This window comes from Actinoallomurus vinaceus, assembly GCF_039542055.1.
Classification (GTDB): domain Bacteria; phylum Actinomycetota; class Actinomycetes; order Streptosporangiales; family Streptosporangiaceae; genus Actinoallomurus; species Actinoallomurus vinaceus.
Genome location: NZ_BAABHK010000002.1, coordinates 1 through 54,842, shown reverse-complemented (window position 1 = coordinate 54,842; position 54,842 = coordinate 1). Strand labels below are relative to the sequence as shown.

The following is a 54,842-nucleotide window of genomic DNA, read 5'->3' as shown; positions in this document are numbered from 1 at the left end:
AAGAGGTCCTCGGCGGCCGGGACGTCGGTTTCGAGCACGTCATCGACGCGACCGGTGTCCCGGCCGCGACCCAGGCCGCCCTGCCGGCGCTGTGCCGGGGCGGCACCCTGCTGGTCTTCGGGGTGAGCCCGGCCGAGGCGCGGCTGTCGGTCTCACCGTTCCAGGTCTACAACGACGAGATCAGCGTGATCGGCTCCATGGCGGTGCTGAACACATTCGAACCGGCGCTACGGCTCATGGGCTCCGGCGCCATCACCGCGCAGGACCTGATCACGCACCAGGTGCCGCTGGAACGCGCCGCCGAGGCGTTCACCGCGGTCCGCGAACGCGCCGGGCTCAAGGCGCAGGTCACCGCCGGCTGAGCGAGCATGCCGGTCCGGCTCGCCCCTACCGGTGCGGGCTCTCCGCCGCCGGTGGCTTCGGCGCCCGTACGGCCTCACCATCGCCCGAGGATCGGCGAACCGCGGCGTCGAGCACCGTCCGGTGGAGTTCCACGAGAGAGGCGTCGATCTCGCCTATCGCCCGCCGGATCCGCCGGGCGGCCTGGTCGCGCCGCCGCGATCCCAGCGCCATCTCCAGGTCCAGGCCGACCGCGAGCAGCCGAGATATGATCACCGCGCAGGAGTCGGCGACGGCGTCGGACGTCGTGTTCACGGTCGCGAATCGAGACACCGTCCCGTGTCCGTTGGACGCGGCGAGCCGGGACGGATCAGATCGTTCACTCATCTGCCGGTCCTCCCCCAGGGATCCATCACTGTCCCGTGGATGTCGCCAGGGTCTGGAGCGGCATTGCCACCTACTTGCAGCCAGCATACCTCCGGTTCCGGCACGTGAGCGGACCGTGGCCCACCCGCGCTCACTCCTCGCTCTGCCGGGCCCGTTCCCGGGACGGCACCGAGAGCCTGCCGTCGATGACGGCCTCGGCCACCTCCACCAGCTTGCTGTTGCCCGAACGCGCGTACTCCCGCAGGGCGACGAACGCGTCATCGACCGAGACGCCCTCGCGCTCGGCCACGAAGCCCTTCGCCTGCTCGATGAGGATCCTGCTGTTGAGGGCGCCCTGGAGCTGTTCGGTCACCATCTCGCGGTGGTGAAGGGCCCGCTGGTGCACGATGCCGATCGTCGCCGCGTTCGCCAGTGTCTGGCCGAGCTCGATGGTCGCCTCGTCGGGAGGATCCTGGCCGACGCTGAAAAGGTTCATCGCGCCGATCACATCCGTGCGCAGCCGCATCGGCAGTGCGTGCACGCTGGTGAACCCGGCCTCCGCCGCGGCAGGGGCGAAACGGGGCCACCGGGCGGTGGCGTCCGCGCCGGACAGATCGGTGCAGTGCACCGGCCGTCCACTCCGATAGGCCTCCAGGCACGGGCCCTGGGAACTCTGCAGCTGAAGCAGTTCCAGAAGCCGCGCCCGCTCGGTCGAGGCGGCCACCAGGTTGAGATTGCCCCGGTGATCGACCAGGAGCAGGCCGCAGGCCGTGACGTCGAGCAGTTCCACGCCTCGAGCCGCCAACCGGTCCAGGAAGTCGATGATGTCGAAGTCGTCCACCAGGGTGTCGGTCAGCTCCACGAAGACGTCACGCACCCGCCGGTCCGATGTGGTCATCCGATCTCACCTCCTTTCTCCTCCGCGGGGTCCGGTGGTCCCGCCGTCGTACCGCGGACCACCGCCAGGCCGGCCGTCGGACCCGAACCGCAGCCGCCGGGCCAGGACCTCCGCGGCCACGTCGGCCAACCGCAGGTCCTGGGCATAGGCGTGCGCGCGGAGCCGCGCGAACGCGTCGGTGACGCTCGCGCCGATCTGCGCCGCGACCATCCCGGCCGCCTGATGCACCTCCACGCGGAGTCCGGCGAAGTCAGTGTCGAACAGGTCGTCCAAGCCGGCACCGACTCCGTCACCATGATCCAGAGCCAGCACCAGGGCCGCGTCGGCGAAGGTCAAAGCCTCGGCCAACTCCTCACGGGTGAGCAGCCCGATCTGCCGGCGGTACAGGTCCATGACACCCAGGCGGACCGCACCGGCGGCGACCGGAATGGCGAAGACCGCGACGACGCCGCGGTCCGCGGCGGCCGGCGCGAACATCGGCCACCGTCGTCCGGCCCACTCCGCGGCCACATCCGGGACCAGCACCGGCCGGTCTCCGGCGGCCGCGTCCATGCAGGGCCCTTCTCCCAGGGTGAACTGCAGTTCTTCCAGTTCCCGGCTGAGCGGATCGGTGGCGTACACCGGCTCGTGCAGCCTTCCGTCCCGGATCAGCGACAGGCCCGCGCCGGCGGCCACGATCGCCCGGGTACAGGCGATGCAGGCGTGCCGGACCGACACGCGCGTCGCCTCCCCATGGGCTACGGCGTTGATCGATGCCCATACCCGCGCGCTGCGGTCGTCATTCACAAGGTCCGCTTACTCGAGGAGGGTGTCCTCGGCTGGCCGGGTCACCGGCTCCCCTGATCTGTTGGTTATGCACACCACGCTAGTCGCATTCGCGGCCGGGACCAACGTCACCGCTGATGTGGCCCTTCGGCCCGGGCGGCGGGCCTGCCGGTCTCGCGGAACGGCGTCCCCGGCGCCTCGGACGACGGGCAGGCCGGCGCGGCCGCCCCTCAGAACACCAGGCGGGCCACGCCGGCCGCGGCCATCGCGCCCACGATCGGGCCCACCACCGGGATCCACGCGTACGCCCAGTCCGAGGAGCCCTTGTTCGGGATCGGCAGGAACGCGTGGGCGATCCGCGGACCCAGGTCCCGCGCCGGGTTGATGGCATAGCCGGTCGGCCCGCCCAGGGACAGGCCGATCCCCACGACCAGCAGCGACACCAGCAGCACACCCAGCCCCGTCGCGGCGATCTTCGCGACCGGGCCCTGCTGCAGGCCCGTGGCCAGGATGAAGAACACCAGCACGAACGTGGCGATGATCTCGGTGACCAGGTTCTGCACGTAGTCGCGGATCTGCGGGATGGTGGAGAACACCCCCAGGGTCGGCTCCTCCGCCTCCTTGAAATGCCCCAGATAGGCGAGCCAGACCAGCACCGCGCCGACGATCGCACCGAGTATCTGCGCCACGATCCGGATCGGCACCTCACCCCAGATCTGGCCCCCGTACACGGCGATGCCGAGCGTCACCGCCGGGTTGATGTGCCCGCCCGACAGGTTCAGCGCCGAGTACGCCCCGGCCAGCACGCCGAAACCCCACCCGAACGTGATGACGATCCAGCCGCCCGCGAACGCCTTGGAGCGCGGCAGCAGCACGGCCGCCACCACACCATCGCCCATCAGAATCAAGATCGCGGTGCCGATGAACTCCCCGGCGAAGATCGCCGCGTTCCCGTGCATAGCGAGGCTCCGTTCCGCGGAGCCGCCCGGGCCCCGTCTCCCGCCACCTCACCCGTCGGCGCACTCCCGCCCGACAACAGCAATGCCCGCAATCACGCGGCCGATGAACGGGCCCTCCGGACCCTGACCAGTGCTTTACCGGCCTTGCCCCGCCTTTCACCAGCCCGGCCGCCCACCACACCTGTGGAAAACCATCGGCCGCCCCCTCCGGCAAAAAGGCACATCGCGGGATGTTCGACGCCCGACCCTGTGGACGACCCTGTGGACGGACGCCGCTACCGCGAGTCCGTCACCAGCCGCACCCCCAGGCCGACCAGCACCACACCGGACACCTGCTCCATCCGCCGCCGCACCCGCGGACTGCGCAGCACCCGGCCCGCGCGCCCCGCCAGCCAGATCACCCCGAGGTACCACGCCACATCGACCAGCGCCCACACCACCGCCAGCAGCGCCAGCGCGGGCATCACCGCCACCCCGTGCGGCACGAACTGCGGCAGGAACGACACCGCGAACACCCCGGCCTTCGGGTTCGCGGCATTCGTCAGCAGTCCCAGCCGGAACAGCCGCCCATGCGATACGGCCGCCGCCGGGGCGCCCTCCCCCGCCTCCGCGCTGCCCCGGCGCGCCTGCCACAGCGCCCGCACCCCCATCGTGATCAGGAACACGACGCCGGCGAACCGCATCACGTCATAGGCGATCCGCGAGGCCAGCAGCAGCGCCGACAGGCCGAACACCGCCGCCATCCCCCACAGCAGCACCCCGGCCTCATTGCCCAGCATCACCGCCACGCCCGCGCGACGCCCCGACCGCACCGACTCCCGCACGATGACCGCCGTACTCGGCCCGGGCACCATCGCCACCACGATCGCCGCCCCGATGAACAAGATCAGGCTCTGCACCATGACGCCATGCTCGCCGCCCACGGCCAGGACAGGCAACCACATTTCGCCGCATCTCCGCCCGTACGGGATCAGCCGCGCCGGCCCCGGACGCCCAGCGGACCACCGGCCGGATTCGCGGTGTCCTGCCCGCCGCCGCTCGGCGTCGGACGCGGCGTCCGGGACGAGGACCGGCCCGGCGACGGCGAAGGCCGCGCCGACGTCGTCGACGGCGACGGCTCCGGACTGACCGGCGTCGACGCCGGCGTGTCGGTCGGCTGCGGAGGAGTCGGCTGCGACGGCTCACACGAGAACAGCAGGAACACCAGCAGGGCCAGCAACGCCAACAGCGCCGCCAGCGACAGCACCGCCGTCGCCAGCCCCTTCGAATCCGCCAGCGCCGCCGCCCCACCGGACACCGGCGGCCCCTCCACACCCACCGCCGGGCCCGCCGGACCCGACGCCCAGTAGGCCTGGAACGACGGGCCGCGCCGCACCCGGCCCGTCCACCCCCGCCGCAGCAGCACCGGCTCCAAGAACCGCTCCGCGCCCGGACGCCCCTCCTCGTACGGCGTGGCCACCCACGGCGCCCCGCCCTCGGCCAGCGCCGCCACCACCGGCGCCGGCTCACCCGGCCCGGGCTCCGGCAGCACCCGCGGCACCGGATCCGGCGGCGGCGTCTCCCGCGCGATCGCCGCGCGGAACCGGTCACGCGCCGCCGCGTCCCCGGCCGCCGCGGTCGTCAGCAACGCCACCGTCACCAGGCGGCCCTGCGGATCCGAGCCCAGGTAGACGATGCCGGCCGCCGACTCGTGCAGCCGGGACTCCAGCCGGAACGGACCCAGCTCACCCGGGTCACCGGTCTGCAGCGGCTTGGGCATCCACACCCCTCCCCCCGGCACCAGCCTGTCGCGCGCGACACCCTAACAGGAAGGGGATCAGACGCCTTTTCCGCTGAATCGCATAGGGTCGTGCACGTCGGTGCACGACCCTGACCCGAGGGACCAGATGACGATCGCCGTAGGAGACATCGAAGAGGCGGCAGCCCTGCTGCAGCAGAGCGTTGCGGAGGTCAAAAAAGTCATCGTCGGCCAAGAGCACATGGTCGAACGCATGGTCATCGCCCTGCTCGCCCGCGGCCACTGCCTCCTCGAAGGCGTGCCCGGCGTCGCCAAGACCCTGGCCGTCGGCACCCTGGCCACCGTCGTCGGCGGATCCTTCGCCCGCCTGCAGTTCACCCCCGACCTCGTCCCCTCCGACATCGTCGGCACCCGCATCTACCACCCCTCCACCGAACAGTTCGACGTCGAGCTCGGGCCCGTCTTCGTCAACTTCGTCCTCGCCGACGAGATCAACCGCGCCCCCGCGAAGGTCCAGTCCGCCCTCCTGGAGGTCATGGCCGAACGCCAGGTCTCCCTCGGCGGCAAGACCCACCCCCTCCCCCGGCCCTTCGTCGTCATCGCCACCCAGAACCCCATCGAGTCCGAGGGCGTCTACCCCCTCCCCGAGGCCCAGCGCGACCGGTTCCTCATGAAGGTCAACGTCGCCTACCCCGGCGCCAGCGAGGAGATGCAGATCCTGCAGCGCATGAGCGTCGACCCACCCGACGCCGCCCCCATCCTCGACGCCGACAGCCTCATCGCCCTCCAGCACGCCTCCGACGAGGTCGCCGTCCACGAACTCGTCGCCGACTACATCGTCCGGCTCGTCATGGCCACCCGCGAACCCGAGCAGTACCGCCTGCCCGACCTCAAAGGCGTCATCGAGATCGGCGCCAGCCCCCGCGCCACCCTCGGCCTCGTCGCCTCCGCGCGCGCCCTGGCCCTCCTGCGCGGCCGCGACTACGTCCTGCCCGACGACGTCCGCGCCGTCGCCGTCGACGTGATGTCCCACCGCATCCTGCTGTCCTTCGACGCCGTCGCCGACGGCGTCGACCCCGTCGGCATCGTCGAGCGGATCCTGGCCACCGTCCCGCCCCCGCGGGTCGTCTGGAACCACCAGCACGCGTCATGACCCGCTCGCCGAAACTCACCCGGCTCGTCCCCGAGCAATCACTCAAACGGCTGGAACTGAAGGTCACCCGCCGCCTCGACGGACTCCTGCATGGCGAGCACCTCGGCCTGCTGCCCGGCCCCGGCAGCGACCTGGCCGAAGCCCGCCTGTACCAGCCCGGCGAGGACGACGTCCGCCACATGGACTGGTCCGTCACCGCCCGCACCACCACCCCGCACGTCCGCGACCTGATCGCCGACCACGAGCTGGAGACCTGGGCGCTGGTCGACCTGTCCCCGAGCATGGACTTCGGCACCGCGCGCATGGAGAAACGCGACCTCGCCGTCGCCGCCCTGGCCGCCGTCGGATTCCTCACCGCCCGGCTCGGCGACCGCCTCGGCGCCCACATCATGCACGGCGGGCAGATCCGCCGCTGGCCCGCCCGCACCGGCCGCATCGCCACCTACACCCTCCTGCAGGCACTCCTGGACGCCCCCCGCGGCACCGCGGGCCCCGACGGGCCCCGGCTCGCCGACGCCCTCTCCGGCCTGGCCCGCAGCCAGACCAAACGGGGCCTGCGCGTCGTCATCTCCGACTTCCTCGACCGGCAGGAGACCCCCGGCGGGGAACTGTCCTGGGAACGCCCCATGCGCCAGCTCGCCGTCCGCAACCAGGTCATCGCCGTCGAGATCATCGACCCCCGCGAACTCGACCTGCCCGACGTCGGCCCCGTCATGATGACCGACCCGGAGACCGGCGACACCCACGAGATCATCCTGTCGGCGAAGGTCCGCGCCGCCTACGTCGAAGCCGCAGCCGCCCAGCGCGCCCGCATCCGCGGCGCGCTCCGCTCCTGCGGCGCCGGCCACCTCACCCTGCGCACCGACCGTGACTGGATCACCGACGTCGCCCGCTTCGCGCTGCAGCAACGCCGCGTCGCCGGGCGGCCGCAGCCGCGAGGAGGCCGCCCGTGACCTTCCTGTCCCCCGGCCGCCTGTGGCTGCTGGCCCTCGTCCCGCTCCTGATCGGCGCGTACCTGCTCATGCAGGCCCGCCGCCGGCAGGCCGCCGTCCGCTTCACCAACCTGGCACTGCTGTCCCAGGTCGCCCCCCGCCGCCCCGGATGGCGCCGCCACGTCGCCGCCACCCTGTTCCTGCTGTCCATCATCTTGATGACCGTCGGATTCGCCCGGCCCGCCAAACCCGTCAAGGTCCCACGCGAACGCGCCACCATCATCGTGGCCATCGACGTGTCCCTGTCGATGAAGGCCACCGACGTGTCCCCCACCCGGCTGGAGGCCGCCAAGTCCGCGGCCAGGAAGTTCGTGCAGGACCTGCCGATCCGCTTCAACGTCGGCCTCGTCAGCTTCTCCGGCAGCGCCTCCGCCGTCGTCGCCCCCACCTTCGACCGCGAGGCCGTCGGCCACGCCATCGACGGGCTCCAACTCGGCAAGGGCACCGCCATCGGGGAGGCGGTCTTCACCTCTCTGCAGTCCATCCGCTCCTTCGACGCCCGCGCCAACCAGGACCCCCCGCCCTCCCACATCGTCCTGCTGTCCGACGGCGACAACCAGAGCGGCCGATCCGTCACCGAGGCCGCCGCCGCGGCCCGCGCCGCCAAGGTGCCCGTCTCGACGATCGCGTTCGGCACCCCGTACGGCACCGTCGACATCGACGGGGAGACCGTGCCGGTGCAGGTCAACAAGACCACCCTGAAGAACCTCGCGACCGACACCTCCGGCAAGGCCTACGAAGCGCAGGCCGGCGGCGAACTGTCGGAGGTCTATAAGCACATCGGCAGCTCCCTCGGATTCCGCATCGAACGCCAGGAAGCCGCCTCCCAGTACATCTTCATCGCGCTGCTGCTCGCCCTGGCGGCCGGCGGCCTGTCCCTGGTGTGGTTCCAGCGACTGCCCTGACCCGCCGCCAGGAACCCCGGACGCACACGCGCCGGTGAGGTGACCACGCCCGGTCGCGAGGCCGCCCGTGCGAGGGCGCTCAGCCGCGCCGGGAGGCCGGGCGGACGCCGCGCGCGACGTACCCGATGATCCCGAGTAGGACCAGGACACCGAGCCCGTCCGACAGTCCCTCCCAGAGGCTGCCGAACAGTCCCTGCGCCGACAGGAACAGGTAGGTCGCGAACACCGTGACCGCCGTGCCCACGGCTGGGACCGCGGCGTACGACCATGGGTGCTGCTGCGCCCACGCCCGCGCGCGGTCATAGCCGCGGCGCAGTAGCGCGCCGCCGGCGCCGATCAGGAAGAACACCGAGAGGCCCAGGGCCAGCGGGCCGGCCAGGGTCGGATGCCAGCCCAGCAGATGCAGGGCGAAGTCGGCCAGGCCCACCGCCGTTCCCCCGGCCAGTGCGGCCACCCAGGGGCCCTCGGAGGCCGCCGACATGGCGATCCAGGTCGACTCCGAGCGGCGCGGTACATCCGGTTCGTACGTCATATCGTGATGATGCGCCCCGGGGGCGGCGAAGGCCATCGGGGATTCCCCCGAGCCGTCCCTGAGGCCGACCCCACCCCGAACGCTGGTACGGTCAGCCGACGTGGGGGAGCACTATTTCGCGCGACAGCCGCAGGCCGGCAGCAGACCGGGCACCGTCGACCTCGTCCTGCCCGATCTTCACCTGCGGCTCGCCACCGACCGGGGGATGTTCTCCCCCGACCGCGTCGACCTGGGCACCCGGGTCCTGCTGGAGACCGTGCCACCTCCCCCGCCCAGCGGGGACCTGCTCGACCTCGGATGCGGGTACGGCCCGATCGCCTTGACCCTGGCCAGCCGATCGCCGCAGGCGATGGTCTGGGGCGTGGACGTGAACGAGCGTGCCCTGACCATCGCGGAGCGGAACGCGCAAGCCGCCGGCCTTGACAATGTAAGGTTCAGCTTGGCCGACCGGATCGACCCCGCGCTGCGGTTCGCCGCGATCTGGTCGAACCCGCCGATCCGCATCGGCAAGCAGGCCCTGCACGCCCTGCTGCAGACCTGGCTGGCCCGGCTCGCCCCCGGCGGCCGCGCCCACCTGGTCGTGCAGAAGAACCTCGGCTCCGACTCCCTTCAGCGCTGGCTGACCGACCAGGGCCACCCCACCGACCGCATCGCCTCCCGCGCCGGGTACCGCGTCCTGGCCGTCGACCCGAAGGACCCAACGTGAACACCGACGCGCGCCGGCAGCTGCGCCCCACCGACGTCAAGCGCCTCAACCGCACGTGGCGGCGGCGCACCGAGGACCGCCTCGGGCTGCTCATCGAGTCGGTGACCCAGCCGTTCAACATCGGCTCGATCACGCGGTCCGCGGCGGCGTTCGGCGTCGATCACGTGTGGCTGGCCGGCAACGCCACTCCCCCGACCCACCCCAACGCCCGCAAGACCGCGCTCGGCACCGAACGCCTCATCGCCTGGGAGGAGCCCGTCCCGATCGCCGACGCCGTGCGCGCCGCCCGCGAGGACGGCTTCCGGATCGTGGCGATCGAGCTGACCGGTGACGCGGTGCCCCTGCACGAGGCGCCCCTCGACGGCGACGTGTGCCTGGCCGTCGGCGGCGAGGACCACGGCTGCTCCCCCGCCCTGCTCGCCGCCGCCGACACGGTCGCCTACATCCCCCAGATCGGCCGGGTCGGCTCCCTCAACGTCGCCGTCGCCACCGCCATCGCCCTGGCCGAGGCCCGCCGCCGCGAATGGGCCCGTCCTTAACGAAGCTGTCACCAGGTACACGCAGCCGCGTTATCCCTGGTCAGCACAGGAAGACGGGGTTGCGTGGCCGATTTTGAGGACCGGCCGGCGGCCATTGTCGCCGAGCTCCGCTCGACCGAGGGAATCACGGTTCACCACGCGTCGGAGGGTTCCCTCGCCACGTGGCTGACCGGACCGGGGCACGCGCTTGAGGTGATCCGGAAGGCTGCGGGCGTCCATCTTGCTCCGCTCATGGCCGGTAATTTTCACCGGTACAACGAATTGCACTGCTACTGGTGGGCGGCGGACGGCACCATCGGCGGTGAATTCTGGCTCAAGCACCTGGTGAACGTCTGCGTGGACAGCGTTCCCGACGGGCTGTCCGACGCGGAGTGGCCGGTCCCGGAACGCGGTTTTGACCGACTCGGAACCTCGTGCGAGGTCTTTGACCCCGATGGCGAGGAGCGCATTGTCAGTGTGTTCGACGGGCAGGGTCTCGTGGGGACCGGCGCGGTCGTCGGGTTCGCCGAGCTCCGGGCCAGGATGGCGTAGCTGTGAGCTAGATCACGGTTGAGGTTGACCTCGGGTCAGGGTGGAAGCTCGTCGCACCGGCACGACGCCGACCGGACACAGCAGATTTGAAGGAGCAGACCACCCATGTCCATCGCCCTTTCCGACCAGGACAAGAGCACCCTGCGGACCGCCGCGTACGGTGCCTTGTCGCTGATGGCCGCCGCCACCGGCTCGCCCCGCAAGGCCGCCACGAATGCCTCCATCGCCCTGACGTCGGCGACCGGTCTGGTCGGGCACGTGCTCACCGCGAAGGCCAAGGACGTCGAGCTGAAGGGCAAGACCGTCGCCGAACTCTCCGACCGGGTACTGCCTGCCCTGACCGCAGCCATGAAGCTGCTCGGCGAGCAGGCTCCGGCAGAAGCCGACAACTTCCGCAGCACCATCCTCCTCACCATCGAAGCCGCCCAGGTCCACCCGGACAAGCCCAGCGCCACCACGGCCGAGATGGCCCGCAAGATCACCGCCGCCCTCGACGCCGCTGGGGTGGCCACCGCGGACAGCGGGGCTGCGCCGGTGGCTGCTGCCGGGCAGGATCGCCCGGAGCTGCAGAAGGCGATCGAGGAGATCGCCGCTTCCGGTTTCGTCGGGGTGTCGCTGCGCGTGCACGATGAGCGGGGCGAGTGGGTCGGCAGTGCCGGGGCGGCCGAGCTGGGCGGGGCCGCGAAGCCGCCGACGAACGGGCATGTCCGGATCGGCAGCAACACCAAGACCTTCACCGCGACCCTGGTGCTGCAACTGGTGGCCGAGGGCAGGGTCGGGCTGGACACCCCGGCGGCGGACTACCTGCCCGAGTTCGGGCTGGACGAGCGGATCACGGTGCGGATGCTGTTGCAGCACACCAGCGGGGTGTTCAACTTCAGCGGCGAGGTCTACGACGACGGGAAGGTCGCGCCGGGGATCCCCATCCCCTACGGCACCACGGGCAAAGAGTGGATGGACAACCGGTTCAAGACCTACCGGCCGCAGGAGCTGGTGGAGCTGGCGTTGTCCAAGCCGGCGCGGTTCGAGCCGGGGACGGGCTGGAGCTATTCCAACACCAACTACGTGCTGGCCAGGCTGCTGATCGAGAAGGTCACCGGCGGCTCGGTCGCCGAGGAGATGCAGCAACGGATCCTGGGGCCGCTCGGGCTGTCGGGCACCGTGGTGCCCGACGCCTCACCGGAAATTCCCGAACCGCACGCCCACGCCTACTACCGGTACGAGGACGCCGGCGAGCAGAAGACGATCGACATCACCCGCCAGAACCCCTCCTGGATCTCCAGCGGCGGCGACATGATCTCGACCACCCAGGACCTCCACACGTTCATCTCCGCGCTGCTGGGCGGCAAGCTCCTGCCGGCCCCGCTGCTGGCCGAGATGTGCACCCCGTACCCGACGGGCATCCCGAACATGGACTACGGCCTTGGAGTGTTCGTGGTGAACACCGACGGCGGTGGCACCGTCATCTCCCACAACGGCGCCGCCGTTGGCCATGCGGCGCTGATGTACAGCACACCCGACGGCAGCAAGACCCTGACCGCCGCGCTGAACTGCGTGGACGACGCCGACCTGTCCATAGGCGGGGCATTCCAGAACGCCCAGCAAAGGCTCGTCAACGAGGTGTTCCGCGGTGGGCAGGCCGATCCGGCTCAGCCGACGGACTGAGCACCAAGGCAGGATTTGCAGATGGACGGAGTCACGATCGGGCAGGCGGCGGCATTCGTCGGCGTCACGGTGAAGACGGTGCGGCACTACCACAAGCTCGGCCTGGTCGAGGAGCCGGAACGCGACAGCTCCGGTTACCGGCGGTACGGGCCGGCCGACCTGTTGCGGCTGGTGCAGGTCCGGACGCTGGCCGCCGCCGGGGTGCCGCTGGCCGAGATCGGGCCCCTGCTCGACGCCGACGCCGCGCTGTTCGCCGCCGCGCTCGCCGACGTCGAGCGGCAGCTCACCGAACGGATCGAGGAGTTGATCGCACGGCGTGAGACGCTGCACCGGCTCGCCGATGGCGACCGGGCTCTCCTGCCCGACCGCGCTGTGGCGCTGCTGGAGCGGATGGCCGGCCTCGGCTTCACCGCGGACGAGGTGGCGGCCACCAGGAAGGGCTGGGTGCTGGCCAAGGCCCTGGTCCCAGAAGGCTTCGACGACTACCTCACCCATATCGAGCACGCCCTCCAAGACACCCGGTTCGTCGCCTTGATCAAGCGCGGTGCCGAAGCCGCGTCCTGGGAACCGGACGACCCGCGCATCGCCGAGCTCGCCACCGCCATGGCCGACCACTACCTCGCCAACCCCGCACAGCTGAAGACCGTGACCGGCCTGCAAGCCCGCACCGAGGCCGCGACCCGGTACCGGCTCATCAGCCGCTTTGGCAATCAGTCACCAGCCGGGGCCCGGATGGCCGATCTCATCGAGACCAAGCTCCGCTCCGCGGGCGTCCCCATCCCGCACCTCTGACGCCGGTCCGGTGCGGGCTACGGGTTGCGGAGCCGTGCACTTCGGGTCTGGTTTCCGGGCCGGAGCGTCAGCTGTTGGCCAGGGTACGGTTGCTGGACCACCACACCCGGACCTCCTGAGCTGCGGCTTCGCCGGCCCCGCCGCCCCCTACGCCCGCCGGCCGTACGCGCGCCGGCCCCAGGCCATTGCCCTGGTCATGCCCGGGCGGAGTCGCCCAGCAGGAATCGGTCGATCTCGGCGGGGGTCTCCCGCGTGAGGTCCGGCCGCGTGAGCGTCAGGACCTCACGCCGGTGGTTACGGATCTCCAGCCGGCTGCCGGGCAGGGCCTCCGAGAGGAGCCGCATCCCGCGTTCCAGCATCGATCGCCGGTAGACCTTGAACGTCTTCTCCCGTACCGACGGGGTGCCGCCGAGTTCCTCGAAGCCGTTCTCGCTTCGCAGGTCGAATCTCAGGTCGATCACGGGAAAGGGCTCACGGTCCCAGGTGGTCGAGGGCATCGAGTCTCTTCCCTCAAGCCGCGCCTCGACCAGCGTCTCGGTGTCTTCGTCACCGATCTCACAGTCGAGGATCGGGTAGGCCGCGCCGAGCCGGCCACCGGACCGGTTGCGGCACAGGGAGGGCGCGCAGAACAGCACGTGATCGAACTGGCCGATGGGGGAAGGCAGGGGGACCTTGTGGTGGGACCGGCCGTCGAAGGCCAGTTCGAGGCGGGGGCGGATGAAGTCGAGGAAGGCCGATACAGCGCCGGGGTCGTGGCCGGGCTTCTTCACGATGACGTGCAGGCCCCGGCGCTCGTCCTCGCTCAGGACGAGGTATTCGAAGAAGGGGCCGGGCCCGCCCTGGAAGTCGTAGAGCTTCGAGAACACCCGTTCGTGGCCCTCGACCGGCTCGTGGTCCGCCCAGTGGGGGTCCACGTCGAGCAGCTTGGCGTCCGCTTCGGCCTCGGCCGCCTCGGCAGCGGGGTCCGGTGCGACCTCGACGTACCCTTGGCGCTTCTTCTCGCTGATCTTCATCGTGAAGTGCCGCTCGGCGTGAGCCTCGTCGTCGAGCGTCATACTGGCCGCCTGAGTCCGGCCGCCCGCCTGCCCCCAGGCCATGCGGCAGCGGATGCCGTCGCGTTCGATCTGCCAGTGCCGCACGACACCGCCGCTGCTCTTCTCGAAATACCGCCTCTCCGTCACGCCTCTCCCATGCCTTTCCGCATCGACCGCTGTCCGCATGATGGCACGGCCGTAGCGCGGACGACGGCGACCGCGGCCAGGGCGGTCGCCAGGCCGATCGCGGTCCGCATGCCGAACGGCTCACCGAACATCAGTGCGCCCCACACGGCCGTGACCGGCGCGATCAGGAACATCAGCGTGTTGACCTCCGTCACGCCCGAGCGCCGCAGCGTGACCCAGTACAGGCCGTAGCCGCCGAAATGGGCAGCGCGATCAGCCAGGCGACCGCCCCCCAGAACGACGGCGCCGCCGGTGGGACGACGGCCCCGGTGCCCACGGCGAGGGCCGTGAAGAGCAGGGCGCTGACGGTGCAGTGCACGGTCAGGGAGACCTCCGGGGCGACCTCGGTCCGGGAACGACCCTGGACGAACGTCGCCGTCACCAGGGACAGCATGCCGGCGAACGGCACCAGGTAGGCCCACCCGGGCACGCCGGTGCGGGCGGTGGCGTCGGCCGCGGTGACGATGACGACGCCGGTCACGCCGAGGCACAGGCCGAGCCACTGCCGACGCGCGACGGGACGGCCGAGCAGCGGGCCGGAGAGCACCCCGACGACCAGCGGCTGGGTGCCGTCGATCAGCGCCGTGGTGCCGCTGGAGACCCCGAGCCGGATCGCCTCGTAGACGGTGAGAAGGTACCCGCTCTGGGACAGGGCGCCGATCAGGGCCTGGCGGGCCAGTTCCCGGCTCGTCAGGCCCCGCCAGGCACCGCGGGCGGCGGCGACGGCGAGCAGGACGGCCTCTGAGGAGGATCGGAACGGCCAGTAGCGACAACGGACCGATCTTGATTCCGGTTCGGTGAACCGGGCCATCTGCGCTGGTCAGCGGCCCTACGTTCCGGCTCATGCCAGTTGATTTCCTGTCTGACGATCAGGTCTCCCGCTATGGCCGGTTCGCGGCCGAGCCGACGCCCGGTGAGCTGGAGCAGTTCTTCCGCCTTGACGTGCCGGGGCTGGAGGCTGCCCGCTCGAAGCGGTCGCCGGCGAACCGGCTCGGCTTCACGGTGCTGTGGGGCTCGGTGCGGATGCTTGGGGTGTTCCCGACCGAGGACCTGGCGGTGGTGCCGGCCGTGGTGGTGCGGTTCGCGGCCGAGCAGCTCGGCGTCGAGGCGTCCGAGTGGGCCGGGTACGGGGTGCGGAAGCAGAGCCGCTACGAGCATGCCTGGGAGATCCGGGACGCGTTCGGCTACCGCGAGTTCGGCGAGGCGGAGCAGGAGGTGCGCGCCTTCCTGGCGGCGCGGGTGTGGGCGTCGGTGGAGGGGCCGCGGGCGCTGTTCGACCGGGCGGTGGTGTGGCTGGTGGACAACCGGGTGCTGCTGCCGGGGATCACGACGCTGACCCGGCTGGTGGCCGAGACACGGGCCCAGGAGCTGGCCGAGCTGTACCGGACGCTGGACGAGGCGGTGCCGAGCGAGCTGCGGCAGGCGATGCGCGAGCTGCTGAAGGTGCCGCCCGGGAAGCGGGTCTCGGAGCTGGAGCGGCTGCGGACCGGGCCGGTGCGGGTGTCGGGCACGGCAATGCGCGAAGCCCTGGACCGCGCCCGGGAAGTGCGGGCGCTCGGGGCCGGCCGGGTGGAGATGGGCGGGGTGCCGTCGGCGCGGATGGCGGCGCTGGCCCGGTACGGGCTGGGCTCGAAGGCGCCTACCTTGCGGGACCTGGAGGAGACCCGGAAGACCGCGACGATGCTGGCCACGGTCCGGCACCTGGAGACCGCCTCGGTGGACGACGCCCTGGACCTGCTCGACGTCCTGATGGGCAGCCGGCTGCTGGCGCGGGCCGAGCGGATCGGACGAGAGGAGAAGCTCAAGAGCCTGCCGAAGCTGAAGAAGGCGGCTGGACGGGTGGCCAAGGCGGTGGAGGTGCTGCTGGGCACCGCGCCCGCCACCCTAGACGGCGAGGCGGTATCGGTGCTGGACGCCTGGGAGGCGATCGAGAAGGTAGTGCCGCGCGCCAAGCTCGCGGAGGCGCTGAGCGTGATCGCCGAGTGCGTGCCGGACGGCGACGGGGACGAGGACGCGGAGTGGCGGGCAGCGCTGGCCTCCCGGTACGGCACGGTGCGCGGCTTCATCCGGCTGCTGGTGGACACCGTGGACTTCGGCGCGGTGGAGGCCGGGGCTCCGGTGGTGAAGGCGCTCAAGCAGCTGCCCCACCTGGTCGGCCAGCGCAAGGTCGCCGCGTCCGAGGTCGACCAGCAGTTGGTGACCGGCTCGTGGCGGCGCCTGGTGTTCGCCAACCCGGATGTCGAGCCGGGCTGCGTGGAGAAGGCGGCGTACTCGTTCTGCGTGCTGGAGCACCTGCACCGGGCGCTTCGGCGCCGGGACGTGTTCGCCAGGGACGGGGACCGGTGGGGCGACCCGCGGGCCAAACTGCTGGCGGGTGACCGCTGGGAGACGGCCGAGCCGACCGTGTTGACCGCACTCGGGCTCGAGGCGGAGCCGGCCGCGCACCTGGCCGAACTCGCCTCGGCCCTGCACGGCGCCTACCACCAGGTCGTCGCCGGGCTGCCGACGAACAGCGCGGTGACGGTGAAGGACGGCAAGCTGCAGCTGGACCGCCTCGGCCCCGCCCCCGAGCCGAATCTGATGCCGGCCTTCCGGCAGCTGGCCAACAGCATGCTGCCGAAGGTCGACTTCCCCGAGCTGCTGCTGGAGGTCGCCGAGCTGACCGGCATGACGACCGCGTTCACCCACATCTCCGGCGCCGATCCGCACATGGACGACTTCGAGGTCAGCGTGTGCGCGCTGCTGCTCGCGGAGGCCTGCAACGTCGGCCTGACCCCGGTCGCCAAGCCGAACGTGCCGGCGCTCACCCGCGCCCGGCTGGTCCAGGTCGACCAGGGCTACCTGCGGGCCGAGACCATCAGCGCCGCCAACGGGATGCTCATCGGCGCGCAGGCCAAGGTGGACATCGTCCGGGCCTGGGGCGGCGGGCTGGTCGCCTCTGCGGACGGGGTCCGCTTCACCGTGCCGGTCCAGACGATCCACGCGGGCTACAGCCCTCTCTACTTCGGCCTTCGCAAGAAGGGCGCCACCTGGTTGAACGTGGTCAATGACCAGGTCATGGGCCTGGGCGGAGTGGTGGTGCCCGGCACGCTGCGCGACTCGCTGTTCATCCTGGACGCGCTGCTGGGCCGCGACGGCGGACCGAAGCCGGAAACCGTGGTCACCGACACCGCCAGCTACAGCGACATCGTGTTCGGGCTGTTCGCGATCTGTGGCTACCAGTTCTCCCCGCGGATCGCGGACATCTCCGACGCGCGGCTGTGGCGCACCCACGCCAGCGCAGACTACGGGCCGCTGCAGGAGGTCTCCCGGCACACGGTGCGCTTGGACCGGGTCCGGGCGCACTGGGGCGACATGCTGCGGGTGGCCGGCTCCCTGACGCTCGGTGAGGTCCGCGGGCACGACCTGATCCGCATGCTGTCCCGGGACGGGCGCCCGACCGGTCTGGGTGATGCGTTCGCCCACTACGGGCGGATCTTCAAGACCCTGCACCTGCTGCAGTTCATCTCCGACGACGGATACCGCCGCATGATCGGCAAGCAGCTGAACATCACCGAGGCCCGCCATCGTCTGGCCCGCAGGATCTTCTTCGGTCAGCGCGGCGAGCTGCGGCAGAACTACCGCGAGGGCATGGAAGACCAGCTCGGCGCCCTTGGCTTGGCCCTGAACGCCGTGGTGCTGTGGAACAGCCTCTACCTGGACCGGGCGGCCAAGCAACTCGCCGCTGACGGCTTCCCCGTCACCGACGACCTGCTGGCTCGCCTGTCACCGCTGCAGTTCGACCACATCAACTTCCTCGGCCGCTACGCGTTCTTCCGCCCGCAGGAGGCCGGCCGCAGACCGCTACGCGAACCCTCGACCGGCGGGGAGGACGACGGCGAGCGGTAGGAGCGCCGATCACGCGATGGAAGGGCTGCGCGGACTTGCGAAGGCCGTGCCCGGATGGCGACGGCATTCCTGGCGGGCTTGGTCGGACCGCGCATTGCGCGGTCCGACGCTTCACGGGATGAACTTCACCTCTGGGAAGGCCACGCTCGGACCGTCGAGCAGATGTCCCCGGCGGTGTCGCAGGTGCAGGTCGAAGAACGCGAGGGGGTAGGCCTGCTGGATCCGGACCGCCCGAGCCGGATCTAGGGTGCCGATCATCTCCTGAATCTGCTGGTTGGTCATGCCGAGGACCTTGCCCGCTTGCGGGATCAGTGTCGCGTCGTCGCCGTACGTCTTGTGAATGGCCCCGTCGGCCTGGATGTTCAGCCGCCAACCGCGAAGGTGTGTCCAGAACTCGGCGACGTCCGGCATGGTGGCCCGGGTAAACGAAGCGGTCATCATCATGAACGGCCGGTCCAGGTCGGAGGTGATGGTCGGCTGCATCGGACCGTCGATACTGAGCCCGGCGCCAACGCGCTGGTCGGCGAGCATAGTGAGCGCAGTGGCGGTGCCACCCTTCGACCAGCCGAACGCGCCGATGCACCTCGGGTCGAGGGCGCCGAGCAGTCCCTGGGGCAGTGGCCTGCCGTCGACGTCGGGGTTGTGCCCGGCAGCAAGGCCCTCGACGACGTCGAGCACGAACCGGAGGTCCGTGGCGAAGTCCCGGGGCCCCAGGAACGGCGGGACCTCTGCCGGAACGGTGAGCCGGCCGTCGGGGAACTCGCTGAACGCGTCGTACGTGTGGTCGACGGTGACCACGGCGTAGCCGTGGCTGGCGAGTTCCTGGACCATGATGGTGTGGTCGCCACGATGGCTGCCCGCGCCGTGCGAGTACACGACGACGGGCAGGCGGTGGCCCGTTTGGTGCACGGGTGCGCCCACGTGTGCGGCGGTGAGTGGGCCGAGGGCGGGATCGAGGGGGAAGCCGACGTCCGCCAGAAACGCCCGCAGCGCACCCTGGGTCATCCAGGGAGCATGCGGCAGGGCCTTCGTCTTGCAAGCGGGGTACCAGACGCTGGCCATCAACTCGCGGTGATGCCCCGGGCCGGCCACAGGATCCGGACGCGAGGTGTCGACGAGGTGGAGCGGCACCGTGCCCACCGGGTGCGGCCCGGTGGGCCTGGGCAGCGTGAGCTGCGACGGACCGGGGGCGGTCGGAGCCGCCCACGCCTGGCGCGCTGCGCTGATCGGCACGGCGGCCCCGACCCCCGTCACCAGCGCGGCTGCGAGCAAGCGACGGCGCGTCACGTCCGTCGTGGTGACCGGTGTGATGGTCACGTGTCCTCCCTGGGTTTCTTGGACGGTGTTCGGCGTGCTGCCCGGGTCCGCCGGACGTCGGCGGGAGCCGCTCACGGCTCACCACGGTTCGCCGGGGCCCGGATCAGGACTCCGGGGTTGAGCTGCCGTGCTCGATCTGGTGGATGAGGCGCTTGAGCTGGGCGACCTCGTCCCGCAGGGCGCGGTCGCCCGCGGGGGTGAGGGAGAGCCAGGTGCGGGCGCGTTTGCCCTCGTAGCCCTTCTCGATATCGACCAGTCCAGCCTTCTCCAGGATGGCGAGGTGCTGGCTGAGGTTTCCGGCGGTGAGGCCGAGTGCCGTGCGCAGGAAGCCGAACTCGACCCGGCGCGCCTGGTGGGCGACGGTGAGGATGCCGAGGCGGACGCGCTGGTGGACCACGTCGTCCAGACCGGTGACGGGGTGCTGTTCGGGCTGATCGGTCATGACGCATTGCGCCTGCGGGGCAGCTCGGCCAGGCCAAAGCCGAGGGCGCCGAGCAGGAGGAGCACGCCGGGGACGGCGTAGCGGGGCAGGAAGAACCAAGGCGAGGTGAAGGGGATCCCCGACCAACCGGTGGGCAGCGGCACCAATTCGATGGCCACATACACCGCGGTGAGCAGCAGCAGGACCCGGCTGCGTTCCACCCAGGACAGCACCAGCAGCGGCAGCCCAACGGCCGTGGCGTTCCCCACGAGTCGCTCGAGGAACCTCGTCATCTCGGAGCTGGGGTCGAGGTGTAGGCCCCAGAAGTCGAGTGGTTCACCGGGCCGCGGGATCCCGTGGCGGGTGCTCCAGAAGGAGGTGGCGGCCACCACACCGAGCAGGGCGATGCCGGTGAGGATGTAGGGCCGGACCGGGGTGCCGACGCCGCGGTTGCGGGAGCGGCGGATGTAGAAGAACGCCGTCGCCGCATAGGCGAGGGCAATCCCGATGGGCCAGTAGAGCGGCGACCCCTGCTTGACGACGGTACAGCCCACGCCTGCGGCGGGGGCGGTCGCCGGGCAGGGAACGGTCAGGACCTGGAACGTGAAGCGGCTGACCAGGATTCCCCCCAACATGAGCACGCCGAGCAGCAGGAGAGGAAACCAGGTGCCGCGCTGAGCGGCTCGGACCTTGCGGGTCAATTCACCGAGACCGGCGAGGACTTCGTGAGGCGTGCCTTGCAAGGGCATCGAAGCGTCTGTCACCCAGTCAGCTTTGCATCACAAACCAGTTATGGCAAGAAATCTGTGTGCACTCCAAGATCGGATCCGGCAAACCCGGTAGTCCGAGGTCGACCCCGCTGGCTTGCGTTGATGCCCAGGGGCCATCAAGTCCTCGTCCCAACACCTTCAGGCGCGCGCCGATAGAACAGAGGCTTCAATAAACCATCGTTTACTGAAGACCAGCAGCCGGACCGCCCGACGGCCCCTCAGGGCCTTCAAAAACTCCTTCAAAAACCAGGCTTGTTCAAGAAGTACGGCACACCGTTTTCTGACAGAATCCCGGGCGTGAGCACCCCCTCCGAGCCCGACGTCTTCGACCTCCTGGTCGCCGAACCCGCCCACCGCACCGAGATCCTCATCGGCTACGCCCGGGTCTCCACCGGCGGGCAAAAGCTCGACCGCCAGATCGACGCACTCACCGCCGCCGGGTGCCGACGCATCTTCGCCGACAAGAAGTCCGGCAAGGACGACCTCCGGCCCGAGCTCAAGGCCTGCCACGCCTTCCTCGCCGCCGGCGACACCCTGGTGGTCCCCGCGCTCGACCGCTACGGCCGCTCCCTCAAGGACTTGGTGAACATGGTCGGTGAACTGCGCCGCCGGGAGATCGGGTTCTGCTCGCTGCACGAGCGCCTGGACACCACCACCCCCGGCGGCCGGCTCGTCTTCCACGTCTTCGCCGCGCTCGCCGAGTTCATCCGCGAGCTGATCGTTTCCGGCACCCGCGAGGGCTTGGACGCCGCACGCGCCCGCGGCCGGGTCGGCGGCCGCCCGACCGTCGCCACCCCTGAGATCATCCGCGCCGCCCGCGACATGCTCCCCAACCCCGAGAACTCGATCACCTCGATCGCCAAGATCCTCGGCGTCAGCCCCGGCACTCTCTACAACCACATCCCCGACCTGCAGGAACTCCGCGCCTCCGGCCGCATCCCCGGGCAGCTCACCTCAAGCTGACTGCTACCGCTACTGGCCGTTCCGATCCTCCCCGGAGGCCAGGACCACCGCCAGGGGGATAAAACGCCAGGTGAGGATCGTGACCGCCGAGGCGGTCCCGGTGCCGAGCTTGGCGCCGATGAATCCGGAGCTCCAGCACAGCACGAACCCGGCCGCCAGGAGGATGTTCACGACAGGCCTCCAGTATACAGATCGGTTTACCTCGCGGGAACGCCACTATACCGATCTGTGTACTCTGGACAACATGCGCACGACAACGGAGCGGATCACGATGACGCCCGGGGCGCGCCGGCTCCTGGAGGCCGCCGCCCGGCTGTTCTACGAACGCGGCATCCACGCCGTCGGGGTCGATCTGATCGCCGCCGAGGCGGGGGTGACAAAGAAGACCCTCTACGACCGGTTCGGGTCCAAGGACCAGATCGTCGTGGAGTATCTGGCCGACCGCGACGAGCGCTGGCGGGCCTTTCTCGGCGACCGTCTCGGCGCGGCCCGGCCCGCCACGGCCGCCGGCCGTCTCCGGGCGGCGTTCGACGCCTCGAAGGAGTGGATGGAGGGCACCAGCCCCCGGGGATGCAGCATGGTCAACGCCCACGCCGAGATCACCGACCCGGCCCATCCGGCGGCGGCGATCATCGCGGGGCAGAAGCAGCGGATGCTCGACCTGTTCACCGACCTGGCCCGGGAGGCGGGCGCGGCCGACCCCGGTGGGGCCGGCCGTACGCTCATGCTGCTACACGAAGGGGCGCTCGTCGCCCACGGTCTGGGCGTCTTTCCCGACCCCATCCCGCACGCCCGGGACCAGGCCCTCGCCCTGCTACCCGTCTGACACCGGCGAGCTCCGGCACGGCCCGGCCGGGAACCATCGAGGGCCCGCCGAGCGGGCGGGCCCGGCGACGGTCAGCCCTGCGACATGTAGGCGGCGAACTCCTCCAGGGAAATCTCACCGTCGCCATCGGAGTCCATCCGGCGGACGACCTCGGCGGCCGCCTCGTCGGTGATCTCCTCCCCCAGGGCCTTCATCAGCAGCTTCAGCTCCGGCGCGGAGACGCGCCCGTCCTTGTTCACATCGACGATCTCGAAGGTCGCCGCGTAGGCGCTGGTGTCCGGCACGATCACGAGCCTTCCCGGTCGGAGGTACGGCGGCTCCCATGAGCCACGACGGACACACAACCTAGTGGAAGAGATGCCCGACTTGCGGCGAATCGCCGGTCGACGATGTTCGTGCCGGTGGATTCGGTCCGTGCCCGGGCGGATAAACCGTAGGCGATCAGGCCACCGCCTTTACGTAGTAAGGTAACTACGTTGGAAGGTGGCCTCACCCGCCGAACCCGCTGACGATCCGACAGGTGCTCCGTGTACGAATATCTCGACCATCCCGGCCCGATCCCCTTCGCCCACCGCGGCGGCTCTCCCGACGGCCGCGAGAACTCCCTGGCGGCCTTCGAGCGCGCGATCGGCCTGGGCTACCGCTACCTCGAGACGGACGTACGCGCCACCGCCGACGGCGTCCTGGTCGCCTTCCACGACGCCACCCTCGACCGGGCGACCGACCGCACCGGCCCGATCGCCCGGCTCGCCTTCTCCGAGGTCGCCAAGGCGCGGATCGCCGGCCGCGAGCCGATCCCCCGCCTGGAGGAGATCCTCGCCGCCTGGCCCGCCGCCCGCCTCAACATCGACGTCAAGGCCGAGAGCGCCATCGGCCCGCTCGCCGAGATCCTGCACCGCGCCCGCGCCTGGGACCGGGTGTGCGTCACCTCCTTCTCCTACCGGCGCCTCCGGCACGTCCGCGCCCGCATGCGCCTGCTGTCCGGCCGCGACGTGTGCACGGCCCTGAGCCCGCTGGGCGTGGCCACGCTGCGCGCCCGGTCCGTGAGCGGGCCGCTGGGCCGGCTGGTGCGCCTGGCCGAGCTCGGCGTGCCGTGCGCCCAGGTCCCCGAGCGCGTCGGGCGCACCCCGCTGGTCACCGAGGCGTTCCTGGCGACCGCACACTCCCTCGGCCTAAAGGTGCACGTCTGGACGGTCAACGACCCCGCCGACATGGAACGCCTCCTCGACCTCGGCGTTGATGGCATCATCACCGATGACATCGAGGCCCTGCGCGACGTCATGACCGCCCGCGCGCAGTGGTCGGCGGCCACCGCGTAGGGCCGGAGAACACGGGCGGCCGAGGAGGACGCGTGGGCCTGGCCCCCGTCGGCACCCCCGCCGACACCATCCCCCGGGACCGGCGGCGTGAGCAGCACGGCTGGTACTTCTACGACTGGGCCAACTCCGCCTTCTACACCACCGTCGTGTCGGTCTTCCTCGGGCCGTACCTCAGCGACGTGGCCAAGGCCGCGGCCGACGCCCGCGGGTTCGTCCACCCTCTGGGCGCCGACATCCGGGCCAAGGCGGTCTATCCCCTCGCCGTCACCCTTTCGGTGATCCTGCAGGTCCTCGTCCTGCCCCTGGCCGGCGCGCTGGCCGACCACACGGGACGCAAACGCGAGCTGCTCGGCGCGTTCGCCTACGTCGGGGCGTTCGCCACCATTGGCCTGTACTTCGTGGGCGGCGGCCGGTACCTCCTCGGCGCGGCGCTGTTCGTCGTGGCCAACCTCGCGCTGGGCGCTTCCAACGTCGTCTACAACTCCTTCCTGCCCGACATCGCCGAACCCGACGAACGCGACGCGGTGTCCTCGCGCGGCTGGGGCCTGGGCTACCTCGGCGGCGGCCTGCTGCTCGTGCTCAACCTCGTGCTGTTCCTCCTGCACGACGACTTCGGGCTGACCAAGGCGGCAGCGGTGCGCATCAGCCTGGCCTCGGCCGGCGTCTGGTGGGCGGCGTTCACCCTCATCCCGCTGCGCACGCTGCGCAACCGGCACCGCGCGCCCGCGGCCGAGTCGCTGCCCGCCGCCGTACGCGCCGGGTTCACCCAGCTGGCCGGCACCCTGCGCGACGTGCGCAACCGGCCCGTGACCCTGCTGTTCCTGCTCGCCTTCCTCGTCTACAACGACGGCGTGCAGACGGTCATCACGATGTCGGCGACGTTCGCGACCGAGGAGCTGAAGCTGGGCCAGACGAACGTCATCGCGGCCGTGCTGCTGGTCCAGTTCGTCGCGTTCGGCGGGGCGCTGCTGCTGGGCCGCCTCGCCGAACGGTACGGCACCAAGCGGGTCGTGCTGGCCTCCCTGATCGTCTGGGTGGTCGTCGTGCTGGCGAGCTACGCGCTGCAGCGCGGGTCGGCCGCGCAGTTCCTGGCCCTGGCCGCGGCCATCGGGGTGGTCCTGGGCGGCACGCAGGCGCTGTCGCGGTCGCTGTTCTCCCACCTGCTGCCCCGCGACCGTGAGGCGGAGTACTTCGGCTTCTATGAGCTCAGCGACAAGGGGACGAGCTGGCTGGGGCCGCTGGTGTTCGCCGCCGCCCTGCAGTGGACCGACAGCTACCGCACCGCGATCGCCTCGCTGATCGTCTTCTTCGTCGTCGGCTTCGGGCTGCTGCTGACCGTGAACGTCCCCCGTGGCATCCGCGAGGCCGGAAACCCCCTCCCTCGCCGACTCTGAGGATCGGCCCGGACCGGCGTCCGCGCTCGACGACGCCGAAAACCAAATCCGATTCGAGCGATAGGCGTTGGCCGGACCACCTGCTCGAACCGGACTCCCCTTGCCAACTTGAGTTCAATTTGGGAAGAATGTAGACGCGTCCGCTCGCAGCGGCAAGACCGCATGGCCAGGCCAGGGGTGAGGGTGTCCATCGATTTCGAGGTCGACGAGAGGGCCGCCGACATCGCGCGGCGCACCACCGCTTTCGTCCGGGATGTGGTGCTGCCCGAGGAACAGGCGTCCGACGGGAACGTCCACGCCGGGCCGGAGCCGCTTCGACGTCGGCTGCAGGAGGCGGCCCGGGCGGCGGGCGTGTTCGCCCCCCACGTCGGTGAGGAGTGGGGCGGGCTCGGGCTGGACCTGCGCGGCCAGGCCGTGGTGTTCGAGGCCGCGGGGTACTCGCTCCTGGGGCCGCTCGCGCTCAACTGCGCGGCGCCCGACGAGGGCAACATGCACCTGCTCGAAGTGGTGGCGACCGAGGAGCAGAAGGAGCGGTACCTGCGCCCGCTGGCCGCCGGCGAGGTGCGCTCGTGCTTCGCGATGACCGAACCCGCGCCCGGCGCCGGATCCGACCCGCGCGCGCTCGCCACGACCGCGACCAGGACCGCGAGCGGTTGGCGGATCGACGGCCGCAAGTGGTTCATCAGCGGCGCGGACGGCGCCGCCTTCGCCGTCTGTATGGCGCGCACCGGCGGGGTTCCCGGAGACGCCGGCGGCGCGACGATGTTCCTCATCGACGCCGACAACGCGGGCATGAAGATCGTCCGGAACATCGACACCCTGGACCAAGGCCTGTTCGGCGGGCACAGCGAGATCGTTCTCGAAGGTTGCGAGGTCGGCGACGACGCGGTGCTGGGCGCGGTGGACCAGGGCTTCCCGTACGCGCAGGTACGCCTCGGCCCCGCCCGGATGACCCACTGCATGCGCTGGCTCGGCGTGGCACGCCGTGCCCAGGACATCGCCCTGGACCGCGCGGCGGACCGCTCCGCGTTCGGCGGGCCGCTGGCCGAACTCGGCATGGTGCAGCAGTTGCTCGCCGACAACGAGATCGACATCGAGACCGGCCGTGCGGTGCTGTGGCGGGCCTGCTGGGAGCTGGACCAGGGACGCGAGGCCGCCCAGCACACCTCGATCGCCAAAACGTACGTCTCCGAGGCGGTGAACCGGGTGGTCGACCGGGCCGTGCAGGTGTGCGGAGCGCTCGGCATCTCGGGCGATCTCCCACTCTCGCGGCTGTACCGGGAGGTCCGTCCGTTCCGCATCTACGACGGCCCCTCCGAGACCCATCGCTGGGCGATCGCCAAACGCGCGGTGCGCGCGGCGCGTGAACGGAGGGCCGCACGGTGACCGAGCCCGGGGGCGCCATGGCCGCCGTCGGCATCGACGGACCCGCGCTGCAGCGCTACTTCGAACGCCACGTCCCCCAGTGCGCGGGGCCGCTCCGGGTCACGCTGATGCACGGCGGGCGGTCCAACCTCACCTACGAGGTGACCGATGGGACGCACCGCTGGGTCCTGCGCCGACCGCCGCTGGGCGTGCTAACCCCGACCGCGCACGACATGGACCGCGAGTACCGCGTCGTCGCCGCGCTTCGCCATACCGAGGTGCCGGTCGCACGCGCCGTGCTGTCGTGCACCGACCCCACGGTGATCGGGGCGCCGTTCTGCGTCGTCGACTTCGTCGAGGGGACGGTGCTGCGCGACGGCGACGAGGCGGCCACGCTGGACCCCGCCGACGCCCGGCGCAGCGCCGAGGCGCTCGTCGACGTCCTGGTGGACCTGCACACGGTCGATGCCGCCGACGTCGGGCTGGACGACTTCGGCCGTCCCGAGGGATACCTGGAGCGTCAGGTACGACGGTGGCGCGGTCAGTGGGACAAGGTCGCCACCCGCGCGCTGCCCGGCGTCGGCGAACTGCACGGCCGCCTGGCCCGGGCCCTCCCCGTGGCCGGTGCCCCGGCGATCGTGCACGGCGACTACCGCCTGGACAACGTCATCCTGGCACCCGGCGACCTCCGGCGGATCGCCGCGGTCGTGGACTGGGAGATGGCGACGCTCGGTGATCCCCTGGCCGACCTCGGGATGCTGCTCATGTACTGGGAGCCGGCCTGCGAGCCGGTCCTGGGGGTACGCCACGTCCCGACCGCCAACCCCGGCTTCCCATCCGGCCGGGAGCTGGCCGAGCGGTACGCCGAGCGGTCCGGCCGTGACCTTGAGGCCCTGACCTTCTACCGGGCGCTGGCGTACTTCAAGCTGGCCGTCATCGCCGAGGGCATTCACGCCCGCCACCTCGCGGGCCGGACCGTCGGCCCCGGATTCGAGCGGGTGGGGTCGGCGGTGCCCGCGCTGCTGCGCTCGGGATTGGAGCTGCTGCCGTGACCGACACGCCGAGTGAGGGAGGACCCGTGCACGGCCGACTGTCCGGGCAGATCGCGATGGTCACCGGTGCGACCGGCGGCATCGGGGAGGCGGTCGTACGCCGCCTGGCCGCCGAGGGCGCCGCCGTGGCGGTGACCGACGTGGACGCCGGTCCCTGTGAGGACCTGGCGAAGGAACTGGCGGCCGGCGGAGCGAGGGCACTCGCTCTCCCGCTGGACGTCACCGACGAACAGCGGTGGCGTGCCGCGATGGAACGTGTCGTCGCCGAGTTCGGCGGCCTGTCCGTGCTCGTCAACAACGCGGGCATCGCCGAGATGCGAACCGTCGAGACCGAGACCCTGGAGACCTGGGACAAGGTCATCGCCGTCACCCAGACGGGCGTCTGGCTCGGCATGAAGCACGGAGGGCCCGCGATCGAACGCGCCGGCGGCGGCTCCATCGTCAACATCGCGTCGATCTTCGGTACGGTCGGCGGGTTCGGCAGCCAGTTCTCCTACCACGCGGCGAAGGGCGCGGTGCGCCTGATGACGAAGAACGCCGCGCTGCACTGGGCGGAGCGCGGCGTACGCGTCAACTCGATCCACCCCGGCTTCATCGAGACCCCGCGTTCGCGGGAGCTGTGGCGCGGCACGCCCCGCCACACGGCGATGGTCGAGGGCACTCCCATGCGGCGGCTCGGCCGGCCCCAGGAGGTCGCCGGGGCGGTGGCGTTCCTGGCCTCCCAGGACGCGAGCTTCGTCACCGGCTCCGAACTGTACGTGGACGGAGGCTGGACGGCCCGCTGAAGCGCGGCGGGCCGCCCGCGCGGCTCACCGGACGCGGGTGTACCGGTTCACGCCGGCCACGGACGCGACGCCGGCCCGGCCCTGCAGGACGAGGACGTCCAGGTGCGCCGCCGTCTCGTTGATCGCGAGCATCTGGTTGAAGGCGCTGAGCTCGCCGAATCGCACCTGCCGACGCGTCCAGCCCAGCCTCCGCGCCACCGCGTGGGCGTCGAGCGTCTCCTCCCCCAGCGCGGACAGGCTCTTGTCCAGCCGGTCGTCGTGGTGCGCGAGCAGTTCGGTCACCCGCGCGTGGGCGCTGTCGGCGACCGGTCCGTGCGCGGGCAGCAGGCGTGCGTCGGCGTACCGGGTCATGAGCCGGAGCGAGTCCAGGTAGTCGGCGAGCGGGCGGCCGCCGGACTCGGCGAGTTCGAAGCCGATGGACGGGGTGATGTGCGGCAGGACGTGGTCCCCGGAGAACAGCAGCCCACGCGCTTCGTCCAGGTAGACGACGTGTCCCCTGGTGTGTCCGGGCGTCGGTACGACCTGTAGCCCGATGTCGCCGAAGCGGACGGCCTCCGCGCCGAGCCAGCGATCGGGGGCCTGCCAGACGGCGGGATCGTAGCCGCCGTGATCCATCGCACCGATGCGGTCGGCCAGGTCCCCGGCCCCAGCCCGGCGCAGCGTCGCGAGGGAGCTCGCCGGTACGTCGCTGCGCAGCCGGTGGAGCATCTCCAGGCCCGGGCGTTCCCCCATGCCCAGGTAGACCCGTGAGCCCAGCAGCCGGCGCAGTTCCACGGCGTGCGTGTAGTGGTCGCGGTGGATGTGCGTGACCAGGATGTGGCCGACGTCGCCGAGGTCCCGGCCGATGGCGGCCAGACCCTGCTCGAGCGCCTTGCGCGCCTCGGGGATCGCCCATCCACCGTCGATCATGACGATGCCGCCGTCGTCGGCCGGGTTCTCCAGAACATAGACGTTGACGGCGCGCAGGCCGTCGCCGGGCAGCGGGAGGGGAATGCGGTGGACTCCGGGCCGCAGAGTCTGAACTCCCGGCGTCGCCCATGCCCCGCGGTCGAACCGCGCCGTCATCGCCTTTCCTCTCTCCCGGGACACCGCTGCGATCCGCCGGCGGGATGCCGTGCCGTCAACGTTCCGTCGCCTCAGGCCGGATCGGCCGCGCGGTCGCGCAGCCGGGCGGCCAGGTCCCGGGCCCCGGCCCGGTCGAGCTTTCCGACCTTGGTCTGGGGCAGCTCCGCGACGCTGTAGACGTACTCGGGCCACTTGCCCTTGGACAGGCCGGCACTCTCCAGGTATCCGGTCACCTCGGGCAGCGAGATGTCACGGCCGTCCTCGGTGACGACCAGCAGCGCGACGCGCTCGCCGAGCACCTCGTCGGGGACTGCCGCGACGCACGCCGACGCCACCCGCGGACAGCCGGCGATGGCACGCTCGATCTCGGTGATGTCGATGTTGCGGCCGCCGCGGATGATGACGTCCTTCTCCCGGCCCATGATGGTGATGGTGCCGTCCTCATGGGTCATCAGCAGGTCGCCGGTGGGGAAGTAGCCGTCCGCCGTCAGCTCGGGCGGGTGGACACGCCCGTCGCGGGCGTAGCCGAGAAAGAGGGAGGGGCCGCGCACCTGCGCCCGGCCGGTCACGCCCGGGCCGGCCACCCGCCCGTCGAGCGTGATCGCGCGAACGTCGGTCCCCGGGAAGGGCCGCCCGTCCCTGCCGAGCCGGATCTCCTCGGGGTCCCCGGGACCCGGGGAGGTGTGTCCGAGGCACTCGGACATGCCGAAGACCCGCAGGATCCTGGTGCCCAGGGACCGTTCGGCGCGGGCGAGGGCTCCGCGGTCCATGGGCCCGCCGCCGACGGTGATCGACCGGGCACGGCGGAGGACCCTGGAGCCTGCGGCCTCGCCTCCCATCTGCAGCGCCATGGTCGGGACGCACATGGTCCAGCGGACATCAGCGCCGGCCATCCGCTCCAGCACGACGGCGCGGTCCCACTTGCGCGTCAGGACGAGCGGTCCGCCCAGCAGCAGGGCGAGGTAGACGCCGAAGCAGTATGCCGCCGTCGAGGACAGCGGCACGATCGCGGCGATGGCGTCACCGCGGGACAGCCCGTTGATGCCGATGGTGCTCGCTGTGGCGTAGCGCAGGGCCTCCTCGGACTGGACGACGCCCTTGGGCCGCCCGGTCGATCCCGAGGTGAGACCGATCAGGACACCGCCCGACCACCGCGACACGTCGCTCGGCCGGGACGCGGACCGCGGCTTCCAGCCGTCGAGCACCGTGCCCGCCGAGGCCGGCAGCAGATCGTGCACCGCCCATTCCTCCATCGCCGAGGGCTCGGCGACGACGGCGTCCGGGCGGATGTCCTCCCAGGCGGTGGCGAACTCGTGAGGGGTGGTGTGCCGGTTGACCACCGCGAGCGTCCCGCCCCGCAGGCCGACGGCGAGGGTGGCGGCTACGGTGCGCCATGAGTTGTCGGCCTGGAGCATGACGGTGCCGCCCGCGGCGGCGGACAGTGCTCCGGCCAGCCGGGCCGCCTCGTCGAGCAGTTCCCGGGCCATGTGGGGGCCACTGTCGTCGATGACGGCGACGAAATCGGCCTCCTCGGCCCTCTGCTGGAACTCCCGCGTTACCTGTCGCATCCTGTTTCCTCGCTGCGCTGTGCCCCGACCTGCGTCCGCCCGACACCCCCGGCTCCCCGACCCGCCGTCCCCACGGCGCCACACCGGCCCGGCGGCCCGGCTGCCCGGCGGCCTCAGGCGGTGAACATCTCCGCCTCGTGTCCCATGACGGCGATACGGCGGCCCCTCATGTCGCCGACCTGTGCCACCGCGTCCGCCCACTCGGGGCTCGCGAGGGCCTTCTTGAGATCCTCCGGGGAGTCGAAACTCAGCACGGAGATCCCGTCCCAGCCCTCGGATCGCTTCTCCAGCGCGTCATCGATCTCGGTGTGCCGCCAGGCCCGCAGGCCGGGCAGGCGGTAGGTCAGTTCCGCGTGGTCGCCCCGCCACCAGTCGATGAACTGCTGGTGGGTCCACTCCGGGGGCCGGGACGCGAGCAGAATGAGGTTGTACATGAACGTCTCCCTCTCCGGTCAGTCGAAGCGGATCTCGGACGACCGGCCGATCAGCAGGCGCTGTAGCCGTCCTTCGCCGTTCACCCGCCCGGCGGCGACGAAGCTGGCCTCGGGGACGCCCCCGCGCCGTACCTCTCCCAGGAACAGTTCGTCCCGGCCGACGGTGGTCGCCGACAGCAGATGGTGGGTCCGGGTTCCCTTCTCGCGCTGTTCGAGATAGCCGACGAGGGCCGCGCGGCTCCCGGCGAAGTCGGCGGCGTTGCCGTCTCCGGTGGAGAACAGGATGGACAGCGAGAAGTCCTCGCTGATCAGGTCGAGGATCCTGGCGGGCTCGTCACCGTCGAGGATCTTGAACCATTCGGTGAGGAACGGCGCCGCGGTGGAGGACTCGGTCATGCCCGGCTCCTGTCGGTCGGGGTCTTCGAGGCGGCGGATTCGGGCCGGCCGGCCTGCCCGGTCCAGTCGACCAGCTGGAATGAGGTGCTGAAGAACGCCTGGTAGCGCGCCAGGAGCCCGCCGGGTGAGACCACCGCCGCCGACAGGAACGAGCCGACGTAGCGCCCGCGCTCCGTCACCACGCCGTAGACGATCTCGGTGTCACCGTCCCTGCTGTAGCGCAGGACCTCGTGTGCCCGGTCGACCGGATTGCGCCCGGCGATGTAGGCCGCGAAGTCCTCCCGGGACGTTCCGGTGACGTCCTTGCCCGGCAGGGCGATGAGGAAGCGGAAGTCGGGTTCGAGCAGTTCCAGTGTCTGCTCCGGATGCTGACTGTCCATGCTCGCCAGATATGCACGCAACGTCATGAGTGTGCGCCCTTTCATCCGGCGGCCGTTCGACGTCCTGAGGTGTCGGTCACCGACGGACCGACGGAGGCGCCGCCGGCCACGGCGGACCGATTTGAGCCAAGTTCAGTTCAGTTAGGATCGTAACGAGACGGAAACGCACCTGGCAAGAGTGGTCGACGGACCGATCGCGGTGGTTCCAGGCGCGGGGAGACACTCACGGCCGTCAAGCCAAAGGAGAACGCCGAAGAGCCCTCCGGCGGACGAACGTCCAGCCGGAGGGCAGGGAGACGGCAGGGGCCTCGGGCCTCACATGGCGACGATGCGCACGCAGGCGTCCTCGATCAGATCGCTGATCTCCGACAGCGGCGTGGGCCCCGACGGCCGGTACCACCGCCACACGCTGACGATGAGGCCGAGCACGCTCGCGCCGAGCAGCTGCGCGTCACGCAGCGGGAAGGCCCCCTGGGACATGCCGCGCACGAGGAGGTTCGTCCAGTCACGCTCGACCACCTGGACCAGCTGGCGGGCCGCCACCCGCTCGGCCTCCTCGCGCTTGGACTTGCGGGCGCCGGACAGCAGATCCATGTGGTTGTGGAGGATGCGCATCTGCAGGACCTCCTGGTCGGAGACGTCGTACGCCGCGCGGACCGCCGACCGCAGCGCGTCGGCCGGCTCGGCGACGCCCGCGGTCGCCTCCGTGAACTTGTCGTGGGACCGCTGCAACTCCAGCCGCATGATGGTGAGCAGGCAGTGGGTCTTGGACTCGAAGTAGTGGTAGAGCGCGGTCTGCCCGATGCCGACCCGCTCCGCCACGGTGGACCACTTGGTGGCCTCGAAACCCGTCTCCCCGAAGCAGTCGACCGCTGCCGCGAGGATGGCCACGCGTTTGGACCGCGGCCCCGCCTCCGGTTCTTCGACGAAGCTCGCTGCCATGACCTGCCTCCTGACCCTGGATCACCCCGTCCGCAACCGAGCGTAGACCCAAGCTGAACTCGGTTGCGAATCGGCTGAGTCACAGGCGCTCGATGACGGTGGCGTTCGCCATGCCGCCGCCCTCGCACATGGTCTGCAGGCCGTAGCGTCCCCCGGTTCTGTGCAACTGGTGGACAAGCGTGGTCATGAGCCGGGCACCCGTCGCCCCGAGCGGGTGTCCGAGCGCGATCGCGCCGCCGAAGGCGTTGACCCGCTCCTCATCGGCGCCGATCTCCTTCTGCCAGGCGATGACGACCGGCGCGAAGGCCTCGTTGATCTCGATCAGGTCGATGTCGCCGATCGACATCCCCGCGGTCTTCAGGACCTTCTCCGTGGCGGGGATGGGACCGGTCAGCATGAGGATCGGGTCGGAGCCGACCACGGCCATGGCGTGCACGCGGGCCAGCGGCGTCAGGCCGTGACGGCGCACCGCCCCTTCGGAGGCGACCAGCAGGGCGGCGGCACCGTCGGAGATCTGGCTCGAGACGGCGGCGGTCAGCCGGCCACCCTCGGTGAGGGTCTTCAGGCGGGCCATCTTCTCGAGGGTGGTGCCGGCGCGGGGACCTTCGTCGGCGGTGAGCCCGAAGGCCGGGGCGATCTCCGCGTCGAAGGCCCCGTCGGCCTGGGCGGCCAGGGCCCGCCGGTGGCTGGTGAGCGCGAACCGCTCCATGTCCGCACGGGAGATGCCCCACTTCTCGGCGATCAGCTCCGCTCCCCGGAACTGGGAGACCTCCTGGTCGCCGAAGTTCTCACGCCAGCCGTCGCCCGCGTACGGGGTGCCCATGCCCGCCTGTTCGCCGACGACCATCGGTCCGCCGATGGGAACCAGGCTCATGACCTCCACGCCACCGGCGATCACCAGGTCGGCGGCGCCCGATCCGACGGCCTGGGCGGCGAAGTGCACGGCCTGCTGGGAGGAGCCGCACTGGCGGTCGATGGTGGTACCCGGGACCTGCTGCGGAAGCCCCGCCGACAGCCACGAAGTGCGGGCGAGGTTCCCGGTCTGCGCGCCGATCTGGCTCACGCAGCCGAAGTACACGTCGTCGACGGCTCCGGGGTCGACACCGGTGCGTTCCAGCAGGGCACGCAGCGCGTGGGCGCCGAGGTCCGCCGGGTGCGCGCCGCTGAGCGCGCCTCGCCGGCGGCCGACAGGGGTGCGGACGGCTCCGACGATGAAGGCTTCCGGCACGGTGATCTCCAAGTGGGTTCGGCGGTCAGGGACGGGGCGGGACGCGGGTGAAGTCCGGCGCCCGCTTGCCGAGGAAGGCCGCGACGCCCTCGCGGCCCGTATCAGAGGCGGCCAGGGCCGCGATGGAACGGGCCTCGGCGTCCAGGTGCGGGCCCAGGTCCCCGGTCAGCCCGGCGGCGACGAGCCGGCGGGTGGCCCCGAAGGCGGCCGTGGGCCCCCGGCGCAGCGCGTCGGCCGTTCGCTCGGCCTCGACGGTCAGCGAATCCGCTGCGACGACCCGGCTGACCAGCCCGATCTCCGCCGCCTCCGTCGCCGGCACCCGGCGGTTGGTCAGCAGCAGGTCCAGAGCCCGCTTAGGACCGACGACTCGGGGCAGGAACCAGCTGACCCCGGCGTCCGGCGAATAGCCGATGCCGGTGTACGCCGCGGTGAACGACGCGTCGTCGGCCGCCAATGTCACATCCGCCGCCACGGCCAGGCCGATGCCGGCACCGGCCGCCGCGCCCTGCACGGCGGCCACCAGGGGCGCGTCGATGGCGGCGAACCCGCGCAGGGCGTCGTGCAGAGCGTCGGTCACCGCGATCAGGTGCTTCTCCAGCGCCTCACCCGAGAGCGTGGCGAACTCCCGCAGGTCGCCGCCGACGCAGAACGACCGCCCCTCCCCGGTGAGCAGCACGGCCCGTACGGGCTCGCGAGCGCAGGCCCGCGCCGCCTCCCGCAGCCCGCGCGCCGTCTCCAGATCGATCGCGTTGCCCGCCTCGGGCCTGCGGAGGGTGACGCGGGCGAGGCCGCCCTCGTCGATCTCGAAACCGACTCTCATCGCGCGGTCCACCCGCCGTCGACGGTCAGGACCTGCCCGGTGCAGTACGAGGAGGCGTCCGAGGCGAGGAACAGGAGCGCGCCGTCGAGTTCGTGCTCGTGACCGCCGCGGCGCAGCAGCGTGTTGCGCTCGACCCATCGGCCGGAGCGCTCGTCGCCGAAGAGGTCGGCGGTCATCTCGGTGCGGAACCAGCCCGGCGCGAGCGCGTTGACCCGTGTTCCGCCGCCGCTCCACTGGCCGGCCAGCTCGCGGGTCAGGCCGATCAGCCCGGCCTTGGACGCCGAGTAGCCGGCCCCGCCCAGGGGGGCGGTGGTGACCAGGCCGAGGATGGAGGCGACGTTGACGATGCTCTTGCCCTGGGCCGGCACGGCGGCCTCGGCGGTGAGGCGGGCCAGATGGTACGGGGCGGTGAGGTTCACGGCGAGGACACCGGCGAAGGCGTCGGGGGATTCGGCCTCCGCGCGCGTCTCACCGGGCACGGCGGCGTTGTTGACCAGGACGTCGATGCGGCCGGTGGCCGTCACCGCCGTCTCGACCAGCCGCACGCGGTCCGCCTCCGAGGAGACGTCACACGTGACGGGGTGGATGCGCGCGTCGGAGTCGGCGAGCGCCTTGAGCCGATCGGTGCGGCGGGCCGCGGCGAACACGGTGGCGCCGGCCTGGGCGAGGACGGTGGCGAAGCGTGCGCCGAGCCCGGCGGAGGCCCCGGTGACGATCGCCGTGCGGCCCTCCAGCGAGAACAGGTCGGAGACGGGCCGGGGCGCGCTCACTCCTCCACTCCGATCGGCAGGGCGGTCGCGCCGCCGTCGAGCACGAGGGTCTGGCCGGTCATCCAGGAGGAGGCGTCGCTCGCCAGGAACAGCGCCGCGTTCGCCACGTCCTCCACCGTGCCGAGGCGCCGCAGGGGCAGCCTGGCGGTCAGGATGGACTCGCGGGCCTCCCACACCGCACGCGCCAGCTCCGTCTTGATCAGCCCGGGGGCGATGGCGTTGACCCGTACGGCGGGCCCGAGTTCGTAGGCGAGCTGCCGGGTCATGTGCAGCATCGCGGCCTTGGTGGCGTTGTAGTAGCCGATGTGCGGATCGACGATGAGCCCGCCGACCGACGCGATGTTGATCACGGCTCCCCCGTGCGCGCCCATCCAGGCCTGCCAGGCGAAACGCGTCCAGGCGAGCATGCCGTACTGGTTGACGCGGACGGTCTTCTCCGCGCGCGGCAGGTCCAGGCCGAGCAGGTCGCCGTGGTAGGGGTTGGTGGCCGCGTTGTTGACGAGGACGTCGATCCGGCCGAGTCGCTCCATGGTCTGGTCGACGCACGCCTCGGCCTGGTCGGGTTCGCCGGCGTTGGCCACGACCGTGAGGACGTCGCCGTCGCCCTTGACGCGCAGCAGTTCCTCCCGCGCCGTGGCGAGCCCCGCCGCCTTGCGGGCGGCGATCACCACGTGCGCTCCGGCGGCGCGGTAGGCGATGGCGATGCCGAGGCCGATGCCGCGCGATCCGCCGGTGATGACGGCGACCCTGCCCTCCAGAACGTTGGTGTTCACGCTGTTCCCGCCTTGTCGTCGGTCTTCCGGTACTTGGCCAGTTCCTGGCGTGCCACCGTCCGCAGATGCACCTCATCCGGTCCGTCGGCGATGCGCAGTGCCCGCGTGATGGAGAACAGGCGGGCGAGCACCGTGTCGTCGCTGACGCCGGCCGCGCCGTGCGCCTGCACCGCGCGGTCGACCACCCGGTGGGCCACGTCCAGCGCCGCCACCTTGATCGCGGCGACCTCCATGCGGGCGGCGGCGTTGCCGACGGTGTCCATCAGCCAGGCCGACTTGAGCACGAGGAGACGCAGTTGCTCGATCTCGATGCGGCTGCGGGCGATCCACTCGCGCACCACGCCCTGGTCGGCGAGCGGCCCGCCGAAGGCGACGCGTTCGGTTACGCGCTCGCACATCAGCTGCAGGGCCCGCTCGGCGAAGCCCACGGCGCGCATCGCGTAGTGCATGCGCCCGGGGCCGAGACGCCCCTGGGCGATCGCGAACCCCTCGCCCTCCCCAACGAGGATGTTCTCCACCGGCACGCGGACGTTCTCGAAGAGGACCTCGCCGTGGCCGAGCCGGTCGGTGTAGCCGAACATCGGCAGGTCGCGCACGACGGTGACGCCGGGCGTGTCCCGGGGGACGAGCAGCATGCTCTGCTGCCGGTACGTGGGCCCGTCCGGGTCGGTCTTGCCCATCAGGATGATCAGCTTGCAGTCGGGGTCGAGGATGCCGGAGGTGTACCACTTGCGGCCGTCGACGACGTAGGCGTCGCCGTCGCGGGTGATGCGGGTGCGGATGTTACGGGCGTCGGAGCCGGCGACGTCCGGCTCGGTCATCGCGAAGCAGGAGCGGATCTCGGCGTTCAGCAGGGGCCGCAGCCAGCGGTCCTGCTGTTCCGGGGTGCCGTACAGCGCGAGCAGTTCCATGTTGCCGGTGTCGGGGGCCGAGCAGTTGAACACCTCCGGGCCGATGATGGAGCGGCCCGCCAGCTCGGCGAGCGGCGCGTACTCCAGGTTGGTCAGGCCCGCGCCCCAGTCGCCGTGCGTCATGAAGAGGTTCCACAGGCCGTCGGCGCGCGCCTTCTCCTTCAGCTCGATCATCACCGGTGGCAGCGCGTGCGGATCGTCCGCCTCGGCCAGCTGCCGGTCGTAGACGGCCTCCGCGGGAAGGACGTGCTGCTCCATGAACGACCGCATGCGGTCCTGCAGTTCGCGCGCCCGTGGCGAGAATCCGAAGTCCACGATTGCTCCTGTTCACCGGCGCCCGCAACGACGTGGCGGGCGCCCTGGCTCGTTTCGTCGGGCGGGATCAGCCGAGGATGTCGCGCGCCGTGCGGATCATCGCGGCGATGGTGGGCGGCAGTCGTTCCTGATCCGGGTCGTGATGCCTGCCCTCGCGGTGCCGGCGCAGGTTGTGCCCCATGATCGCGGCCATCTTCATGCGGCCGAGCGCCCGGAACCAGCCCAGAGCGGGCGGCGCGGGCCGGCCGTCGAGGTAGGCGTCCAGCAGTTCCGCCTCCGTGGGCAGGCCCGGCACGGCACGCCCGACGCCGGGGAAGTTCCGGTGGTCGGTGAAGAGCAGGAACCAGCCGAGGTCGATGCGCGGGTCACCGACGCTCCAGATCTCCCAGTCGATGACGGCCGCGGCGCGATCCGCGACGCAGAGCACGTTGCCGAGCCGGAAGTCGCCGTGGAGGAGCACCGCCGCGATGTCGTCGGGTGCGTCGTCGGCCAGGCGCGCCAGCAGTTCCTCCGCGCCGGGACGCAGTTCCGCCGGTACGGCGTGCATGGTCCGGCTCCATCGCTCCAGCTCGCCCGCGGCGTCGAGCGGTTCGGGCGGGTCGAGGCCGGGCGTGCGGACATCGGTGTCGTGCAGCCGTCGCAGCACGGAGGCGATGCCCAGCATCCGGGCGCGGGCCGTCGCGGCGGGCACCTCCGGGCCGTCGAGCACGGGCTCGACGGCCTCTCCGTCGACGAGCTCCATGGCGAACCACGCGGGCTGTGTCTCGTCCACGGCCACGACGCCCGGTACCGGTACCGCGGATCCGGCGAGCGCCCTGAGCACCCGGGCCTGGCGCAGTACGTCGTTGCGGCCGATCGGCCGCTGTCCGGAAGGCACGGCCTTGACGACGTACCCGGCCTCGCCCGCGCCGACCGAGTAGGTCAGCCCCGAGTGTCCGCCCGGCAGGGGCCGCAACTCCCCGATCGGCGCGCCGGGATGCCGGCGGGCGAGGTGGTCACGGACCCGTACGGTCAGCTCGGCCGTTCCGGTGAGCGTGCTCATCGGAACGGGTCCTTCGGCAGGCCCAGCACCCGCTCGGCGAGGATGTTCCGCTGGATCTCGTCGGTGCCGCCCGCGATGCTGTACCCGGGCGCGCCCAGCAGGTGCTCCGTCCACGCGTAGGTGCCCCACTGCTCCATGTCGGCCACCAGGCGCGGCCCCAGCAGCTCCGACACCAGGTCGCTCGTGCGCCGCATGGTCTCGGTGGCGTAGAGCTTGCCGACGGACGCCTCCGCGCCCGGCTCACGCCCGGCGACGAGGGCGGCGGTCACCCGCAGGCCGATCAGCCGCTGGACGAGCGTGCGGATGTGCAGGTCGGCCGCCCGCTGCAGCTCACCGCCGGTGAGGGGACGGCGCAGGTGCCCGGCCAGTTCCAGCGCCCGGTCGGCGTTGTCCAGGCCGAGTCCGCCGGAGTCGAGCCGTTCGGCCGCCAGCACGCTGAGGGTGACCCGCCAGCCTTCGCCGACCGGCCCGAGCCGGTCGGTGTCGGGCACCACCACACCGTCGAGGTACACCTCGTTGAAGCTGGTGCCGCCGGTCATCTGCCGGATGGGCCGCACCGTCACGCCCGGCGCGTCCATGCGCACCAGGAACACGGTGATGCCGGCGTGCTTGCGCGCCTCCGGGTCGGTGCGGCACACCGCGACGCCCCAGGTCGCCACCTGCGCCCCGGAGGTCCACACCTTGTGACCGTGCAGCACCCAGTCGTCGCCCTCGCGCACCGCCCGGGTGCGCACGGCGGCGAGGTCGGAGCCGGCCTCCGTCTCGGAGAACAGCTGGCAGGCCAGCTCGTCGGTGCGGAGCATGGGGCGCAGCCAGCGCTCCTTCTGCTCCTCGGTGCCCCAGATGCCGATCGCCGGGGCGACGAGCTGCTGCGTCACCGGGAAGATCTCGGTGCGGTGGGGAACGTCGAAAGCGGCCTCTTCGGCGCGGTAGAGCTGCTCGTAGTACGCGGGCAGGCCCCGCCCTCCGTGGTTCTCCGGCCAGTTCAGCGCTCCCCACCCGTGGTCGTAGCGGGTGCGCTCCCATTCCTGGATGCGGGCGGTGTGTTCGCGTTCCTCCGCCTCGGTCCAGTTCTCGAACACGGCCACGGAATCGGATCCGCTGCCCCACTCTCCCTCGGCGGCGCGCGGACCGGCCACGGTGGCGAGCCACTGCCGGGCCCGCGCGCGGAACTCCTCTGGTCCCGGAATGTCACTCATCGCTACTTCCACCTCCGTTCAGCGGGACAGCACCGTGCACGCGCTGACGCCCGGAGCGCCGTACACGTGCGTGAAACCGACCCTGGGCCCGCCGGGGACCTGGCGCTCACCGGCCCGTCCGCGCAGCTGCTGGACGATCTCGTAGACCTGACGCAGTCCCGAGGCGCCGATGGGTTCTCCGTTGGCGATGCAGCCGCCGTCGGTGTTGACCGGCAGCGCGCCGCCGATCTCCGTGGCGCCGGCGGCGATCAGCCGCTCCTGCTCGCCGTCCTCGCAGAAACCGCACTCGGCCAGGTGCATGACCTCGGCTCCGCTCTCGGTGTCCTGGAGCTGGCGGACGTCGACGTCGGCGGGGGCGATCCCCGCCTGCTCGAACGCGGCGGCCGAGGCGTCACGGCTGACGCTGGTCGGCTCGCCGGCGGGGAGCCACGGGCTGAACACCTCGAACGAGCCGAAGCGCCGCGTCCGTACGACGGCCGAGCACAGGGTGACCGGGGGGCCGTCCAGGGTGCGCGCGACCTCGGGCGAGCACAGCACGAGCGCGGCCGCGCCGGCTCCGGGAGAGCAGAACATGTAGCGGGTCAGCGGGTCGTTGACCATCCCCGAGTCGAGGATCTCCGCGGCCGACAGCGGCTTCCGGCGCCACGCCTCAGGAGTCAGTGCCCCGTTGCGGTACGCCTTCTCGGCGACCAGCGCGAGGGTTCGCGGGCTGATTCCGTGGTCGTGCATGTAGCGACGGATCTTCATGCCGAAGAACTGGGTGGTCACCATCAGGCCGTCGCTGCCGTACTCCTCCCCCAGCCCCCAGTCCTCGGGCCGCGGGTCGAAGGCACCGCGCGGATGCTTGTCGAAGCCGACGGCGAGGGCGACGTCCGCCATGCCCGAGCGGATCGCGTTCACGGCGGACACCAGCGCGCTGCCGCCGGTGGCACAGCCGTTCTTGACGTTGACGAACGCCAGCCCGGTCATGCCGAGCTGCGCCACCAGCGTGTCGGCGAGCCCGGCGCTGTCGCTGCCGCCGAACGCGGCCCGGACCCGCGACCACGGGATCCCCGCGTCGGTCAGCGCGGCGTTAACCGCGCCGACGGCCAGCTGCCGGCCGCTCGCCTCCATCCGGCCGAAGGGGGTGCGCCCGGCACCGCAGATCACGACATCGCCGCTCATGCCCCCTCCTCACCGGGGATCGCGGGCCGGGCCCGCGGGACGCCGTCGCCGGCGGTCACCGTGAGAGGCATGCCGATCCGGATGTCGTCCAGATCGTCGATCTCCAGTACGGCCGCCACCCGGACGCCCTCCTCCAGCTCGACGTAGCCGACCGCGAACGGCTCGAAGCCGCCCGGCGGGACCCGGTAGGGCGGTGACTTCGGGGCGTACCGCTGCACGGTCCAGGTCCAGAGCCTGCCCGCGCCGCTCAGGGCCGCCGGCTCGGCCGGCCCGCCGCAGCGCGGGCAGGTGTCCTCCGCGGGGTAGGCCGTCACCGAGCAGCCGGAGCAGCGCGAGCCGTGGAGCCCGGCGGCCGGGCTCCGCGGAACCGTGGGCATTCCGGTCAGCGCCCCGTCCACTTGGGCTCGCGCTTCTCCAGGAAGGCCGAGACGCCTTCGTTGGCGTCCTCGGAGTTGAGCGCCACGCCCACGGCGAGGTGCTCCATCACCATCAGCGACTGGGTGTCGGCGTCCAGACTCCGGTCGATCGTCATCTTGGTGAGCCACATGGTGAAGGGGCTCTTGTCGATGAGGTCGCCGATGAAGTCCTGCACCGCCGCGTCGAGCTCCTCCGCCGGGGCGGACTTGTTGATCAGTCCGAACTCGGCGGCCTCGACGCCGGAGAGCAGCTTGCCGGTGAGCATCAGCTCCTTGGTCTTACGGATACCGATCATGCGCGGTACCCGGTAGATCGGACCCGCTCCGCCGAACAGCGCGCGCCGGATGTGGAAGTCGCCGATCTGGGCGTCGTCCGCCGCGATGGCGAAGTCGCAGGAGATCATGATCTCGAAGCCGCCGGCGGTGACGTGGCCCTCCAGGACCGCGACCGACGGGGTCTTCATCGAGTAGAGGCGGTCGCACACCTTGGCCGACTTCACGGCGACGTCGATGGCGTTCGACCTGCCGACGTAGTCCGCCTTCAGGCTGTCGAGGTCGAAACCGGAGCAGAAGGTGCCGCCGCGACCGCGCACGACCAGAACCCGCAGTTCGGGGTCCTCGTCGACCTCCGTGATGATCTCGTCGAGCCGGTCCAGGATCGGAACGGTGACGCAGTTCTTCTTCCAGGGACGGTTGAGCCAGACACGCGCGACATGGCCGTCACGCTCGAACTGGATCTCGTCTTCAACTGCCATGACCCCGACCTCCGAGTCCAACTGAACTGAATTCACTACGAGTCTGGCCATCGACCGGCCGCCTGTCAACCCCGCCAACGATCGCTCGATCGTCTTGCGTATAGGCGTGTTCGCTGCCGAGCAGGGCGATCGAACGCATCCTTCGTCACTGTTAAATCGAAGTTACTTCACTCGCTGTCCCGCACGCGGTCGGCTGTGGGGCGAGACCGACCAGTTCGGCGAGACGCGCACGGTTCTGGTCCTCCGTGCCGAACAGCACTTCGCCACTGCGCGCGCGACGCACGTACAGATGCGCCGGATGCTCCCAGGTGAAGCCGATGCCGCCGTGCAGTTGGACGTACTCGGCCGCCGCCCGGCGGAAGGTCTCGGAGCAGACCACGGCGGCGGCGCTCGCGGCCGCCGGAAGCTGGGGCGACGCGACGGCCACGCAGGCGGTCGCGTACGCGGACGCCGAACGCGCCGCCTCCATCGCCACGAGCCAATCGGCCATCCGATGCTTGATCGCCTGGAAGGAACCGACCGGGCGCCCGAACTGGTGACGCTGGGCGACGAACTCGACCGTGGCGTCCAGCGCGTGCCCGCTGCCGCCGATCTGCTCGGCCGCCAGCGCCGCCCGCCCGACGTCGAGGGTCGCCGTGACCGTCTCCTCGGCGTGATCCTCTGCGCCGACGGCGGTGGCCGGGGCCCCGCGGAACTCGACCAGCGCCTGGCGGCGCGTCTCGTCCAGAACACGGCGCGGAGTCCGGCGGCAGGTGTCGGAGGCCGGCTCGCAGGCGAAGATCCGGAGGCCGTCCGGGGTCCGGGACCGCACCAGGATCAGGTCCGCACCGGCGCCGTCGAGCACGAAGTCCGCCCGCCCGCGCAGCGTCCAGCCCGAACCGTCCCGCTCAGCCTCGACGACGGGCGCGTCGGCGTCGAACCCGGCCACGGTCGCGGTGAGCGTTCCGTCCGCGATCCGCGGCAGGTAGCGCTCGCACGCGTCCCGGTCGCCGCTGTACAGGAGGGCATGAGCGGCGAGGACGACCGTGGGCAGCAACGGCGCGCAGTAGAGCGCGCGCCCGGACTCCTCCAGGGCCACCGCCAGTTCGGCGAAGCCGAACCCGGCCCCGCCGTACTCCTCGGGAATGGCGAGCCCGTGCACCCCGATCTCGCCGGCGAGCCGGGCCCAGAGCGCCTCATCGTGGCCGCGCGGTGTGGCCAGATGCCTCCGGACGTCCTCGGGCTCGCTGGTCTCGGCGTAGAAGCCCCGCAGGATGGCGCGCAACTGCCGCTGTTCGTCGGTCTCGGACAGAAACTGGGGATCGATCTCGGGGTGGCGATGGTTCATGAGGGTCTCCGTCGTGCCGGGATGAGGAGAACAAGCGTGAGAACTGAACTCGGTTCACAAGCTTAAGCAGACGCAACCTGCCCGTACAACGACCAGATAGACTCACATCCGCGGCACATTCAGCAGACCTGAATCTATTTCACCTCTGTTATCGTGGCGGCCGCGGGTCGACAGGACTTGGGGGTGGCGATGAGAGCGCTGCGGCTGACAGCCTGGGGAGAGCCTCCGGCACTGACCGAGGTCGAGCGGCCCATGCCTCGTGGCGCCGAGGTGCTGGTCCAGGTGGAGGCCGCCGGGCTCTGCCGCTCCGACCTGCACGTCCTCGAGGCGCCTGCGGGCGCTCTCCCCTATCGGCCGCCGTTCACCCTCGGCCATGAGGTCGCCGGACGGGTCGCGTCACTCGGACCCGACGCCGACGGTGTGGCGGTCGGGGAACGCGTCGTGCTGTACGGCCCCTGGGGCTGCGGCGGCTGCGACCGTTGCACGACCGGCTGGGACAACTACTGCGACCGACGCGACACCCTCGCCTGGCACGGGCTCGGCCTGGGCCGCGACGGCGGAATGGCCGGCCATGTGCTCGTGCCGTCCGCCCGCCACCTGGTGCCGATCGGCGACCTGCCGGCCGACCAGGCCGCGCCGCTCTCCGATGCGGCCCTGACCTCCTACCACGCCGTGGCCGGCCTGCGGCACCTGCTCGGGGAGGGCACCACCGTCCTCGTCATCGGTGTCGGCGGCCTCGGCCACCTGGCCGTGCAGCTCCTCAGCGCGATCACTCCCAGCCGCATCCTGGCGGTCGACGTCCGCGAGGAGGCCCTGGCCCTCGCGCATCGCTCCGGCGCGCACGTCGTCACCCTGTCGCGGGCGGACACCGATCGCGTGCTGAGGGCGGAGAGCGGCGGTTCAGGGGTGGACGCCGTGCTCGACTTCGTCGGCGGCCCGGAGTCGATGGAGCTGGCGGTCGGCCTGCTGCGCGCCGGAGGCGAACTCGCGGTCGTCGGCAGCGGCGGCGGTCACCTGACCGTCCGAAAGCCGGGTCTCCTTCCGCCGGGCTTCAGGCTCTCGCTGCCGTACTGGGGAACCCGCCCCGAACTCGCCGAGGTCGTCGCGCTCGCGAGCTCGGGCGCGATCCGGGTCGAGACGGAGCGGTTCCCCCTGTCCGCCGCGCCGGAGGCACTCGACCGGCTCCGCGAGGGCCGGGTACGGGGACGGGTCGTGCTCGTACCCGACTGATCCGCCCGCGCGGGCGAGCGCCCGTCATGCGGGTCCCCGTCCGGACGTTCGCCACCGGGTTCGGTCCCGGCACGGCTTCACGGCTTGATCATCGCGTACAGGAGGGATTCTCGGGATGCGCTTCGACGGAAGAATCGCCATCGTCACCGGCGGGGCCCGCGGCATGGGCGCCTCACATGCGCGCGCGCTGGCCGCGGAGGGCGCTCGGGTCGTCATCTGCGATCTGCTGGACGACGAGGGAGAGGCACTGGCCCAGGAACTCCCCGCCGCCCGGTACCGCCACCTCGACGTCACGGACGAGCAGTCGTGGTCGTCCGTCGTCCGCGAGACGGAGGACGCCTTCGGCGCCGTGGACGTCCTGATAAACAACGCCGGGATCGTCCATTTCGGCGGTGTCGAGGCGCTGTCACCCGCGCACTTCCGCCAGATGATCGAGGTCAACCTGGTGGGCGCCTTCATCGGAATGCACACCGTCCTCCCCGGCATGCGCGGCCGCGGCCGCGGTTCCATCGTCAACATCTCCTCGGCGGCCGGTCTCACGGGGTTCGCCGGCGGCGTCGGGTATGTGGCGAGCAAGTGGGGGGTACGGGGCATGACCAAGGCCGCGGCGCTGGACATGGCGGGCACCGGGGTCCGCGTCAACTCCGTGCACCCGGGCGTGATCCGGACCCCGATGGGCGACAGCGCCTCGCCCGAGCTGTTCGCGCGTCAGCCGATACCGCGGATCGGCGAGCCCGAGGAGGTCACCCGCATGGTGCTCTTCCTCGCCAGTGACGACGCCTCCTATACCACGGGCGGTGAGTTCCTCATCGACGGCGGCCAGACCATCGGTCTCGGCGGCCACGCCCGTCCTTCGCCGGACGACGTCTGACCAGAACGCCGGTGACCGCCGGTCCCCAAGGGGGGCGGCGGTCAACGGATCGCCGACGGAGCTACACGTCTTCGCGGACGGTCATGAGGGCGACGATCCCGATCACGCAGACCAGCATGACGAAGAACGCCGGGGAGATCGGGTTCCCGGTCCGGTGGACCAGGTAGGTCGCGATGTAGGGGGCCGTTCCGCCCGCGAGGACGGTGCCGACGTTGTATCCGATCGCCATGCCGGTGTATCGGACCCGGCGCTCGAACAGGCGCGGCCACAGGCTGGCGGCCGGGACCTGGACGACCGCGCTGCTCAGCATGAACAGCAGATACGCCGCGGCGGCCAGGGCGAAGCTGTGCCGTCCCATCAGCGCCATCGCCGGATAGGCGGTCACCAGGAAGCCGAGCAGGCCGACCAGCAGGACGCGCCGGCAGCCGAACCGGGCGGTGAGCAGCCCCACCGGCACCATGAGCAGCACGGTGACGAGCACGACACCCGCGCTCAGCCAGAACACCTGGGTCGGGTCGTACTTCAGATCGGCGGTCAGGTGGATGCCGATGTACGTCAGTCCGAGGAAGACGGCCCCGCCCTGGCCCATGGCCAGGCACATGGACTGCAGGAGCGCCTTGCGGTGGGTGGACAGCGCCTCGCGGACCGGAGCCGTGGGGATGTCGTCGCGCCGGGCGGCCTCCGCGAATTCGGGGGTGTCCGTGATCCGCAGCCTGGCCCACAGACAGACCAGGGTGAGCGGGACTGCCATCAGGAAGGGCAGCCGCCAGCCCCAGTCGGCCATCTGGGACTTGGTGGTGAGTGCGGAGATCAGCCCTGCCGTGGCCGCCGCGAACATGAACCCGAGATTGGACCCGATGGGCGTGAACGCGCCGAGGAACGCACGGCGCCGGGGCGGTGCCGACTCATAGACGTAGGTGTACGCGCCGACCGACTCGCCGCCGGAGGAGATCCCCTGCACCATCCGGATGAGGAAGAGCAGCACGGCCGCCGTCACGCCGATCTGGTGATAGGTCGGCAACAGCCCGGTGATGCTGCTGGCGATTCCCATGGCCAGCACCGAGGCGACCAGCGCTCTCCGACGGCCCCACCGGTCGCCGAGCCGCCCGAAGAAGACGCCGCCGATCGGCCGCACCACAAGCCCGGTCGCGAACACGGCGAGCGCCGCGAGCGTCGAGGCGGTCGGGTCGCTGCTCGGAAAGAACTGCGGAGCGATCGCCACCGCGAGGTAGCCGTAGACACTGAAGTCGTAGTACTCGATCAGGGTGCCGATGCTTCCGGCGAGAATCGCGCGACGCACTGAACGCGGATCGAGGAGCGTTGGCCCGGGCCCTGGGACGGCCGAACTCTGAGTGGCACTCATGATCCGACTCTCCTTCCTTCGGCGTGGTCTCCTACCTGCCGACGTGAAGGAGAGCGTATAGAACTGAACTCAATCCAGCTAGCCTCTGATCGGACGAGCTTGAAGCGGCCACCGGAAAGCCGTCGACCGTCGACACCTTGCCCACCAATCGCCGTAGCTAGCAGCCGATACGGCCGGAATGCGGCCGCGAGAGGCCTCATTCGCCAGGCGGCGAGTTCGCCGCTCGACGGAGCCTCACAACCGAATCAATTTCATTTCAGAGCGGGTGCCCGGCGTCTTCCGGCTCCGCCGGGCGGAGGGAACACGCCCCGCGCCGAGCGGCCGTCCGAGCATGCCAAGGCGGCGTCCTGCTCCCGAACGTGACCCCAGCCCCAAAACTGGGCAGGTGGACGTCGATTCCGACAAGCTGGTGGCGTCCTGGCGGGCACGTGCGATGGCCTCGCACCCTTCGGATTTCGCGGCCAATCCCGAGCCGGTGCGCCTGGCGTTGCTCGCGGCGCTGGCGTGGTGCCGGACGGCGGAGATCACCGACGCTCTGGTGGATCTGCTGATCGGCCTGGTGAGCAAGGTCAACACTAGGGCGGAGCGGAAGGTCGAGCAGGCGATGTACGCCGAGGCCAAGAAGGTGCACGGCAAGCCCGCGAAGCGCACCACCCGGCACCTGTTCGTCAACCGCGACAACCTGCGCGCCGCGATCGCGGCGCTGGTCAACTCCACGCTGAAGCTGCGAAACCCGGCCTGGTGGGGCACCGGTACCGCGTGCGCCTCGGACGCCAAGAAGTTCGGCTCCTGGTCCTCGAACCTGATGACCGAGTACCACGTCCGCTACGGCGGGCACGGCGTGATGATCGACTGGCACGTCGAACGCAAGTCGGTGTGCGTGTACTCGCAGCTCAAGTCGTGTTCGGTATCGGAGGTGTCGGTGATGATCGAGGGCGTGCTGCGGCACTGCACGGAGCGGCGATCGACCGGCAGTACACCGACACGCACGGCCAGAACCTGGTCGGGTTCGCGTTCTCGCACCTGCTGGGGTTCAAGCTGCTGCCCCGCATGAAGAACGTCGCCCACCAGAAGCTGGTGCGGGTCGATGCCGGCGAGGCGGTGCCCGAACCCCTCACCGCGATGGTGTCGGACAGGGCGATCGACTGGGAGCTGATCGCCCAGCAGTACGACCAGATGGCCAAGTACGCCACCGCGCTGCGGCTGGGCACCGCCGAGGCCGAACAGGTGCTGCGGCGCTTCACCCGTGGCGGCCCCAAGCACCCCACCTACCGGGCAATCGAGGAGGTCGGCCGAGCGGTCAAGAGCGTCTTCGTCGCCGAGTACATGGCGTCCGAGGAGCTGCGCCGGGAGATCCATGAGGGCCTGCAGGTCGTGGAGAACTGGAACTCCGCCAACGCCGACCTGTTCTACGGCAAGGCCGGCACCATCGGCGGCACCGACCGCGAGAACCAGGAAGTCTCCATGCTCGCCCTCCACCTGCTGCAATCGGCGCTGGTGCTCGTCAACACCATCCTCATCCAGTCCATCCTCAACGACCCGGCCGCGGGCCCGCGCGGAGGCGAGACCGTCGTTGGTGTTTGCGACGATCAACTCGCGCTGGAGCTCGGCGAGCACGGACAGCATTCCGAACATCGCCCGACCCTCCATCGTGGAGCTGTCGATGCCCTGCTCGATGACGTGCAGCCCGTATCGACCGGACCGTTCACCGACGTTGATTTCCGACGCGAGTTGCCGACGCTGCCCACCTGCGGGTTCGTGATCACGGGCCGAGTGTCGGCAGACGAGGGTTTGCCGACACTCATGCCGTGGTGGTGCCGCTACCTGCTGAGCTTGGGTGCTGGGTGAACGCGGCGCGGTAGGCGCTGGGGGTGAGTCCGGTCCGTCTCGAGAGGTGTTGGCGCAGTGAGTCGGTGGTGGCGAGGCCGCTGAGCCGGGCGACCTGGTCCATCGGCAGGTCGGTGGTTTCGAGTAGTTCCTGCGCGCGGAGCACTCGCTGGTGGAGAAGCCATTGGAGCGGGGTGAGGCCGGTCTCCGCGTGGAATCTGCGGGTCAGGGTGCGGACGCTGGTGCGGGCGTGGGCGGCGAGGTCGGCGCGGGTGAGCGGTTCGTGCAGGCGGTCCAGTGCCCAGGTGCGGGTCTCGGTGAGTGAGGTTCCGGTCTCGGGTGGTAGGGGCGTGTTGATGAACTGGGCCTGCCCGCCGGGTCGTACGGGTGCCGCTACGACCAGGCGGGCGACGGCGTTGGCCGTCGCGGCGCCGTAGTCGGTGCGTACCAGGTGCAGGCACAGGTCGATGCCGGCGGAGAGTCCGGCGGAGGTCAGGACGTTGCCGTCCTCGACGTACAGCACGTCCGGGCGCAGCTTGACGGCGGGGAAGCGGGTGGAAAACTCCTCGGACTTGGCCCAGTAGGTGGTGGCGCTGCGTCCGTCGAGCAGGCCGGCTTGGGCGAGGACGAAGGCGCCCGTACAGATTGAGGCGACACGTCTGCCTGCGGCTGACGCGCGGCGCAGGACTGAAAGGACGCGCGGGTCGACGTCTTCGCGGGCGCCGGTTCCGGTGACGATGACGGTGTCGGCGTCGTCGATGGCCTCCAGCCCGTGGGTGACGGTGATTTCCAGGCTGCTACTGGTGGCGACCGGCCCGGGACGGGCCGTGCAGACGCGTACCTGGTAGCCGGCGTGTCCGTCGATGGTCGTCTCCCCGAGTACCAGCTCGGGGATGGACAGGTCGAACGTGGTGGCAGGGGGGACGGCGATGACCGCGACCCGATGCATGGCCCGAACCTCCGGATGTTTGGCATTCGGGCCACTACCTTACCGACCATCTGGGGTGAAAGGTAGAGCCGTCGCCGCGGCAGTCGGGGCGACAGTCCCCTCTTTCCGATCAGGGAGTGCACGCGTGTCCTTGTACGTCATCGTTGGATCCGGAGCCACTGGATCGGCTACCGCGCGTCAACTGGCCGACGCCGGCGAGCAGGTTCGGCTCATCAGCCTCCAAGGCACCGGGCCGGCGCACGAACGGATCGAACTCGTAGCTGCCGACGCGACCGACACCGCCCGGCTCATCGAGCTGACCACCGGAGCAGTGACCTTGTTCAACTGCGCCATGCCGCCGTACGACCGCTGGCCGTCCGAATTCCCGCCCCTGGCCGCCGCTTTGCTCACCACGGCAGAGCGCAGCGGCGCGGACTACGTCATGCTCAGCAACACCTACGGCTACGGTCCCGTCGACGGACCCATCACCGAAGACCTTCCCCTGGCACCCACCAGCGTCAAGGGCCGGGTACGAGCCCAGCTGTGGCACGACGCGCGCGCCGCTCATGAGGCCGGCCGGGTGCGGGTGACCGAAGTCCGGGCCTACGACTACCTCGGAGCGGGCGCGCTCTCGCCGTTCACCATCATGGTGGGGGCGCAGGTGTTGAGTGGCGAGCCCGTCTTCTATCCCGGCGATCTCGACGCGCCGCACAGTTGGACCTACACCGAAGACGCGGCCCGCACGCTGATCGCCGCAGCGCGCCACGCGGACTCCTGGGGCCGGGCCTGGCACGTGCCCTCCACCTCGGAGGCCCCGGTTCGTGAACTGGCCGAGCGCCTGGCTTCAGCCGCCTCCGCGCCCACCCCGAAGCTGGGCTACATGACGGTGGCCGAACTCGAGGAGATCGGGCGGACCAACTCGGTCATGGCGGAATTCCCGGAGATGCTGTACTTGTACGACCGGCCCAACATCCTCGACGCATCATTCACCGTGTCGGTCCTGAACATCGCCCCCACACCGATTGATGTGGTCCTCAGCGAAATGGCCACGGCGCACGGCCAGCCCCAAGCCTGACGAACCGCCGGTAGGCCGCGCCCGGGGTGCTGTGAAATACCTGGGGATCACTCGGGGTCATGCGGAGGTGGACACGAACGAGTCCGCGTCGTCCGCCGCTGGGCCTGTGCCCGGCGCACCCGTGCTGAACCCCAGGTCCAGCCGCTTGTCCATGTCGAGGCGGAAGGTGCCGTACGGGTTGATGTTCGACCAGAACAGCGCAGTCAGCCCGCGACGATCTTCATCTGAGAGCTTCTTCACCCAGGCCAGCACAGCGAGGACTCGCTGCAACAGCAGGGTATTGACGTGCACGAGCGCGGACTGGAGCAGGTGCAAGGCGAGCATCGAGGTCTCGGCGTGCTCCTTGTCCGGGTCCGTGAGGGCGCCGTCCTTGCCGTAGTGCAGCACGGTATTCGCCGAGTTCCAGCTCTCCACGACCTGGAGGCCGCCGTGGATCTCCCGGCGCAGTTCGGGGCTGGCGAGGTAGTCGCACGCAAAGATGGTGCGCACAGCGCGGCCGAGTTCTTCGAGCGCGGCATAGGTGGGGTGCTTGGGGCCGCCGCGGGTGAAGCGGCGCAGAACCTGTTCGGCCTCGGCGGTGCCCAGGCGCAGTGCGGTGGCGTACTTAACCATCTGGTCGTACTGCTGGGCGATCAGATCCCAGCGGATCGCGCGGGTCAGCGAGCCGCCGAGCGCGAGCCAGCCCCGGGCCTCGTCGTCCGGGCGGTACAGGCGGATACTGCCGAAACGCGGTGCCGGCGCCCCACCAGGCGGTGTCACGGGCGGCGAAGGTGGCGTTTACTAGCCTGCGCACGGCGGCCCGCAGGTTGTCGACGGTGATGAAGTGCCGGCGCACGTGCCGCAGCGCCGCTTCGGTCTCACCGTGCTCGCCGGTCGCCACGATGGCACGGATGCCCATGTTCGTACCGAGAGCGAACAACGCGAGCAGGAGGCGGCGCTGGAGGACAGCCCGGTCGATGCGCTCGTATGCGGCCACGGAGACGAACTCGTCGGTGAAGCCGGTGAGGAAGTCGGCGTTCTTCAGCACGTCCAGCAGGTCGAGCAGGTCGAGCACGCCCCAGCGGCGTACGACCTCGTCCTTGAGCGCCGCCAGGCCGGTGGGCTCATCCAGCTTGTCCAGCTTCGGAACGCTGATCCACGACTCGCCGTGGCGGCTGGTCACCCGCACCCCGCCCGCCGAGCCATCCGCCGATGCGGCCGTGATGCGGTCCAGGCCGGTGGTCATCCGCTGCTTCAGGTCGGCGATGAACGCCTCGGTATCCAGGGGCTGGCGGATTGCCGCGTAGTGCACAGTGCGGGTGGCTCGAAGTCGCCGGGCAGGTCGTCCTCCGGATTGCGCCACCGGGCTACGCCCTCGATGTAGATCTCCCGGCGCCGGATCGCGTCCCGCAGCGCCACCAGCACGCACAGCTCGTACAGGATCCGCTCGACCTTGCCCTTGTCGTCCACGACGGCCTCGCGCCAGTCTTTCCGTACGACGCCGTCATCGGCGCCGTGTCGGCCGGGTCGTAGAAACGGGTCTTGCCGTCAACCTCCGCGTATTTCTCCAGCAGCGCGAGCGTGTCCATCACCGGTCTGTAGGCGGTGTTGTTCCGCGAACAAGCCCTCGGGCAGCCCAAGTTTCCGCACGTCGTTCAGCTTGTTGATCTCGGTCAGCAAGGAGTCCAGGCCGACCGCGCCCGGGTCGCGCTTCAGCGAGGCCAGCAGCGCGGCACCGTCCTCGTTACCCTCCGCCACCAGCGCCAGCAGCCGGGACACTCCGACCTCGCCCAGGCGCTCGATTGTCCGCGCGCAGAACGCCATCTCCCACCGATTGCGAGCCCCGACCAGCACCTTCTCGACCCGGGTCCGGCCCGGAGGCTCGATAGTCCTCGCCCGGCACTCGACCAGCAGGGCCTCCCGCTGCCGGTCCTCCACCAGCTCGACCGGGCACACCTCCGCGGCCAGCCACACGGTCAGCTCGCCCTGCGAGTGGCGCGCGCCCCGGATCCCGAACTGGAGAAGAGGTACCACCCGTCATGAACGGGGACGTGCATCTGCTGGATCCGCTGGCGCCGACTTTACGTCGTGATCGAAGGCGTCCGGTACGAGGTCGAACCGGCCGTAGCCGACAGTCCGGTCAGCGCGCTGTCTCGCGCCTGGTGTGCTGGCTGTGGGGGCCGAATACATGTACCCCTTCCGGCGCGTCACGGTGCAGAACCGTGCTGTAGGACGTGCGGGGTTCGCTGGCGGTGTGAGATGTCCCTCTCCCGTCGTCGTGGCGCTGGTGGTCTGGGGAGGTGATCATGTAGTGATGACCTCCTCGCCGCGCCCGCCGCACGTCGGTGGCCGACCGGATCCGATAGGCGGGACTACCGCGCTCGGTGGAGAGTCCGCTCCCGCCCGCGGGTATCTGCTGGACAACGCGCGCGCCGAGGCGGGCGAGCGATTCGTTTGGCTGGCCGAGCTGTTCGACGGTGTGACGCGGGGGCACTTCGATCGACTGGGGGTCAGGGTTGGCTCGCGCTGCTGGGAGGTCGGGGCCGGTGGCCGCAGTATCCCGGAGGCGCTCGCGGCGGCCGTCGGTCCGACCGGGCACGTGCTGGCCACGGACATCGACCCGTCGTGGCTGAAGGCAGGCGGCGGGTACGAGGTGCGCCGGCACGACGTCGCCGCTGATCCGCCCCCGGAGCCGGGGACGTTCGATCTGGTGCACGCCCGGCTCGTGCTGGTCCATGTACCCGACCGGGCTCGGGCGTTGGCCACGATGGCGGCGGCGCTGCGGCCCGGCGGCTGGCTGCTGGTCGAGGACGCCGATACCGCTCTGCAGCCACTGGCATGCCTGGACGACAGCGGCCCAGCGCAGCGGCGGGCCAACCGGCTGCGCGACGCGGTCCGGGAGCTGCTGACGCGCCGCGGCGCGGACCTGCGCTACGGCCGGACACTGCCGCGGGCATTGCGTGAGGCAGGCTTGGTAGATGTCGCCGCGGCAGGCTCTTTCCCGGTCGGCGGGCTGGCCTGCGACCGGCTGGAGGCGGCGACCATCCGGCACGTGCGCGGCGAGCTGCTCGCGGCCGGCCTGGCCGACGACGCCGAGATCGACGCGCACTTGGCCGCCATCCACGCGGGCGAACTCGACCTGACACTCGCGCCGCTGATCTCGGCCTGGGGACGCCGTCCAGCCGAGCACCCGCCGGCACTCGGTTAGGTGCGGATCCAGGCGTTGTCCGACCTGCCCACAGCGCTGTTCGTCGAGGAGATTTTCGGGCCGCAGGAGTAGCCCCTGTCGTCGTCGCCCACGGGTCGGCGGCCGCCGACCCGGCCGCGGCGGCGGGCCGCTTCCAGGCCGTCTTTGGTCTTGCGGACGATGTCGCGGCGGCGGTCCTCGGCCAGGGCGAGGGCCAGATCGAGAATCAGGGAACGTTCGGTATGCTCGCCGGCCGCGATGCCGTCCAGCACCTTGACGGCGACACCGCGCTGGAACAGGTCGTTGAGGACGATCAGGCCCTCGATGAGGTTGCGGCCGAGGCGGTCGACCTCCTGGACGGTCAGCATGTCACCGTCGCGGATGTGGGACAGCGCTTCCAGCAGCGCAGGCCGGTCGTCGGTGTTCAGCTTGCCGCAGGACGCCAAGGCCCCGGGGCGGCCGAATGTGCCCCGGGGCGGGTCCGCGCATTGGGCGAGCGGATGCTCGCGCCGACGGTTACTTGAGGAGTTGGCGGGCCATGACGACGCGCTGGATCTGGTTGGTGCCCTCGTAGATCTGGGTGATCTTCGCGTCGCGCATCATGCGCTCGACCGGGTAGTCCTTGACGTAGCCGTAGCCGCCGAGCAGCTGCACCGCATCCGTGGTGATCTCCATCG

At 71.0% G+C, this 54,842-nt stretch carries 61 protein-coding genes and 1 pseudogene (1 of these 62 running past the window's edge); 22 read left to right on the top strand and 40 right to left on the bottom strand.

Annotated features, from left to right (window positions below; genetic code table 11):
- A protein-coding gene (locus ABEA24_RS06235) for a zinc-dependent alcohol dehydrogenase family protein (protein ID WP_345429684.1) crosses the window boundary here: on the top strand, positions 1–362 show its 3' end. The gene continues 640 nt to the left of window position 1, outside the view; 362 of the gene's 1,002 nt are visible here — the last part of the coding sequence; its start codon lies off the left edge, out of view; it ends in the stop codon at positions 360–362.
- A 25-nt stretch (positions 363–387) separates the two neighbouring features.
- On the opposite strand, the gene ABEA24_RS06230 is transcribed toward ABEA24_RS06235, so the two are convergent.
- The 6 genes from ABEA24_RS06230 to ABEA24_RS06205 form a co-directional block, all read right to left on the bottom strand.
- Positions 388–726, bottom strand: coding sequence for a hypothetical protein (locus ABEA24_RS06230; protein WP_345429683.1), 339 nt, complete (start codon positions 724–726; stop codon positions 388–390).
- Positions 727–856: 130 nt separating this feature from the next.
- A complete protein-coding gene (locus tag ABEA24_RS06225; protein WP_345429682.1) occupies positions 857–1,603 on the bottom strand; it encodes a GAF and ANTAR domain-containing protein in 747 nt (248 codons plus the stop codon).
- Between the two features lie 6 nt (positions 1,604–1,609).
- Positions 1,610–2,320, bottom strand: a complete 711-nt coding sequence (locus ABEA24_RS06220; protein ID WP_345429681.1) for a GAF and ANTAR domain-containing protein — start codon at positions 2,318–2,320, stop codon at positions 1,610–1,612.
- 278 nt (positions 2,321–2,598) lie between these two features.
- Positions 2,599–3,327, bottom strand: a complete 729-nt coding sequence (locus tag ABEA24_RS06215; protein WP_345429680.1) for an MIP/aquaporin family protein — start codon at positions 3,325–3,327, stop codon at positions 2,599–2,601.
- Positions 3,328–3,602: 275 nt separating this feature from the next.
- The gene (locus ABEA24_RS06210) at positions 3,603–4,271 is read right to left on the bottom strand and encodes a LysE family translocator (protein WP_345429679.1); all 669 of its coding nucleotides are present in this window, start codon (positions 4,269–4,271) and stop codon (positions 3,603–3,605) included.
- Between the two features lie 26 nt (positions 4,272–4,297).
- Positions 4,298–5,086 carry a hypothetical protein gene (locus ABEA24_RS06205; RefSeq protein WP_345429678.1) on the bottom strand — a complete coding sequence of 263 codons (789 nt, stop codon included), beginning with the start codon at positions 5,084–5,086 and terminating at the stop codon, positions 4,298–4,300.
- Positions 5,087–5,213: 127 nt separating this feature from the next.
- Here ABEA24_RS06205 and ABEA24_RS06200 point away from each other — a divergent pair, with 127 nt between their 5' ends.
- From ABEA24_RS06200 to ABEA24_RS06190, 3 genes are read left to right on the top strand one after another with little or no spacing between them, the layout of a single operon-like run.
- The gene (locus ABEA24_RS06200) at positions 5,214–6,218 is read left to right on the top strand and encodes an AAA family ATPase (RefSeq protein WP_345429677.1); all 1,005 of its coding nucleotides are present in this window, start codon (positions 5,214–5,216) and stop codon (positions 6,216–6,218) included.
- The gene (locus ABEA24_RS06195) at positions 6,215–7,171 is read left to right on the top strand and encodes a DUF58 domain-containing protein (protein ID WP_345429676.1); all 957 of its coding nucleotides are present in this window, start codon (positions 6,215–6,217) and stop codon (positions 7,169–7,171) included. Before ABEA24_RS06200 ends, ABEA24_RS06195 begins: the two co-directional genes overlap by 4 nt.
- Positions 7,168–8,115 (top strand): VWA domain-containing protein, encoded by a 948-nt coding sequence (locus tag ABEA24_RS06190; RefSeq protein WP_345429675.1) that lies wholly within the window; start codon positions 7,168–7,170, stop codon positions 8,113–8,115. The genes ABEA24_RS06195 and ABEA24_RS06190 overlap by 4 nt, the downstream gene beginning before the upstream one ends.
- A 79-nt stretch (positions 8,116–8,194) precedes the next feature.
- On the opposite strand, the gene ABEA24_RS06185 is transcribed toward ABEA24_RS06190, so the two are convergent.
- Positions 8,195–8,647 carry a hypothetical protein gene (locus tag ABEA24_RS06185; RefSeq protein WP_345429674.1) on the bottom strand — a complete coding sequence of 151 codons (453 nt, stop codon included), beginning with the start codon at positions 8,645–8,647 and terminating at the stop codon, positions 8,195–8,197.
- 100 nt (positions 8,648–8,747) lie between these two features.
- Between ABEA24_RS06185 and ABEA24_RS06180 the strand changes: the two genes are divergently transcribed.
- From ABEA24_RS06180 to ABEA24_RS06160, 5 genes are all read left to right on the top strand, one after another.
- On the top strand, positions 8,748–9,353 hold the full coding sequence (locus ABEA24_RS06180) for a class I SAM-dependent methyltransferase (protein WP_345429673.1): 606 nt from the start codon (positions 8,748–8,750) through the stop codon (positions 9,351–9,353).
- Positions 9,350–9,892, top strand: a complete 543-nt coding sequence (locus tag ABEA24_RS06175) for a TrmH family RNA methyltransferase (protein WP_345429672.1) — start codon at positions 9,350–9,352, stop codon at positions 9,890–9,892. Before ABEA24_RS06180 ends, ABEA24_RS06175 begins: the two co-directional genes overlap by 4 nt.
- A 63-nt stretch (positions 9,893–9,955) precedes the next feature.
- On the top strand, positions 9,956–10,423 hold the full coding sequence (locus tag ABEA24_RS06170) for a hypothetical protein (RefSeq protein ID WP_345429671.1): 468 nt from the start codon (positions 9,956–9,958) through the stop codon (positions 10,421–10,423).
- 105 nt (positions 10,424–10,528) lie between these two features.
- Positions 10,529–12,088, top strand: a complete 1,560-nt coding sequence (locus tag ABEA24_RS06165; protein WP_345429670.1) for a serine hydrolase domain-containing protein — start codon at positions 10,529–10,531, stop codon at positions 12,086–12,088.
- Between the two features lie 21 nt (positions 12,089–12,109).
- Positions 12,110–12,880 carry a MerR family transcriptional regulator gene (locus ABEA24_RS06160; RefSeq protein WP_345429669.1) on the top strand — a complete coding sequence of 257 codons (771 nt, stop codon included), beginning with the start codon at positions 12,110–12,112 and terminating at the stop codon, positions 12,878–12,880.
- A gap of 194 nt (positions 12,881–13,074) precedes the next feature.
- On the opposite strand, the gene ABEA24_RS06155 is transcribed toward ABEA24_RS06160, so the two are convergent.
- The 3 genes from ABEA24_RS06155 to ABEA24_RS06145 are packed head-to-tail and all read right to left on the bottom strand — an operon-like array spanning position 13,075 to position 14,911.
- Positions 13,075–14,061, bottom strand: a complete 987-nt coding sequence (locus ABEA24_RS06155) for a WGR domain-containing protein (protein WP_345429668.1) — start codon at positions 14,059–14,061, stop codon at positions 13,075–13,077.
- Complete coding sequence (locus tag ABEA24_RS06150; protein WP_345429667.1) at positions 14,058–14,255, bottom strand: hypothetical protein; 198 nt, start codon at positions 14,253–14,255, stop codon at positions 14,058–14,060. The genes ABEA24_RS06155 and ABEA24_RS06150 overlap by 4 nt, the downstream gene beginning before the upstream one ends.
- Complete coding sequence (locus ABEA24_RS06145) at positions 14,252–14,911, bottom strand: DMT family transporter (RefSeq protein WP_345429666.1); 660 nt, start codon at positions 14,909–14,911, stop codon at positions 14,252–14,254. Before ABEA24_RS06145 ends, ABEA24_RS06150 begins: the two co-directional genes overlap by 4 nt.
- Positions 14,912–14,943: 32 nt before the next feature.
- Here ABEA24_RS06145 and ABEA24_RS06140 point away from each other — a divergent pair, with 32 nt between their 5' ends.
- Positions 14,944–17,988 (top strand): Tn3 family transposase, encoded by a 3,045-nt coding sequence (locus ABEA24_RS06140; RefSeq protein WP_345429665.1) that lies wholly within the window; start codon positions 14,944–14,946, stop codon positions 17,986–17,988.
- Positions 17,989–18,099: 111 nt separating this feature from the next.
- Here ABEA24_RS06140 and ABEA24_RS06135 read toward each other — a convergent pair whose 3' ends face one another.
- The 3 genes from ABEA24_RS06135 to ABEA24_RS06125 form a co-directional block, all read right to left on the bottom strand.
- Positions 18,100–19,305: an alpha/beta hydrolase family protein gene (locus tag ABEA24_RS06135; protein WP_345429664.1), complete on the bottom strand. Its 1,206-nt coding sequence runs from the start codon at positions 19,303–19,305 to the stop codon at positions 18,100–18,102.
- 103 nt (positions 19,306–19,408) lie between these two features.
- Complete coding sequence (locus ABEA24_RS06130; protein ID WP_345429663.1) at positions 19,409–19,747, bottom strand: winged helix-turn-helix domain-containing protein; 339 nt, start codon at positions 19,745–19,747, stop codon at positions 19,409–19,411.
- Positions 19,744–20,490 carry a hypothetical protein gene (locus tag ABEA24_RS06125; protein WP_345429662.1) on the bottom strand — a complete coding sequence of 249 codons (747 nt, stop codon included), beginning with the start codon at positions 20,488–20,490 and terminating at the stop codon, positions 19,744–19,746. Before ABEA24_RS06125 ends, ABEA24_RS06130 begins: the two co-directional genes overlap by 4 nt.
- Before the next feature lie 303 nt (positions 20,491–20,793).
- Here ABEA24_RS06125 and ABEA24_RS06120 point away from each other — a divergent pair, with 303 nt between their 5' ends.
- On the top strand, positions 20,794–21,459 hold the full coding sequence (locus ABEA24_RS06120; protein ID WP_345429661.1) for a recombinase family protein: 666 nt from the start codon (positions 20,794–20,796) through the stop codon (positions 21,457–21,459).
- Positions 21,460–21,468: 9 nt separating this feature from the next.
- On the opposite strand, the gene ABEA24_RS06115 is transcribed toward ABEA24_RS06120, so the two are convergent.
- A complete protein-coding gene (locus tag ABEA24_RS06115) occupies positions 21,469–21,630 on the bottom strand; it encodes a hypothetical protein (RefSeq protein WP_345429660.1) in 162 nt (53 codons plus the stop codon).
- Between the two features lie 73 nt (positions 21,631–21,703).
- Between ABEA24_RS06115 and ABEA24_RS06110 the strand changes: the two genes are divergently transcribed.
- Positions 21,704–22,285 (top strand): TetR/AcrR family transcriptional regulator, encoded by a 582-nt coding sequence (locus ABEA24_RS06110; RefSeq protein ID WP_345429659.1) that lies wholly within the window; start codon positions 21,704–21,706, stop codon positions 22,283–22,285.
- Between the two features lie 71 nt (positions 22,286–22,356).
- Here ABEA24_RS06110 and ABEA24_RS06105 read toward each other — a convergent pair whose 3' ends face one another.
- Positions 22,357–22,569: an EF-hand domain-containing protein gene (locus ABEA24_RS06105; protein ID WP_345429658.1), complete on the bottom strand. Its 213-nt coding sequence runs from the start codon at positions 22,567–22,569 to the stop codon at positions 22,357–22,359.
- A gap of 243 nt (positions 22,570–22,812) precedes the next feature.
- On the opposite strand from ABEA24_RS06105, the gene ABEA24_RS06100 reads away from it, so the two are divergent.
- From ABEA24_RS06100 to ABEA24_RS06080, 5 genes are all read left to right on the top strand, one after another.
- The gene (locus ABEA24_RS06100; RefSeq protein ID WP_345429657.1) at positions 22,813–23,604 is read left to right on the top strand and encodes a glycerophosphodiester phosphodiesterase family protein; all 792 of its coding nucleotides are present in this window, start codon (positions 22,813–22,815) and stop codon (positions 23,602–23,604) included.
- A 32-nt stretch (positions 23,605–23,636) separates the two neighbouring features.
- Complete coding sequence (locus tag ABEA24_RS06095; protein WP_345429656.1) at positions 23,637–24,998, top strand: MFS transporter; 1,362 nt, start codon at positions 23,637–23,639, stop codon at positions 24,996–24,998.
- 183 nt (positions 24,999–25,181) lie between these two features.
- Positions 25,182–26,384 carry an acyl-CoA dehydrogenase family protein gene (locus tag ABEA24_RS06090; protein ID WP_345429655.1) on the top strand — a complete coding sequence of 401 codons (1,203 nt, stop codon included), beginning with the start codon at positions 25,182–25,184 and terminating at the stop codon, positions 26,382–26,384.
- A 17-nt stretch (positions 26,385–26,401) separates the two neighbouring features.
- Positions 26,402–27,415, top strand: coding sequence for a phosphotransferase family protein (locus tag ABEA24_RS06085; protein ID WP_425551162.1), 1,014 nt, complete (start codon positions 26,402–26,404; stop codon positions 27,413–27,415).
- Between the two features lie 26 nt (positions 27,416–27,441).
- A complete protein-coding gene (locus tag ABEA24_RS06080; RefSeq protein ID WP_345429653.1) occupies positions 27,442–28,200 on the top strand; it encodes an SDR family NAD(P)-dependent oxidoreductase in 759 nt (252 codons plus the stop codon).
- Positions 28,201–28,224: 24 nt separating this feature from the next.
- Here ABEA24_RS06080 and ABEA24_RS06075 read toward each other — a convergent pair whose 3' ends face one another.
- The 17 genes from ABEA24_RS06075 to ABEA24_RS05995 all read right to left on the bottom strand — a co-directional run bounded on the left by ABEA24_RS06075 (position 28,225) and on the right by ABEA24_RS05995 (position 43,705).
- Entirely contained in the window at positions 28,225–29,265 is a 1,041-nt protein-coding gene (locus ABEA24_RS06075) for an MBL fold metallo-hydrolase (RefSeq protein ID WP_345429652.1), read from the bottom strand.
- 71 nt (positions 29,266–29,336) lie between these two features.
- Positions 29,337–30,833 (bottom strand): class I adenylate-forming enzyme family protein, encoded by a 1,497-nt coding sequence (locus tag ABEA24_RS06070; RefSeq protein ID WP_345429651.1) that lies wholly within the window; start codon positions 30,831–30,833, stop codon positions 29,337–29,339.
- 113 nt (positions 30,834–30,946) lie between these two features.
- On the bottom strand, positions 30,947–31,267 hold the full coding sequence (locus ABEA24_RS06065) for an EthD domain-containing protein (RefSeq protein ID WP_345429650.1): 321 nt from the start codon (positions 31,265–31,267) through the stop codon (positions 30,947–30,949).
- 18 nt (positions 31,268–31,285) lie between these two features.
- The gene (locus ABEA24_RS06060; RefSeq protein WP_345429649.1) at positions 31,286–31,663 is read right to left on the bottom strand and encodes a hypothetical protein; all 378 of its coding nucleotides are present in this window, start codon (positions 31,661–31,663) and stop codon (positions 31,286–31,288) included.
- Positions 31,660–32,070 carry a nuclear transport factor 2-like protein gene (locus ABEA24_RS06055; RefSeq protein ID WP_345429648.1) on the bottom strand — a complete coding sequence of 137 codons (411 nt, stop codon included), beginning with the start codon at positions 32,068–32,070 and terminating at the stop codon, positions 31,660–31,662. The genes ABEA24_RS06060 and ABEA24_RS06055 overlap by 4 nt, the downstream gene beginning before the upstream one ends.
- 288 nt (positions 32,071–32,358) lie before the next feature.
- Positions 32,359–32,985, bottom strand: coding sequence for a TetR/AcrR family transcriptional regulator (locus ABEA24_RS06050; RefSeq protein WP_345429647.1), 627 nt, complete (start codon positions 32,983–32,985; stop codon positions 32,359–32,361).
- A gap of 79 nt (positions 32,986–33,064) precedes the next feature.
- On the bottom strand, positions 33,065–34,213 hold the full coding sequence (locus tag ABEA24_RS06045) for an acetyl-CoA C-acetyltransferase (protein ID WP_345429646.1): 1,149 nt from the start codon (positions 34,211–34,213) through the stop codon (positions 33,065–33,067).
- 25 nt (positions 34,214–34,238) lie between these two features.
- Positions 34,239–35,033, bottom strand: a complete 795-nt coding sequence (locus ABEA24_RS06040) for an enoyl-CoA hydratase-related protein (RefSeq protein ID WP_345429645.1) — start codon at positions 35,031–35,033, stop codon at positions 34,239–34,241.
- Positions 35,030–35,803, bottom strand: a complete 774-nt coding sequence (locus ABEA24_RS06035; RefSeq protein WP_345429644.1) for an SDR family NAD(P)-dependent oxidoreductase — start codon at positions 35,801–35,803, stop codon at positions 35,030–35,032. The genes ABEA24_RS06040 and ABEA24_RS06035 overlap by 4 nt, the downstream gene beginning before the upstream one ends.
- The gene (locus ABEA24_RS06030; protein ID WP_345429643.1) at positions 35,800–36,576 is read right to left on the bottom strand and encodes an SDR family oxidoreductase; all 777 of its coding nucleotides are present in this window, start codon (positions 36,574–36,576) and stop codon (positions 35,800–35,802) included. The genes ABEA24_RS06035 and ABEA24_RS06030 overlap by 4 nt, the downstream gene beginning before the upstream one ends.
- On the bottom strand, positions 36,573–37,802 hold the full coding sequence (locus ABEA24_RS06025; protein WP_345429642.1) for an acyl-CoA dehydrogenase family protein: 1,230 nt from the start codon (positions 37,800–37,802) through the stop codon (positions 36,573–36,575). The genes ABEA24_RS06030 and ABEA24_RS06025 overlap by 4 nt, the downstream gene beginning before the upstream one ends.
- 67 nt (positions 37,803–37,869) lie before the next feature.
- Entirely contained in the window at positions 37,870–38,844 is a 975-nt protein-coding gene (locus ABEA24_RS06020) for a phosphotransferase family protein (protein WP_345429641.1), read from the bottom strand.
- Positions 38,841–40,043, bottom strand: coding sequence for an acyl-CoA dehydrogenase family protein (locus ABEA24_RS06015; RefSeq protein WP_345429640.1), 1,203 nt, complete (start codon positions 40,041–40,043; stop codon positions 38,841–38,843). Before ABEA24_RS06015 ends, ABEA24_RS06020 begins: the two co-directional genes overlap by 4 nt.
- A gap of 18 nt (positions 40,044–40,061) precedes the next feature.
- Entirely contained in the window at positions 40,062–41,207 is a 1,146-nt protein-coding gene (locus tag ABEA24_RS06010; RefSeq protein WP_345429639.1) for a thiolase family protein, read from the bottom strand.
- On the bottom strand, positions 41,204–41,605 hold the full coding sequence (locus tag ABEA24_RS06005) for a Zn-ribbon domain-containing OB-fold protein (RefSeq protein ID WP_345429638.1): 402 nt from the start codon (positions 41,603–41,605) through the stop codon (positions 41,204–41,206). The genes ABEA24_RS06010 and ABEA24_RS06005 overlap by 4 nt, the downstream gene beginning before the upstream one ends.
- Positions 41,590–42,378, bottom strand: a complete 789-nt coding sequence (locus ABEA24_RS06000; RefSeq protein ID WP_345429637.1) for an enoyl-CoA hydratase/isomerase family protein — start codon at positions 42,376–42,378, stop codon at positions 41,590–41,592. Before ABEA24_RS06000 ends, ABEA24_RS06005 begins: the two co-directional genes overlap by 16 nt.
- A 151-nt stretch (positions 42,379–42,529) precedes the next feature.
- Entirely contained in the window at positions 42,530–43,705 is a 1,176-nt protein-coding gene (locus tag ABEA24_RS05995; RefSeq protein ID WP_345429636.1) for an acyl-CoA dehydrogenase family protein, read from the bottom strand.
- Positions 43,706–43,894: 189 nt separating this feature from the next.
- Here ABEA24_RS05995 and ABEA24_RS05990 point away from each other — a divergent pair, with 189 nt between their 5' ends.
- Together ABEA24_RS05990 and ABEA24_RS05985 are read left to right on the top strand one after the other, a co-directional pair.
- Positions 43,895–44,935, top strand: a complete 1,041-nt coding sequence (locus tag ABEA24_RS05990; RefSeq protein WP_345430623.1) for an NAD(P)-dependent alcohol dehydrogenase — start codon at positions 43,895–43,897, stop codon at positions 44,933–44,935.
- A 115-nt stretch (positions 44,936–45,050) separates the two neighbouring features.
- Complete coding sequence (locus ABEA24_RS05985; RefSeq protein ID WP_345429635.1) at positions 45,051–45,806, top strand: glucose 1-dehydrogenase; 756 nt, start codon at positions 45,051–45,053, stop codon at positions 45,804–45,806.
- A 61-nt stretch (positions 45,807–45,867) separates the two neighbouring features.
- Here ABEA24_RS05985 and ABEA24_RS05980 read toward each other — a convergent pair whose 3' ends face one another.
- Positions 45,868–47,106: an MFS transporter gene (locus ABEA24_RS05980; RefSeq protein WP_345429634.1), complete on the bottom strand. Its 1,239-nt coding sequence runs from the start codon at positions 47,104–47,106 to the stop codon at positions 45,868–45,870.
- A 241-nt stretch (positions 47,107–47,347) separates the two neighbouring features.
- On the opposite strand from ABEA24_RS05980, the pseudogene ABEA24_RS53445 reads away from it, so the two are divergent.
- Positions 47,348–48,654 (top strand): annotated as a pseudogene (locus ABEA24_RS53445) (Tn3 family transposase); the annotation flags it as partial.
- Between the two features lie 316 nt (positions 48,655–48,970).
- Here the strand turns inward: ABEA24_RS53445 and ABEA24_RS05965 are convergent.
- A complete protein-coding gene (locus ABEA24_RS05965) occupies positions 48,971–49,945 on the bottom strand; it encodes a GlxA family transcriptional regulator (RefSeq protein WP_252840255.1) in 975 nt (324 codons plus the stop codon).
- A gap of 124 nt (positions 49,946–50,069) precedes the next feature.
- On the opposite strand from ABEA24_RS05965, the gene ABEA24_RS05960 reads away from it, so the two are divergent.
- The gene (locus ABEA24_RS05960; protein ID WP_345429632.1) at positions 50,070–50,999 is read left to right on the top strand and encodes an NAD-dependent epimerase/dehydratase family protein; all 930 of its coding nucleotides are present in this window, start codon (positions 50,070–50,072) and stop codon (positions 50,997–50,999) included.
- A gap of 57 nt (positions 51,000–51,056) precedes the next feature.
- On the opposite strand, the gene ABEA24_RS05955 is transcribed toward ABEA24_RS05960, so the two are convergent.
- From ABEA24_RS05955 to ABEA24_RS05940, 4 genes are all read right to left on the bottom strand, one after another.
- A complete protein-coding gene (locus ABEA24_RS05955) occupies positions 51,057–51,710 on the bottom strand; it encodes a Tn3 family transposase (RefSeq protein ID WP_345430621.1) in 654 nt (217 codons plus the stop codon).
- On the bottom strand, positions 51,604–52,290 hold the full coding sequence (locus tag ABEA24_RS05950) for a Tn3 family transposase (protein WP_345429631.1): 687 nt from the start codon (positions 52,288–52,290) through the stop codon (positions 51,604–51,606). The genes ABEA24_RS05955 and ABEA24_RS05950 overlap by 107 nt, the downstream gene beginning before the upstream one ends.
- Positions 52,233–52,448, bottom strand: a complete 216-nt coding sequence (locus ABEA24_RS05945; protein ID WP_345429630.1) for a hypothetical protein — start codon at positions 52,446–52,448, stop codon at positions 52,233–52,235. Before ABEA24_RS05945 ends, ABEA24_RS05950 begins: the two co-directional genes overlap by 58 nt.
- Before the next feature lie 78 nt (positions 52,449–52,526).
- Positions 52,527–53,012: a hypothetical protein gene (locus ABEA24_RS05940; protein ID WP_345429629.1), complete on the bottom strand. Its 486-nt coding sequence runs from the start codon at positions 53,010–53,012 to the stop codon at positions 52,527–52,529.
- A gap of 280 nt (positions 53,013–53,292) precedes the next feature.
- Here ABEA24_RS05940 and ABEA24_RS05935 point away from each other — a divergent pair, with 280 nt between their 5' ends.
- The gene (locus ABEA24_RS05935; protein ID WP_345429628.1) at positions 53,293–54,186 is read left to right on the top strand and encodes a methyltransferase domain-containing protein; all 894 of its coding nucleotides are present in this window, start codon (positions 53,293–53,295) and stop codon (positions 54,184–54,186) included.
- Here ABEA24_RS05935 and ABEA24_RS05930 read toward each other — a convergent pair.
- Together ABEA24_RS05930 and ABEA24_RS05925 are read right to left on the bottom strand one after the other, a co-directional pair.
- Positions 54,183–54,611 carry a recombinase family protein gene (locus ABEA24_RS05930; RefSeq protein ID WP_345429627.1) on the bottom strand — a complete coding sequence of 143 codons (429 nt, stop codon included), beginning with the start codon at positions 54,609–54,611 and terminating at the stop codon, positions 54,183–54,185. The two genes, ABEA24_RS05935 and ABEA24_RS05930, sit on opposite strands and share 4 nt — an antisense overlap.
- Before the next feature lie 70 nt (positions 54,612–54,681).
- On the bottom strand, positions 54,682–54,842 hold a 161-nt coding region (locus ABEA24_RS05925; protein ID WP_345430620.1), incomplete at its 5' end, for an acyl-CoA dehydrogenase family protein.

What these genes read in the sequence shown, in the direction of transcription:
- ABEA24_RS06165 (WP_345429670.1), top strand. Translation starts at nt 10,529, where the DNA reads ATGTCCATCGCCCTTTCCGACCAGGACAAGAGCACCCTGCGGACCGCC.
- ABEA24_RS06065 (WP_345429650.1), bottom strand. Translation starts at nt 31,267, where the DNA reads ATGTACAACCTCATTCTGCTCGCGTCCCGGCCCCCGGAGTGGACCCAC.
- ABEA24_RS06205 (WP_345429678.1), bottom strand. Translation starts at nt 5,086, where the DNA reads ATGCCCAAGCCGCTGCAGACCGGTGACCCGGGTGAGCTGGGTCCGTTC.
- ABEA24_RS06000 (WP_345429637.1), bottom strand. Translation starts at nt 42,378, where the DNA reads ATGGCAGTTGAAGACGAGATCCAGTTCGAGCGTGACGGCCATGTCGCG.
- ABEA24_RS05990 (WP_345430623.1), top strand. Translation starts at nt 43,895, where the DNA reads ATGAGAGCGCTGCGGCTGACAGCCTGGGGAGAGCCTCCGGCACTGACC.
- ABEA24_RS06130 (WP_345429663.1), bottom strand. Translation starts at nt 19,747, where the DNA reads ATGACCGATCAGCCCGAACAGCACCCCGTCACCGGTCTGGACGACGTG.
- ABEA24_RS06075 (WP_345429652.1), bottom strand. Translation starts at nt 29,265, where the DNA reads ATGACGGCGCGGTTCGACCGCGGGGCATGGGCGACGCCGGGAGTTCAG.
- ABEA24_RS06055 (WP_345429648.1), bottom strand. Translation starts at nt 32,070, where the DNA reads ATGACGTTGCGTGCATATCTGGCGAGCATGGACAGTCAGCATCCGGAG.
- ABEA24_RS06020 (WP_345429641.1), bottom strand. Translation starts at nt 38,844, where the DNA reads ATGAGCACGCTCACCGGAACGGCCGAGCTGACCGTACGGGTCCGTGAC.
- ABEA24_RS06010 (WP_345429639.1), bottom strand. Translation starts at nt 41,207, where the DNA reads ATGAGCGGCGATGTCGTGATCTGCGGTGCCGGGCGCACCCCCTTCGGC.
- ABEA24_RS06140 (WP_345429665.1), top strand. Translation starts at nt 14,944, where the DNA reads ATGCCAGTTGATTTCCTGTCTGACGATCAGGTCTCCCGCTATGGCCGG.
- ABEA24_RS05995 (WP_345429636.1), bottom strand. Translation starts at nt 43,705, where the DNA reads ATGAACCATCGCCACCCCGAGATCGATCCCCAGTTTCTGTCCGAGACC.
- ABEA24_RS06160 (WP_345429669.1), top strand. Translation starts at nt 12,110, where the DNA reads ATGGACGGAGTCACGATCGGGCAGGCGGCGGCATTCGTCGGCGTCACG.
- ABEA24_RS06050 (WP_345429647.1), bottom strand. Translation starts at nt 32,985, where the DNA reads ATGGCAGCGAGCTTCGTCGAAGAACCGGAGGCGGGGCCGCGGTCCAAA.
- ABEA24_RS06015 (WP_345429640.1), bottom strand. Translation starts at nt 40,043, where the DNA reads ATGAGTGACATTCCGGGACCAGAGGAGTTCCGCGCGCGGGCCCGGCAG.
- ABEA24_RS06195 (WP_345429676.1), top strand. Translation starts at nt 6,215, where the DNA reads ATGACCCGCTCGCCGAAACTCACCCGGCTCGTCCCCGAGCAATCACTC.
- ABEA24_RS05965 (WP_252840255.1), bottom strand. Translation starts at nt 49,945, where the DNA reads ATGCATCGGGTCGCGGTCATCGCCGTCCCCCCTGCCACCACGTTCGAC.
- ABEA24_RS06215 (WP_345429680.1), bottom strand. Translation starts at nt 3,327, where the DNA reads ATGCACGGGAACGCGGCGATCTTCGCCGGGGAGTTCATCGGCACCGCG.
- ABEA24_RS06040 (WP_345429645.1), bottom strand. Translation starts at nt 35,033, where the DNA reads ATGAGAGTCGGTTTCGAGATCGACGAGGGCGGCCTCGCCCGCGTCACC.
- ABEA24_RS06145 (WP_345429666.1), bottom strand. Translation starts at nt 14,911, where the DNA reads ATGGCCCGGTTCACCGAACCGGAATCAAGATCGGTCCGTTGTCGCTAC.
- ABEA24_RS05935 (WP_345429628.1), top strand. Translation starts at nt 53,293, where the DNA reads ATGACCTCCTCGCCGCGCCCGCCGCACGTCGGTGGCCGACCGGATCCG.
- ABEA24_RS06185 (WP_345429674.1), bottom strand. Translation starts at nt 8,647, where the DNA reads ATGACGTACGAACCGGATGTACCGCGCCGCTCGGAGTCGACCTGGATC.
- ABEA24_RS05985 (WP_345429635.1), top strand. Translation starts at nt 45,051, where the DNA reads ATGCGCTTCGACGGAAGAATCGCCATCGTCACCGGCGGGGCCCGCGGC.
- ABEA24_RS06085 (WP_425551162.1), top strand. Translation starts at nt 26,402, where the DNA reads ATGGCCGCCGTCGGCATCGACGGACCCGCGCTGCAGCGCTACTTCGAA.
- ABEA24_RS06225 (WP_345429682.1), bottom strand. Translation starts at nt 1,603, where the DNA reads ATGACCACATCGGACCGGCGGGTGCGTGACGTCTTCGTGGAGCTGACC.
- ABEA24_RS06060 (WP_345429649.1), bottom strand. Translation starts at nt 31,663, where the DNA reads ATGACCGAGTCCTCCACCGCGGCGCCGTTCCTCACCGAATGGTTCAAG.
- ABEA24_RS06070 (WP_345429651.1), bottom strand. Translation starts at nt 30,833, where the DNA reads ATGCGACAGGTAACGCGGGAGTTCCAGCAGAGGGCCGAGGAGGCCGAT.
- ABEA24_RS06210 (WP_345429679.1), bottom strand. Translation starts at nt 4,271, where the DNA reads ATGTGGTTGCCTGTCCTGGCCGTGGGCGGCGAGCATGGCGTCATGGTG.
- ABEA24_RS06110 (WP_345429659.1), top strand. Translation starts at nt 21,704, where the DNA reads ATGCGCACGACAACGGAGCGGATCACGATGACGCCCGGGGCGCGCCGG.
- ABEA24_RS06200 (WP_345429677.1), top strand. Translation starts at nt 5,214, where the DNA reads ATGACGATCGCCGTAGGAGACATCGAAGAGGCGGCAGCCCTGCTGCAG.
- ABEA24_RS06230 (WP_345429683.1), bottom strand. Translation starts at nt 726, where the DNA reads ATGAGTGAACGATCTGATCCGTCCCGGCTCGCCGCGTCCAACGGACAC.